Genomic DNA, 55,043 nt, shown 5'->3' with positions numbered 1-55,043 from the left:
GCCGATCCACGAGAACCCATGACGCAGATCGAGCGCTACATCTTCAGAATCGCGCTCGGGGCGTTCTTCGCCTGCCTCGTCGGCCTCACCGGCACGATCTGGGTGACGCAGGCCCTGCGCGAGCTCGACCTCATCACCGCCAAGGGTCAGACCCTGGTGATCTTCTTCCTCATCACCGGCCTGTCGCTGCCGACGCTGATCACCGTGATCGCCCCGGTGGCGCTGTTCATCGCGGTCGTCTACGCGCTGAACAAGCTGAACGGCGATTCCGAGCTCATCGTGATGTCGGCCGCTGGCATGCGGCCCCGCCAGATCCTGCGGCCCTTCCTCAGCCTCGGCCTCGCCGTCAGCCTCGCGGTGGCCTTCCTGACGATCCAGGTGATGCCGTCGTCCTTCCAGGAATTGCGCGACGTGCTGACCCGGGTGCGGGGCGACTTCATCGCCAACGTGGTCAAGGAAGGGCAGTTCACCAGCCTCGACAGCGGCATCACCTTCCACTTCCGCGAGCGCGGCCCGGGCGGGGCCCTGCTCGGCCTGTTCATCCAGGACAAGCGCGAGGCCGGCAAGTCGGTGGTGTATCTCGCCGAGCGCGGCCAGGCGCAGGAATACGGCGGCCAGAGCTACCTCGCCCTCGAGAAGGGCAGCATCCATCGGCAGCAGAAGGATTCCCGCGACGCCTCGATCATCACCTTCGAGCGCTACACCGTCGATCTCGCGGCCTTCACGCCGCCCGATGCCGAGCTGGTCTACAAGCCGCGCGAGCGCGCGACGGCGCAGCTGCTGTTCCCCGACACCAGCGAGACCTACTACATGCAGCAGAAGGGCCGCTTCCGGGCCGAGCTGCACGACCGGCTCTCGTCCTGGCTCTACCCGCTCGCCCTTACCTTCATCGCCTTCGCGGCGCTGGGCGACCCGCGCACCACGCGCCAGGGGCGCGGCCTCGCGGTCGCGGGGGCGGTCCTCGCCGTGGTGGTGGTGCGCATCGGCGGCTTCGCCGCCTCCAGCGCGGCCGCCCGCAGCCAGGGCGCGGTGATCGCGGTCTACGCCGTGCCCCTCCTCGCCATCCTGATCTCGGCGGTGATGATCTTCAACGGCGCGGCGGTCCGGGACTGGAACACCCGGGTGAGCCGGGCCGCGGCCGGGTTCTTCGGACGCTTCGGCCGGCGCCCGCGCCTCGGCGTGCAGTGAGACGGGGCTGACGCGATGCTGATCGGCGCCACTCTCGGCCGCTACTTCGCGATGCGCTTCGTGCGCACGATCCTGGGCGTGTTCCTCACGGTGTTCACGCTCGTCTACACCCTCGATTTCGTCGAGCTCCTGCGCCGCGCCGGCGACGCGGAGGGCGCGTCCACAGGTTTGATGGCGCAGCTCTCGCTCTACCGGACCCCGGCCGTGGCCGAGGGCGTGCTGCCGTTCGCGATCCTGTTCGGCTCGATGGCCGCCCTGCTCCAGCTCTCGCGCAAGCTCGAACTGGTGGTGGCCCGGGCCGCCGGCATCTCGGCCTGGCAGTTCCTGCAGCCCGGCGTGTTCGTGGCGCTGGCCATCGGGGCCTTCACGGTCGGCGTCTACAACCCCGTTTCGGCACTGATGAAGCAGCGCTCCACCGAGATCGAAGCGAAGATCTTCGCTCGCTCGACCAAGGCCAATTCCGGCAAGGACCTGTGGATCCGCCAGCGCAGCCTCGACGGCCAGGCGATCATCCGGGCCGACACCGCGGTGGAGGGCACCACCACGCTCGCGGGCGTCTCGGTCTTCACCTTCGACGAGGCCGGCGTCTTCACCGCGCAGATCGAGGCCGCCAAGGCCAGCCTGCACGACGGCTACTGGGAGCTGAACCAGGCCCGGGTGATGGCCAAGGGCCAGCCGGCCGAGACCTTCGACACCTACCTGATCGCCTCGACCCTGGTGCCCTCGCAGGTGCGGCAGCGCTTCACGCCGCCGGAATCCGTGCCTTTCTGGCAACTCCCCGAGACCATTTCACGCTCCGAGCGGGCGGGCCTCGACGCCACCCGCTACCGCCTCCAGTACGACGTGCTGCTGGCCAGGCCCGTCCTGTTCCTGGCCATGGTCCTGGTGGCGGCCAGCGTTTCCTTAAGGTTCTTCCGCTTTGGTGGGGTGGGCAAACTGGTGCTGGGCGGCGTGGCGGCGGGGTTCGTGCTGTACGTCGCGCGACAGGTGCTGGAAGGCCTCGGTGCCTCGGGAATCGTGACGCCGGCTGTGGCGGCCTGGTTCCCGGCCGTGGTAGGGAGTCTCCTTGGTACGCTCACGCTTCTCTATCAGGAGGACGGCTGATGTCGGACTCGGTGGTGGCGATGGGGCGAAGGCCTTGGCAGGAGTTGGGACTGGCGTTGCGTAAGGTCGCCGACATCACGTTGGCCACGGGGTTCGTGGTGCTGCTCACGGCCGTCGCCCCCGCGGCGCCTGGCGGGCAGGCGCTCGCCCAGGGGGCATCTAGGGCCGGCGCCCCGAAGGCGACCGCCGGCAAACCGGATTCGGGCAAGCCCGCCGAGCGCCTCCTCGTGGAGGCCGCCGAGCTCGTCTACGACAACGACCGCAACACCGTGACGGCCCGCGGCAACGCCGAGCTGCATTACGGCCCGCGCACCCTGCAGGCCGACCGGGTGATCTACGACCGCCAGGCGAGCCGCGTCTTCGCCGAGGGCAACGTGCGCCTGACGGAGGCCTCGGGCGCCGTGGTCACCGGCTCCAGGATGGAGCTCACCGACGACTTCAGGAACGGCTTCATCGACGCGCTGCGCGTCCAGCAGAGCGTCCAGCTGAACGGACAGACCGTCCGCACCCGCTTCTCCGCGCCCCGCGCCGAGCGGATCGAGGGCGACAGCACGAGCTTCGAGTACGGCACCTACACCGCCTGCGAGCCGTGCAAGAACAACCCGGAGACGCCGCCGCTCTGGCAGATCCGCGCCACCAAGATCGTCCACAACAACCAGACCCACACCGTCGCCTTCGAGGAATCGACCCTCGAGATCGGCGGCATCCCGGTCGCCTACCTGCCGTATTTCGAGACCGCCGACCCGACGGTGAAGCGCAAGACCGGCTTCCTGACGCCGCGCTTCCTGACCTCGACGGCGCTGGGCTCCGGCCTCGCGACCCCGTTCTTCGTCAACCTCGCGCCGAACTACGATCTCACCCTCTCGCCGGCCTTCCTGAGCAACCAGGGCGTCCTCGGCCAGGCCGAGTTCCGGCACCGGCTGGAGACCGGCTCGTACAATCTGCGCCTGTCCGGCATCTTCCAGACGACGCCGAGCGCCTTCCTGCCCGGTCCTCTGGGCGCGGGCGACCGCGACTTCCGCGGCTCGGTGGAGACCAAGGGCCAGTTCTACATCAACGACCGCTGGCGCACCGGCTGGGACATCGTCGGCGTCACCGACAAGTGGTTCCTGGACAACTACCGCATCCGCAACCAGAGCATCACGACCGACTACTTCCGCGAGGCGGTGTCGACCGGCTACCTGATCGGCCAGGGCGACCGCTCGTGGTTCGAGGCACGGGGCTACTACTTCAAGGGCCTGTCGAGCTTCGACTGGCAGAAGGAACAGCCCTTCGTCGCGCCGGTGATCGACTACGACAAGCGCATCAACGGGCCGGGCTTCCTCGGCGGCGAGGTCCGCTTCGAGGCCAACATCACCAGCCTGACCCGTCAGGCCACCGACTTCCAGGCGGTCCAGAGCCCGACCGCCTACCTGCTGACCCCGACGATCAACGGCAAGACCTACTACCTCTACGAGACGTGCACCTCGTTCTCGCGCGGCCAGTGCGTGATCCGGGGCCTGGCCGGCACGAACACCCGCGCCTCGGCCCAGCTCTCCTGGCGCCGCAGCTTCATCGACGATGTCGGCCAGGTCTTCACGCCGTTCGCCTACCTGCGCACGGACGCGTTCTTCGTCGACCCGCGCACCTCGGGCTACCAGAACGCCCTCTCGGCCAACATCGCGACGCAGGACTCGGATTTCTCGGGCCGGGTGCTGCCCGCCGTCGGCATCGACTACCGCTACCCGTTCGTCAGCAATTTCGGCCCCCTCGGCGTCCACACCCTGGAGCCGATCGCCCAGGTCATCGCGCGCCCGAGCGAGACCCATATCGGCCGGCTGCCGAACGAGGACGCGCAGAGCCTGATCTTCGACGACACTTCGCTGTTCGAGTGGGACAAGTTCTCGGGCTACGACCGGGTCGAAGGCGGCGTACGCACCAACATCGGCGCGCAGTATTCCGTCGTGACCCCCGCGGGCTGGTACGCGAACGTCATGTTCGGCGAATCGATCCAGATCGCCGGCGTCAACTCGTTCCGCCGCGGCGACATCGCCAATGTCGGCCTCGATTCCGGCCTCGACAGCCGGGCCTCGGACTTCGTCGGCCGGTTCCAGCTCTCGCCGAACCAGCACATCACCTTCATCACCCGCGGCCGCTTCGACCACGCGGATCTCGGGGTGAACCGGCTCGAGACCGGCGTGATCGCCCGCCTCGCGCCCTTCGCGCCGATCGACCTGTCGGCGTTCTACTCCTACTACAAGGCACAGCCGGCCCTCGGCTTCGCCAACCGCCGCGAGGGCATCACCGCCTCGGCGACCTACCACGTGACGCCGAACTGGTTCGTGACCGGCTCCGCCCTCGTCGATCTGTCCCACTACCTCGACGTGCGCGACAACTTCCAGACGGCCTACGCCTCCTACCTCGCGAACCCCGTCGGCGCCGCACCGGTCTACAGCAACCCGGGCCGGGCCTATCTCTCGGGCATGAGCATCGGCGGCGGCTACCAGGACGAGTGCACCACGGTCTCCGTCAACTACATCGTCTCGCCGGTGGCGGCCTCGCTCGGCACCAGCGAGCGCAACAGGACGGTGCTGCTGCGGCTCGAACTCAAGACCCTGGGCGAGGCGGACTTCCGCCAGAACCTGAACACGGCCATCACGGCCGACGGCATCTCGACGGTCCGCTGAAGCGGCCCACCCCTCGAACGACACGGAGTGATGCGGTGAGCAGCCTGCACGGGCCGATCGCCCTCACGCTCGGAGACCCGGCCGGCATCGGCCCGGAACTCGCCCTGATGGCGTGGCGCCTGCGCGATGCGGGCACCGGCCTGCCCCCCTTCTTCCTCGTCGCCGACCCCGACTTCGTCGAGCGGCGGGCGAGCGCGCTCAACCTGCAGGTTCCCATCGCCGATGTCGGCCCGGACCTCGCCACCGAGGTGTTCGGGCGCGCCCTCCCGGTGATGGCCCTGCCGAGCGGCGCGGCCGTTCACGCGGTGGCGGGGCGCCCCGATTCCGCCCATGCCGGCGCGATCCTGGAATCGATCACCACCGCGGTGGACCTCGTCCGTTCCGGGGCGGCCGCCGCCCTGGTCACCAACCCGATCGCCAAGTACGTGCTCACGCAGGTCGGCTTCGCCCATCCGGGCCATACCGAGTTCCTGGCCGCCTGCTCCGTCGCCCCCGGCGAGACGCCACCGCTCCCCGTGATGATGCTCTGGAGCGAGACCCTCGCGGTGGTGCCCGTCACCATCCACGTCGCCCTGCGGCGGGTCCCCGAACTGCTGACGCAGGACCTCGTCATGCGCACCGCCCGCATCGTGGCGGAGGACCTGCGGCGGCGCTTCGGCCTCGCCCGGCCGCGCCTCGTCCTCTCCGGCCTCAACCCCCATGCGGGCGAGAACGCCACCATGGGCACGGAGGACCGCGACGTGCTGGAGCCGGCCGTGCTGCAGTTGCAGACCGAGGGCATCGACATCCGCGGGCCGCTGCCCGCCGACACCCTCTTCCACGAACGGGCGCGGGCGACCTACGACGTCGCGCTGACGCCGACCCATGACCAGGCCCTGATCCCGATCAAGACCCTGGCCTTCGACGAGGGCGTGAACGTCACCCTCGGACTCCCCTTCATCCGCACCTCGCCGGACCACGGCACGGCCTTCGACATCGCCGGCAAGGGCATCGCCCGACCCGACAGCCTGATGGCGGCACTCCGCCTCGCCGCCCGTCTCGTGAAGGCCGGGGCGTGAGCGAGGACGGGAGCGTCAGCCTCGACGGCCTGCCGCCCCTTCGGGAGGTGGTGCGCCGGCACGGCCTGGAACCCAAGAAGGCGCTGGGCCAGAACTTCCTGTTCGATCTCAACCTGACCGGGCGGATCGCCCGGTCGGCCGGCCCGCTCGAGGGCATCACCGTGGTCGAGATCGGGCCTGGCCCCGGTGGCCTCACCCGCGCGCTGCTGGCGGAGGGCGCCGCCCGGGTCATCGCGATCGAGCGCGATCCGCGCGCCCTGCCGGCGCTTGCGGAGATCGCGGCGCATTACCCCGGGCGCCTCGAGGTGGTCGATGCCGACGCCCTGAGCTTCGACCCCGTGCCCCTGATCGGCGCGGGTCCGGTACGGATCGTCGCCAACCTGCCCTACAACATCGGCACGCCGCTTCTCGTCGGCTGGCTCGCCGGGGGCGCGTGGCCGCCCTGGTGGGAGTCCCTGACGCTGATGTTCCAGCGCGAGGTGGCCGAGCGCATCGTCGCGGACGAGGAGGATCGGGCGAATTACGGCCGCCTCGGCGTTCTCTGCGGCTGGCGCACCGAGGCGCATATCCTGTTCGACGTGGCGCCCTCGGCCTTCGTGCCGCCGCCGAAGGTGACCTCGTCCATCGTCCGGCTGACGCCCCGGCGCGATCCCCTGCCCTGCTCGGTCCAGGCGCTCGAGGCGATCACCCGGGCGGCCTTCGGGCAGCGGCGCAAGATGCTGCGCCAAAGCCTCAAGGCGGCGGTCCCGGACCCGGCCCGGCTCCTGGCGGCCGCCGGCATTCCCGAGACCGCGCGGGCCGAGGAGGTCCCGGTCGCCGCCTTCGTGGCGATGGCCCAGGCCTACCGCCCCGTCTGATCCACCGGCACGAGAAAGGGCCGCGCGGATGCCTCCGCGCGGCCCTCTTCATTCATCGGTGTCGGACGGGGCCGAGCGTCAGCGACCCTGCTGGATCGCCGAGAGGACCCAGCGGCCGCCGCGCTCGCGCACGAAGGTCCAGAGTTCCACCGCCTCCGGCTCGCCGGTCTCGACGACCCGGTCGGTCCGGCGATCGAGCGTCACGTCCTTGATGGCGTAGCGCATCGCCACCGTGGCGTACTCGGCATTGCCCTCGCCCCAGGACTCGGAGAGGTCGCCCTGGAGGAGCTTCACGTCGGAGATCCGGTTGACGACGCCGCGCGCCTCGTTGGCCTGCAGTTCCTCGATGAAGTAGCCGGCCATCTCCGGAGTCGCGAGGTTGCGCAGGGCCGCGACGTCCCCACGGCCATAGGCCGCCTGCACGTCGTTGAGGGCGATCTCGAAGCTCTCGAAGTCGCCGGGACCGATCTGGACGGGACGCGCCTGCACCGGCTGGACCGGGGCGGGACCGCGCTGGGCCTGGCCCGGGTTGCCACCCATCGGAGCCCCCCCGAGCGGAGAACCACCCATCGGACCCGGATTCGCGCCGGCGCCGTCGAGGTTCGAGCGGGACAGGCCGGCGGCGGCCGGCTGGCCTTGGCGCCGACGGAACCAGCGCACCGCGAAGGCGACGAGCAGGACCACGAGGCCGACCTGCAGGATCAGGCCGAGGAAGGAGGCGATGCCGCCGAGGCCGCCGAAGAAGCCGCCGCCGAGGAGCGCGCCGAGCAGGCCCGCGCCGAGGAGGCCGGCCATGAAGCCGCCGCCGAAGCGTCGGCCGGGCTGCGCGGCGGTGTTCATGCCGGGATTGCCCATGGCCGGGCCGGGCTGGGTCTGCGAGCGCTGGATCGGGGCCGGCGCGCCGGGGGCCGTCGTGGTGGCCGAGGGCGGCGCGTAGGTGCGCGAGCCGCGCGAACCCATGCCACCGCTGCTGCCGCTTCCGGGACGCGCCTCGACGACGGGCGCTGCGAGGACCAGCGTCGCGGCGAGCGCGAGGATGGACGCCGCGCGCTTCCGGCGAGTGGTGGAGGTGAGCATGAAAACGCCTCTGGTGAACAACAGGGAAGTCCGGCGACTACGCCGCTCCTGATATGGTGACGTCCGCGCCGGAGTTTTAGTCCGGTGTTCCTCGCGAAATCCCTGCGATTTCCCTCAATGCGCGGCGGGAAACACCATCCGGACCGTGGCGCCCTCCCCGGGCTTCGAGTCGATCGACACCGTGCCGTTCTGGCGCTTGACGAGGCCGTGCACGATGGCGAGCCCGGCGCCGCGGCCGGCCTCGCGACTGGTGACGAAGGGCGCCAGGGCGCGGGCCGCCATCTCGGGCGACATGCCCTGGCCCTCGTCGGTCACCGTGATGCCGACCGCGCCGTCGCCCGGCCGCTTCAGGGCGCGGTCGCCCGGGGGCACCGCGAAGGTGGCGATGACGATGCGTCCGGGCGCCGGCATCGCCTCGCAGGAATTGGCGACGATGTGGCTGAGGGCGAGCTCGATCTGCGTCGGGTTGCTGAGGCCGCAGGCGAGCCCCGGCGTGGTCCGGATCTCGAGGGCGACGCGGGCCGGAAGCGTCGGCCCGATGCGCGCCCCGAATGCCTCGATCAGCCGGTTCAGGTCGACCGGGCGGACGTCGGGGGCGATGCGCCGCGAGAAGGCGAGGAGCTGCCGGGTCAGGGTGGTGGCGCGCTCGGCCGCATCCGTCGAGCGCACGATGGCGCGCTGGATGAAGGGCTCGTCGCGGTCGCCCAGGCGCCGCTTCAGCCCGTCGATGTAGCCGATCAGGATCTGGAGGAAGTTGTTGAACTCGTGCGCCACGCTGTTGGTGAGGAGGCCCAGGGCCTCGCGCTGGCGCGAGAGCGCGAGGGCGCCCTCGGCGTCGCGCCGCCGGGTCACGTCGACGACCTGCGCGAGGCGGTAGGGCGTCCCCGTCACCGGGACGACGAAGACCTGCGCCCAGAACGTCGCGCCGCCGCCCGGCCGCGCGAGGACCTCGACGCCCTCCGGAGCCCCGGCGGCGAGGGCCGCAGCGAACGCGGCGCCGGATTCCCGGTCGCCGTCGAGCCCCAGCCAGGCGTGCAGGTCGCCGTCGAGGGGGGCGTCGGGGGATCGCCGGACAAGATCGAGGAGCGCGCGGTTGGCGCGGACGACGCGGCCGCCGGACGCCTCCGGCGCCAGGAGGGCCGCCGGCACCGCCGAGGCGGTCAGCAGTCGGACGAGCCCGGCCTCCGGCTCGCCCTCAGCAGCGTGATCGTCCGTCCGGGGCAATGCCATGGCCTGTCCGCCGATCCGGGGCGCGCGGCCCCTCCGGCCCCAAGGCATAGCGGCAACCGCGGCAACGGCAAAGCTGTGCCGGACAGGCTACTGGCGCACCCACATCACCCGGCCGATCCAGGCGATGTCGCTGACGTTGACGACCCGGTCCGCGTGGTCGGGATTGAGCGAGGCCAGCTCGATGGTGCGGGCGGTCTTGCGCTTGAGTTCCTTGGCCAGGACCTCGCCGGCGGCGAGCCGGACCACGACCCGGTCGCCCTTGCGGACCCCGGCGGTCGGCGACACGATGAGCACGTCGCCGTCGCGGTAGAGCGGCATCATCGAATCGCCCTGCACTTCCAGGGCGAAGGCGCGGTCGTCGGCGAGATCCGGAAACTCGATCTCCTCCCAGCCGGGACCGCCCGTCGGCATGCCCTCGTCCGTGAACAGGCGCCCGGCGCCGGCCTGGGTCATACCGATCAACGGGATCATCGTGCGCGCCGGTCCGTCGCGCGCCTCGATCAGCCGGAGAAACTCGTCGAGGCTCGCCCCGGTGGCGGCGAGCACCTTGGAGACCGATTCGGTGGAGGGCCAGCGCTTGCGGCCGTCGGGGCCGATGCGCTTCGACCGGTTGAAGCTGGTGGCATCCAGGCCGGCTCTGCGGGCGAGGCCGGACGCGGAGAATCCATGACGTTCCGCTAGGCGGTCGATGGCGGTCCAGATCTGTTCATGAGACAGCATCGAAAGCTCAGAGCGAATTACGGCTAAGACGTCCAGCCTAGAGATAGGAAAGTAGAACTAAAAACCGCGAAAAGCAATGGTGCCGGGGTTGCAAATTCAGTTCGATCTGCAATCGCGACATCCTGGCAACTCATGACTTCAACTGTATCCGTGCGGTTGCGGTTTGGATCCGCGCCGCGGCGTTTGATCGACCCTGCGAAACCCGATAGGGAGCGGGCATGCCGCTCATCTACAAGATCTCCCCCCGAGCCGTCTGGCGTGAGGCCGAGGCCATCGGCCGCTTCGCGGGCGCTCCGGTCGACCGCGCCGACGGCTATATCCACTTCTCCAGCGCGGACCAGGTGGCCGAGACCGCGGCACGCCACTTCGCCGGCGTCGGGGACCTCGTCCTCGTCGCCGTGGAGGCCGAGGCCCTGGGTCCGGCCCTGCGCTACGAACCGTCGCGGGGCGGCGCCCTGTTCCCGCATCTCTACGCCGACCTCGACCTGACGGCCGTCCGCTCCGTCACCGAACTGCCCCTGGGCGCCGACGGACGCCACGTCCTCCCGACCGGTCTCGCCGCGGGACGTCCCGCATGATCGGCGCTCTCTTCCCCCTTGCCAAGCCCCTGCTGCACCGCCTCGACGCCGAGACGGCGCACAACCTGACCCTGCGCGGGCTCGCCGCCCTGCCGCCCCTCCGGCCCCCGGCCGACGATGCCCGGCTGGCGGTCGAGGTCCTGGGGCGCCGGTTCCCGAACCCGGTCGGCCTGGCGGCGGGCTTCGACAAGGGTGCGGAGGTCCCCGATGCCCTGCTCGGACTCGGCTTCGGCTTCGTCGAGGTGGGCGGGGTCGTTCCGAAGGCGCAGCCGGGCAATCCGCGCCCGCGGGTCTTCCGGCTCACGCAGGATCGGGCGGTGATCAACCGCTTCGGCCTGAACAGCGAGGGCCTCGACGTGGTCCGGGGGCGCCTCGCCGCCCGAAAGGGCCGGCCGGGCCGGGTCGGCGTCAACATCGGCGCGAACAAGGATTCGACCGACCGCCTCGCCGATTACGTCGCCTGCACCCGCGCCCTGGCGCCGCTGGTGGATTTCGTCACCGTCAACGTGTCCTCGCCGAACACGCCCGGCCTGCGCGACCTCCAGGGCGAGGCTTTCCTCGACGAATTGCTCGCCCGCGTGGTCGAGGCCCGGGACGCGACCCATCCGGCCACCGCCATCCTGCTGAAGATCGCCCCCGACATCACCCTGGAGGCCCTCGATGCGATGACGGCCACCGCCCTCCGGCGCGGCGTCCAGGGCCTGGTGGTGTCCAACACGACGATCGCCCGGCCCGGGACCCTGCGCGAATCGGGGCTCGCCCGCGAGACCGGCGGCCTCTCCGGCCGGCCGCTCTTCACGGCGGCGACCCGGCTCCTCGCCGAGGCTCACCTCCGGGTCGGCGGCAAGCTGCCCCTCGTCGGCGTCGGCGGGATCGACTCGGCCGAGACCGCGTGGACCAAGATCCGAGCCGGCGCCAGCCTGCTCCAGCTCTATTCGAGTCTGGTCTATGCCGGCCCCGGTCTGATTCCCGAGATCAAGGCCGGCATCCTCACCCGGATGAAGGCCGAGGGCGCCACGCAGCTCGCCCCCCTGGTCGGGCGCGACGCCGCCGCCCTGGCCAAGCTGCCGGGTTGAGGACGGCGCGCGGCTAGAACCGCCCGGCCAGGGTCAGGCGCAAAGCCGTCGGCTCGACGGGGTGGAAATGCCGGTCGGCGACGCCGTCCGCCGCCTCGCCGGGCAGGCGGGAGGTGTAGAAGTAGGTGATCTGGTCGGCCTTGGCGTTGGTCAGGTTCAGCACGTCGAGGGACAGGCTGATCCCGCTGTCGAAGTTGTAGCCGACCCGGCCGTTCACGAGGGCGGTCGGGCGCGAGCGCACCGAATTGTCCTCGATCAGCGGCCGCGGCCCGAAGTAGCGAAGGCGCATCGACCCGAACCAGCCCGGTCCGTCGCCGAAGGTGACGCCGGCCGAGGCGATCGTGGTGGGCGCCTCCGGCACCCGGTTGCCGATCGGGTCGCGATCCGCGAAGCGGGCGTTGGTCACCGTCAGGTCGCCCTCCAGGGAGAGCCAGGGCGTCACCGCGTAGCGGTTGGTCCACTCGACGCCGAAGCGGCGGGTCGGGCGGCTCGGCTCGGTGGTGCCGCTGTCGCCCTGGAACAGGTTCTCGGAGGCGAAATCGAGCTGGAACAGCGTCACGGCCGTCTCCAGCCCGGCGATGCTCCGGTTGCGCAGGCCGATCTCCGAGCCCGTGGAGGGTACGAGGAAGGGCGAGCGGCTGATGTTGAACAGCGGGCTCGTCGGGTCGACGGTGGCGGTGACGCCGCGGGAGTCGTTGGAATGGAAGCCGCCGCCGTAATTCACGAACAGCTCGGTGTCGAACCAGGGCCCGAGCACCAGCCCGAGCTTCGGGTTGACGATGCCGTCCCGGGCGCGCCCGGAATTGGCCGGGGTGTCCGAGCGGACATCGGCGTAGAACCCGTCGGCGCGAAAACCCAGGCTGGTCCGCAGCCAGTCGGTCCAGCGCACCCTATTCTCGACGTAGAACGCCGCGCTCGCCTCCAGCACCCGGTCGTCCAGCACGGTCGAGCGGTACTGCCGCGCGGCGGTGTTGAACAGGCCGACCCGGATGTCGTCGGTGCGGGTCTGGACGCCGAACTCGTTCTCCATGGCCAGGCCGAACAGGCTGCCCGGGACGGTGTGGCTGACTTCGCCGCCGCCGAGAACGCGGCTGTCGCGCTGGCGGAACTGGTCGCCGGCGACCGGATCGTTCAGGAAGTAGGTGAAGTCGTTGAACAGGTTCATCCCGTAGCGGATCACGTAGGCGCTCGCCCGGGTGATGCCGGCCTCGCCCGTCCGGCTCCAGCGGCCCGAGAGCGAGAAGCGGCCGGTGTCGCCGCCATCCGTGGGGTTCAGGCTGCCGAAGCGGCCGATCAGGCCCTCCGCGACCGCCCGCTCCGGGATCTGGTTGGTGGCGTTCCACTTCGCCCAGTAGGCCATGCCCGTCAGGGCGAAGCCGTCGAGGGCCGTGCCCTGGCTGTAGCGGACGACGCCGTTGAGCTTGGCGAGCCGGTCCGGCACGTCCCAGGGCCCGTCATAGGTCTGGGCCTCGCCGGCCACGAGCAGGTGGCCCGCGCCGAGGGGCGCGGAGGCGATGCTGAGCGCGCGCTTGTAGCCGAAGCTGCCCAGCGAGGTCAGGGCGAGGTTGCGCTCGACCGTGTCGAGGTAGTCGATCCGCACCGAGCCGGCGGAGGCGAAGTCGCCGTCGCGGACGAAGTAGGGTCCCTTGTGGAACTCAACGGCGCCGACGAGCTCGGGGATGAGGAAATTCAGATCGGCGTAGCCCTGGCCGTGGGCATGGGTGCGCATGTTCACCGGCATCCCGTCCACGTGAAGCGCGATGTCGGTGCCGTGGTCGAGGTTGAACCCGCGCAGGAAGAACTGGTTGGCCTTCCCCTCCCCGGAATGCTGGGTGACGATGAGGCCGGGCACGCTCTCCAGGGCCTCGCCCGGCCGGGTGATCGGCCGGCTGTTGAGCGCCGCGCCCGAGATCACGCCGGCGCTCGCCGCATCGACGGTCCGGAGGCCGCCGCCGATCCCGGTGACCCCGCCGACGAACCCGGCACTGGCGGCCGGTCCGGCCCCGCCGGTCGGCGGCGCCTCGGCGGTCACGGAGAGTTCGGCGAGGTCCGCCTGCGCGGTCTGGGCGCCGGCATCGCGGATTGCGGCGCCGGTGGACGCGAGGCCGGCGCAGGAGGCCAGGAGCCAGGATCGATAGGTGGGCCGTGAACGGGGCAATGACCCGGAACGGAAGGACGGCATGGGACCTCGGGCGACGTCTGTGGCACGTCACCGCGAACGAGGCCGGTGCGGATGCCGCACGGCATCCACCCCGACACCCATCAGGACACCCCGCCCGATGCGTTTCGCGTGTGACCACGACTGACGGCAGGTCTCCTGGCTCGCGGGTCACCGCCCTCTCATCGTCTTCCCAGGCCGGACAGGCCCAGTGACGTGCTGATGAGGGGCTCGCCGCTCACAGTTGCGGGGGCAGCCGCGGCCTCGGGCTCACACCCTCACCGCGTTCCCTTTTGATCCTCGTCGACGAGGAACCGTCGCGGGACAGGAGGCCCGATGGGCCGCGGCGGCGTCAATGGCCGCGCGCGCTTTTCCAGGCCTGTGTGCCCGGTGCGCGACAGGGCGCCCTCAGCCCCGGCCGTCCGGCTTCCGGGCCGGCTCGCGCCGATGCCCGGTCCCGGCCAGCACCGCGCCGCCGGCCGCGAGGCCGAGGAGGATCCACTTCAGGGGAAGCCGCTCCGCGCCCTCGCTGCGCTGGGGCTCGGTCACCATGTGGCCGGCCGGGAGCTCGACCCCGGGCTTGCCGTAGGCCTGCGCGTCGGCGATCTGCTCGGCCGACACGGCCCATTCGGCGCCGACCTGGCGGTCATGCGCCATCACCGCGAGGCCGACCGCGAGGGCGACGGCCGCCGCCGCGAAGATCCTCACCGGCGTCCTCATGTCCCGCGCTCCCGCATCCCGGGCGTCCCCGCCACTGTTCCGGACCGAGGGTTAGGCGATCGGCGGGCGCTTCACCAGGGACCGGGACCGGCGACGGGCCCCCGGTCTTCCGCAATGCAGCTGGGAACGATTTTAACCTGCTGGACACCGGCTCTGCAAAAAACGCATGGGACCCCTAACGGCATGACTGGCCTGCGTTTTCGCGTGATTGAGCGCCCGCGCCGCATCGCGATATCGCTGGGTGGCCACGGCCCCGTTTCGCGACCGATCCTCGGCCGCGCGGGACCGTCCCAGGACCCGTTCATGGATCACCCGGTCGCGACCCCGAAGCGTTCGTCCGCCGCCGGCGGCTGGGGGGCCCTGAAGAGCTGCGGCAAGCATCTGCTCGGCAGCCGCGCCCCGCTCTCGGGGGCCCGCGCCATGCTGAAGGCCAACCAGCCCGACGGCTTCGACTGCCCGGGCTGCGCCTGGGGCGACCCGGAGCACGGCTCCTCCTTCGAGTTCTGCGAGAACGGCGTGAAGGCGGTCTCCTGGGAGGCTACCGACAAGCGCACGCCGCCGAAGTTCTTCGCCCGCCACACCGTGACCGAGCTGCGCGGCTGGACCGATTACGCCCTGGAGGGCGAGGGCCGCCTGACCCATCCGATGCGCTACGACGCGTCAAGCGACCGCTACGTCGCCACCACCTGGGACGCGGCCTTCGCCGAGATCGGCGCCACCCTGCGCGGGCTCGACCACCCGGACCAGGCCGAGTTCTACACCTCGGGCCGCGCCTCCAACGAGGCCGCCTATCTCTACCAGCTCTTCGCCCGGCACTACGGCACCAACAACTTCCCCGACTGCTCCAACATGTGCCACGAGGCCAGCGGCATCGCCCTGCAGGCGGCCATCGGCGTCGGCAAGGGCACCGTGCTCCTGGAGGATTTCGAGAAGGCCGACGCCATCTTCGTGGTCGGGCAGAACCCCGGCACCAACCATCCGCGCATGCTCGGCGACCTGCGGCGCGCCGCCCAGCGCGGCGCGAAGGTGGTGGTGTTCAATCCCGTGCGCGAGCGCGGGCTCGAGCGCTTCGCCGACCCGCAGAACACCGTGGAGATGCTGCGCGGCGCCAGCGCGCCGGTGGCGAGCCACTATTATCAGCCGCGCCTCGGCGGCGACATGGCGGCGTTCCGGGGCATCGCCAAGGCGGTGTTCGCGGCCGACGACGCGGCGCTCGCCGCCGGCCAGCCCTCGCGCCTCGACCGGACCTTCCTGCGCAACCACACGGCGGACTACGAGGCCTACCGGGCCGCCGTCGATGCCACGTCCTGGGACGCCATCGAGGACCAGTCCGGCCTCTCCCGGGCCGACATCGAGATTGCGGCCGAGGTCTATCTGGCGGCCGACAAGGTGATCTGCACCTGGGCGATGGGCGTGACCCAGCACCGCCACTCGGTGGCCACCATCCGCGAGCTGACCAACGTCATGCTCCTGCGCGGCCATGTCGGCCGCCCCGGCACCGGCCTGTGCCCCGTGCGCGGCCATTCCAACGTGCAGGGCGACCGCACCGTCGGCATCAACGAGAAGCCCCCGGCCGCCCTCCTCGATGCCCTGGAGCGGACCTTCGGCTTCCCCGCCCCGCGCCGGCACGGGCACAACGTGCTGGCCGCCATCGGCGCCATGCTCGACGGCTCCTCGAGGGCCTTCATCGGTCTCGGCGGAAACTTCGCCCGCGCGACGCCGGACACCGCCCTGGTGGCCCGGGCGCTGGCCTCCTGCGAACTCACCGTCCACATCGCGACGAAGCTCAACCACTCGCACCTCGTGCCGGGCCGGGTCGCCTACCTGCTGCCCTGCCTCGGCCGCACCGAGATAGACCGGAATTCGAAGGGCAAGACCCAGATCGTCACGGTCGAGGATTCAATGAGCATGGTCCACGGCTCGGGGGGCATCAACAAGCCGGCCTCGCCCGAACTGCGCTCCGAGATCGGCATCATCGCAGGGATGGCGGCGGCGACCGTCGGTTCGGAGCGGGTGAACTGGGCCGCCCTCGCCGACGATTACGACGGCATCCGCGACCTGATCGAGCGCACGATCCCGGGCTTTGCCGGCTACAACCTGCGCGTCCGGCGCCCGCGCGGCTTCATGCTGAAGAACCTCGCCGCCGAGCGCAGCTTCGAGACGCCGACCGGCCGGGCCAACTTCTCCGCCGGCCCGCTCCCGGAGGCGACGGAGCACCAGCAGGCCAAGCGCGCGGCCGACACCTTCGTGCTCCAGACCTTCCGCAGCCACGACCAGTACAACACCACGATCTACGGCCTCGACGACCGCTACCGCGGCGTCTACGGCGAGCGCCGCGTGGTCTTCGCCCATCCGGACGACCTGGCCGAGATCCGCGCCCGGGCCGGCGACCGGGTCGACATCGTCGGCACCCACGCGGACGGCATCACGCGGGTAGCCGAGGATTTCCGCCTCGTGCCCTTCGACATGCCGCGCGGGTCGCTCGCGGGCTATTATCCGGAGCTCAACGTCCTCGTGCCGCTCTCGACCTTCGGTGCGGAGAGCGACACGCCGACCTCGAAATCGGTGCTGGTCCGCCTGCGCCGACCGGCCGCCGCATGAGCGAACCGCCGGCCGACGCGGAGACGTTCCTCGCGGTCACTGATTCGGTCGCCGCCCTCCAGCCCGGCCTCTCGACCCTGGAGGCCGGAATCCTCGCCGCCCTCCACCTCGACCTCGCCCGCGACAGCCGCAGCTTCGCGCGGGTGTTCGGCCTGGAGCACGCCCTGGTGCTGCGGGCGGTGGAGACGCTGGCGAGCGAGGCAGGACTCCTCGCCCTGACCAACAGGAACGCGCGGACCCAGCGGACGCACTACGCTCCCAGCCCGGCGGGGGAGACCGTGCTGGCGCATCTGCACGGGTGACTTCGGGGCAACGAGCCTCTTTCCACCCGGACGGCGCCTACCTGACCGGCTATCGCGGGTGCTCGCCGCGCGATCCCTCACCCTCTGCGGGAGAGGGTGGCCCGCGAAGCGGGTCGGGTGAGGGGCGCCCGTTGTCCGGAGCGGTCGCCCCCTCTCCCGCCCGCTCCGCAGGCACCCTCCCCCGCAGAGGGGGGAGGGTGGCACACGACACCCCGTGCTCCGGGCTTCCCGTTCAGCGCTTGATCGCCACCGGGCCGTTCATGCCCGGCCAGTCCGAGTAGCCGTTGGCGCCGCCGCCGTACCAGTACGGCTTCGGGGCCTCGGCCAGCGGCGCGCCGGTCGCCAGGCGCTGCACCAGGTCCGGGTTGGCGATGTAGGGGCGGCCGAAGCTGAACAGGTCGGCGCGGCCCTCCGCGAGGTCCTTCTCGGCGAGTTCCAGGGTATACTGGTTGTTGCCGATATAGACGCCCTTGAAGCGCTTGCGGATCTGGCCGAAATCGACCGAGTCCGGCACGTCGCGGGTCTGCTGCGTGACGCCCTCGATGGTGTGGACGTAGAGCAGGCCGAAGGCGTTGAGGGCCTCCACGTAGGCGCCGAAGGTCGCCTTCGGGTCGCTGTCGAGGGGGGTCTTGCCGGGCTCGGTGGTCGCCGGCGACAGGCGGATGCCGACGCGGTGGCCGCCGCCCCAGACCTCGGTGACCGCCTTTACCACGGCCAGCGGAAAGCGCAGGCGGTTCTCGATCGAGCCGCCGTACTGGTCGGTGCGGTGGTTGGTGGAATCGCGCACGAACTGCTCGAGCAGATAGTTGTTGGCCGAGTGGATCTCGACCCCGTCGAAGCCGGCGCGCTTGGCGTTCTCGGCGGCCCGGCGGTAATCCTCGACGATGCCGGGGATCTCGTCCGTCTCCAGCGCCCGCGGCGTCACGTGCGGCTGCATGCCGGTTTCGGTGAAGGCCGTGCCTTCGGGCTTGAGCGCCGAGGGTGCCACCGGCAATTGCCCGTCCGGCTGCACGTCGGGATGCGAGATCCGGCCGGTGTGCCAGAGCTGCAGGAAGATCAGCCCGCCATTGGCGTGGACCCCGGCGGTGACCGGCTTCCAGGCCTCGACCTGCGCCTCGCTCCAGATGCCGGGGGTGTAGGCGTAGCCGACCGCCTGGGGCGAGATGTTGGTGGCCTCGCTGATGATGAGGCCGGCATTGGCGCGCTGGGCGTAGTAATCCACTGCGAAGTCCGGCGGCACGCCCTCGGTGGAGGAGCGGCTCCGGGTCAGCGGCGCCATCACGACGCGGTTCTTCAGGGTGAGGTCGCCCAGGGTGAAGGGTTCGAGGATCGGGCTCATGCAGTCGGCTGTGTCCTGGAGGGCGCCGGGCGCGCAGACACGCCGGGCTTCAGCCGGGACAAGCAGCGACGCCGGGCGGTGTTCCCGCCGGCGCCGGCCCCGCTCTCAATACCCCTTGGCGGCGATCGCCTCGCGCCAGTTCACCGCCCGGCGAGCCATGCCGATGTGCTGGCGCTCGTACATGCGGCCCTCGATCTTGATCGCGCCGCGCTTGGCGTTCTCCTCGCGGTCGAAGGCCTCGATGACCAGGCGGGCGCGGCGGACCTCCTCGTCGGAGGGGGCAAAGCAGGTGTTGGCCGGCTCGAGCTGGTTGGGGTGGATGAGCGTCTTGCCGTCGAAGCCGAGGTCGCGCGCCTGCTGGCACTCGGCCCGGCACCCGTCCACGTCCGCGATGTCGTTCCAGACGCCGTCGAGGATGGTCAGGCCCTCCGCGCGGGCAGCCGCCAGGGTGAACATCATCCAGGGCAGCATCGGCACGCGGCCGGGCACGAGCTGCGCCCAGGTGTCCTTGGCCAGATCGTTGGTGCCGAGCACGAAGCAGGTGAGGCGGGTGCGCCGGTCCCGCTGCGCCTTGGCGATGTCCTGGATGTTCAGGATCGCGGCCGGGGTCTCGATCATCGCCCAGACGGCGATGCTCTCCGGGGCGTCGAGGGCCTCGAGGTGGTTGGCGATGCTCTCCAGCACGGCCGGCGAGGACACCTTCGGCATCAGGATCGCGTCGGGGCGCGCCTCGATCGCCGCCTTCAGGTCGGCCTCGCCCCAGGGCGTCTGGGGGGCGTTGACGCGGATGATGATCTCGCGCTCGCCGTAGCCGCCGCCCTTCACGGCGGCGCAGACCTGCTCGCGGGCGACCTCCTTGGCGTCCGGCGCCACCGCATCCTCCAGGTCGAGGATCAGCGAATCGGCGGCCAGGGTCTTCGCCTTGTCGAGGGCGCGCTGGTTCGAACCGGGCATATACAGCACGCTGCGGCGAAGGCGGAGGTCGGACATGAGGTATTCCCGTGGTTTGCGCTGAAGCTTAGTGCAACACGCCGGCGGAGACACCCCGACGATGCCGGAATGGCGTGGCATTCCAGCGATTCTGTTGCACCGCACTGGCCCGAACCGGACGAGACCTTTGCGCCGTCCGACCGGATCAGTGCCGCAGGGGCGCGGTCACGCTGAAGGTCACGGTGTAGTCCGGGTCCTCGATCAGCGCGTCGGCCTCGGTGAGCTGGTAGTGGCCAGGCGAGGCCGGCTCGATCGCTTCGAGGACGGGCGCCACGACGTAGGGCTCGCCGGTGTCGCTGCGCAGGAGGGTGATCCCGATCTCCGCATCGACGGCGGTCACCGGCCCGAACACCTGCTCGCGCCGCACCAGGGTGCCGTCGTGCTGGAGGTAGGTGATGCCGACGAGGAGCGTCGCGCCGATCAGCTGGTCGGCGAAGTCCTGGTCCCAGGCGAGGCCACCCTCGTCGTCCGCTGGCTCGGTCATCCCGCAGGAATGGCGAAAAACCGCCCGCCGGGCAACCCGATCTCAGAACAGGCGGCTGCCGTTCGGCACAGCCTGGTCGGGGCGGAACAGCACCACCGCGCCCTGGGTATCGGCGAAGCCCAGGGTCAGCACCTCGGACAGGAACTTGCCGATCTGCCGCGGCGGGAAGTTCACCACCGCGGCGACCTGCCGGCCGGGCAGGTCCTCCGCCCGGTAATGCCCGGTGATCTGCGCGCTCGACCGCTTCGTGCCGATCGCCGGCCCGAAATCGATGACGAGCTTGAGGGCGGGCTTGCGCGCCTCCGGGAAGGGCTCGGCCGACACGACGGTGCCGACACGGATGTCCACGGCCAGGAAGGCATCGAAGTCGATGGCCGGCGCGGCCGGCGCGTCGGCGGCGTGGGTGACGTGCATGGCGGTCAGGCCGCGCGGAGCTGGCGGCGCTTGCCGGCGGAGGAGACCTGCATCAGCGCGACCATGACCAGGATGGTGCCGAGGTAGACCAGCACCTGCATGCCGCTCGGGCGGTCGGTGTAGCCGACGAGGGCATGGAGCACGCGGCCGACGAGGCTGTCCTCGCGCAGGATGGCGGAGGTGTTCCAGAGCGGCCGGTCGAGCACGGTGATCAGGCCCGCATTGGTCAGGAACTGCGCCGCCTGCGCCGCGAGGCCCGCCGCCAACAGGACGATGAGGCCGCTCGTCACCGAGAAGACGTAGCGGGTCGGGATCGCCGCGAGGCCGAAATAGCTGACCGAGGAGGTCGCGGCGCCGACGGCGACGCCGGCGAGCGCCCCGAACTGGATGTCCGGCCCGGAAGTGCCCGAGGCGACGAGGCCGTAGAGGAACAGTACCAGCTCGGCACCCTCGCGCAGGATCGCGGCGCCGACCACGAGAGCGAGGCCGGCAGCCGTGCTCTGGCCGGTGCGCACCGCCTCGCCGGCGGCCCGCAATTCGCCCGCGAGCTCGCGCCCGTGCTTGGCCATCCAGGTGTTGTGCCAGATCAGCATCAGCACGGCGACGATCAGCACGCCCGCATTGAGGATCTCCTGGCCGGCGCCCTCGAAGGCATCGGAGATCGTCTCGGCGAACAAAGCCACCAGGGCGGCGCCCGCGAGGCCGCCGAGGACGCCGAGGCCGATCCAGCGGCCGCGCCCGGCGATGCCGCGGGTGGCGGCCAGCACGATGCCGATGATGAGGCCCGCCTCGATGACCTCGCGGAAGGCGATGACGAAGGCTCCGATCATGCGGAGGTTTCCTTTTCGCGTGTTCGCAGTCGCGGCCGTGACGACCGCCCTACCAGATCCAGAACAGCAGCACCCAGCCGGAGACCGAGAGGGCGCAGGCGGCGGCGATGCCCAGCGTCGCCCCGATGCGGCGCAGGCCCCGGGCCGAGAGCCCGGCCACCGACCAGGCGAGCCGGACGCTCCACAGGCTGGTGCCCAGGAGCAGCGCGGCGCGCATCTCCGAGACGTAGGGGATGAGGATGCCGTCGCCGCGAAGGAACGTGACGGTGAGGGCCGAGAGGCCGAGGAAGACGCCGCAGCCCGCCACCGGGATCAGCGTCTGGGTGAGGTGGTGGAAGCGCGCCCGCGTCCAGCCGAGGGACAGGGTGGCCAGGGCCACGAGGCCCGAGAGGGAGAGGCCGAGCACGATCGCGGTGGCGGCGATGTAGCCCAGCAGCAGCCCGCCATCGAGGAGGCTGAGCACGTCGTTGTGCTCGGGATAGTTCGTCAGGATGTACCAGGGCAGCGTGGTCTCGAGGGGCCAGGTCGTGCCGCGCTCGATCAGCCAGGTGGCCAGCGCCTGCTTGACGTCGATGAACCAGGGGCTCGACGACCACTGGAAGGCGCCGACGGCCAGGCCCATCATGCCGAACAGGATGAGCACGGTCTGGTCGAGGCTCGGCTCGGTGCCGGCGACGTGGACGATCTCGTGGGTGGGCGAGCGCCGGGCGAGGCGCACGGCGCCGCGATAGCCCGAGCAGCGCCCGCACATGTGGCAGGCGCCCGCGCCGTTCATGGTCTTCACCGGCACCAGCGGGGCACAATTGAACCCCGTCCCGCCTTTCGGCTTCGGCGAGGCCGCCCAGGCCGCGTGATCGACCTGGAAGCTCACCGGCGCGAGCTTGGCGAGCACGGCGAAGACGCCGTTGACGGGGCAGAGGTAGCGGCACCAGACCCGCTTGTTGCGGCCGTAGAGCAGCCCGACCACGATCGCCGCCACGGTGGAGCCGCCGAGCACCGCGAGCACCGGCTTCGGGTAGCCGTAGACGCTGACCATCTGGCCGTAGACCGTGGTCCCGGCGAAGGCCACGAAGGGCCAGCCGCCCCAGGTGATCCAGCGAGGCACGGCGCGGCCGAGGCTCCAGCGGCTGGCGAACTCGGTCAGCGCGCCCTCGGGGCAGAGGATGCCGCACCAGGCCCGTCCGACCACCACCATGCTGACCAGCACGAAGGGCCACCAGATGCCCCAGAAGGCGAACTGGGCGAAGACGGTCAGGTCGTTCCACAGGTGCGCGCTGCGGTCGGGCAGCGGCAGGAAGGCCGGCACGGCGACCAGCACGAGGTAGATTGCGACCACGCCCCACTGGATGGTGCGGATCGCGCCGCCGTGGCGCTGCATCCAGGCCCCGAGATCGGCGAGCTTCGCGTCGATCCAGGCGTCTCGGGCGTCGTGCGGCGTGATGGACGTCGAGACTGCCATTCCGGTTGGGTTCGCCAGGGTTGTCGAGGCCGCTTACTTCGCCACCAGGGTGGCCTTGGAATTGGGGTGGAAGTCGTCGAACACGTCGTAGCTGCCGGGATCGACGGTGCGGAAGACGATGGAGGAGGTCGCGCCCGCGGCGAGCGCCTTCTCGCGCTTCAGCTCCACGCTCTCGAACTCCACCGGGCTGGTTCCCGTATTGGTGATCTCGAGCTTGAAGCGGGTGTTGGCCGGGACCTCGATGACGTTCGGGGTGATGGTCCCGTCCTTCATCTCGACCTTGATGACCGGCAGGTCTTCGGCGCGCGCCGCGGAGGCGGCGAGGAGGCCGCCCGCGAGGGCGCAGGCCAGGATGCGGCGGAGAACGGCCATGGGGCTCAGTAGGCTCCCTTCTTGCCGATACCCGCGAAGGTGAAGTCCTGGATCAGGTCGAAGGGCTTGAACCACTCGGCGACGCCGGTCTCCTTGTCGACGTGGCGGCCGAAATGGCTGTGCGGGCCGGGCGGCGCGACGGTGAGCTTCAGGCGGTAGCGGCCGGGGCCGGAGAGCTTGACGTTGTCGCCGTAATGCGGGCCGTCATTGGCGACCATCGGCATCAGCGAGCCGGAGACCTTCGGGCCGGTGGCGGCCTCGCCCTCCAGCTTGGTGATCTCGAAGCTGACCGTCAGCGACGGGACCCAGTCGCCCTCGGCGAAGCCGTTGCGGTTGTCCTTGGCGGCGTGGATGTCGGCCTCGAGGTGGATGTCGGACGCGGCTGCGGCGCGCATCATGTCCGGCGGGTCCATCTCGATGGGCTGAAGGTAGACGGCGCCCACCTCGATCCCGTTCTGGATGACGTGCGGGCCGATCGGCGTCTCCTTCGCCTGAGCGCCGCTCCCGAGGGAGACGGCGCCGGCGAACAGGAGGGCCAGGGCGAGGGAGGAGCGGAGATTCTTGCGCATCGTGGCTAGCGCGTAGACCAGACGATAAAACAAGCAAAGAGGCTTTTTCGTCACGTTCCTTAATCAGAACAATTCCAAACTAAGCTTCCACCTGACGACTCAAGTAAATCCCGCTGGATGCTTCAGTGTCTCGTCTTGCGCGCGGCCGGGAACGCAAGTGCCGGCACGCACCGCGTCAGACCGGCGTCACGCAGGCGTGAATTCGCCGGCCGGTTTATCCAGAGGGCGTTCGCCCGCCCGGGAGAAGGTTTGGCGCGTCAGCCCCGAATAGGCCAGCGCCTGGCTGATCCCGCGGCCGGCCAGCAGAATCAGGAACGAGAGCCACAGGCCCCCGTTGCCGAGGCCGGCGGCGTGGGCAGCGAACAGGGCGAGGCCGTAGAGGGCGCTTGCGGCGAGCATCAGGTTGCGCATCGCCCGCGTCCAGGTGGCGCCGATGTAGATGCCGTCGAAGGCGAAGGGCAGCGCGGCCATCAGGGGCGCCAGGGCGGCCGGCAGCAGGTAGAGCCGGGCCATCGCCCGCACCTCCGGGCTGGTGGTCACCGCGTCGATGAAGGCGTCGCCGGCGAGGAGGAAGGCGCCCGCGATGGCGCCGCCGAAGGCGAGGCACCAGAGCAGGCTCAGGCGCGCGGCGCGGCGGAAGCGGGCCTCGTCCCGGGCGCCCACCGCCTGCCCGCACAGGGTCTCGGCGGCGGTGGCGAAGCCGTCGAGGAAGAAGCCGCCGATCATGAAGAGATTCCACAGGACGGCGTTGGCGGCCAGCACCACGTCGCCGGAGCGGGCGCCGAGCGCCGAGAACAGGGTGATGCAGCCCACCAGCAGCAGGGTCCGGATCATCACGTCGGCGTTGACGCTGAGCATCCGGGCGAGGGCCAGCGGATCGCGCACCACCCGGAACGGCACCGCGAAGGGCCGCGAGCCGAGGCGCGCCAGGAGCACGAGCCCGAGGCCGGCGCCGGCCGCCTCGGCGATCAAGGTGGCGAGCCCGGCGCCGGCGACGCTCATGTCCGCGTACAGGACGAAGACGAGGGTGAGGACGATGTTGGTGAGGTTGATGGCGACCTGCAGGATCAGCCCGAGATCGGTCCGCCCGCGTCCCAGCACCGATCCGAGTATCGCGTAGTTCGCCAGGGTGAAGGGGGCGGCGAAGATGCGGATGTGGAAATAGGCCGCCAGCGCCGCGATCACGGCGGGGCTCGCCCCGCTCAGGGAGAAGGCGGCGCGGCCGATAGGCCCCTGCAGCACCACGATCACCAGCCCGACGAGCAGCGCCGCCGCGAGGGCACGCGCCAGCGTCCGGTCGACCTCGGCGGCGTCGCGGGCGCCCACCGCCTGCGCGGTGAGCCCGGCGGTGGCCATGCGCAGGGAGCCGAACGACCAGAAGATCGCGTCGAAGATCACCGCGCCGAGCGCCATCGCGCCGAGGAGCGCGGCATCGCCGAGCCGGCCGATCACGGTCGCGCCGACGAAGCCCAGCAGCGGCGTCGTCACGTTGGCGAGCGTCATCGGCAGGGCGAGCGCGAGGACGCGCCGGCTGGTGGCCGGTTGAGTGGACGGCGTCATGGCGATGAGGTCCTGCGGCGGCCTTTCGGGCGGCGGTCGATCCGATCAGTGGCAGCCGCAGCCGCTGCCGCAGCTTCCGCCCGTGTCGCTCGGGGGCGCGGCCGGCTTCGCGCTCCGGCGCACGGGATCGCGGCTTAGGCCCCGATCCTCCAGCTCGGACAGGTAGGTCGCCCAGCGGTTCCGGTACTCGCGCCCGAGATCGTAGAGGTATCCCCAGCCGAAGAGACCGGTATCGTGCATGTCGTCGAAGGTCAGCTTGACCGCGTAGTTGCCGATCGGCTCGACCTTGAGGATCGCAACGTCGCGCTTGCCGCCCACCACCTTGCGCTCGGAGGGCGAGTGGCCCTGCACCTCGGCCGAGGGGCTCGAGACCCGGAGGTACTCCGCCGGCAGGGCGAAGCGGCCGCCATCCTCGAAGGCGACGTTGAGCGTGCGCTTGTCGCCCGAGAGGCGGATCTCGGTGGGCCAGCGCTCGGGAGCGGCCGGGGCCGCGTGCGGATCGACAGCCTGTTGAGTCATGATGGCTTCCTTCCGGCCGCGTCGGCCGCCGGCCCCGACACGGATTGCCTTGCACAACGCTTGGTACAACGCTTGGCATGCATGGCGCCTGCGACCTACGCAAACTTGCCCGCGACCACGCGAGACCTCATATGACGTGCCATGTTAGGTTCGTCACGCGACCGCGCCAACGTTTCCTCACCCCAACAGAGCACAGAATCCCGCATGTGGGGTCCCCGCGCCACCGACGATGCCGTCCCGGTCGCTCCCGCGCCGCTGATCGACCCGTTCCAGCGGGCGATTACCTACCTGCGCATCTCGGTCACCGATCGCTGCGACCTGCGTTGCGTCTATTGCATGTCCGAGGACATGCAGTTTCTGCCGAAGCGCGACCTGCTCTCCCTCGAAGAACTGGACCGGCTCTGCGCCGTCTTCATCCAGCGCGGCGTGAAGAAGCTGCGCATCACCGGCGGGGAGCCGCTCGTCCGCCGCGACATCATGCACCTGTTCCGGCGCCTGTCCCGTCACCTCGGCACGGGCGCCCTCGAAGAGCTGACGATGACCACGAACGGCACGCAGCTCGGCCGCTTCGCGCCGGAACTGGCCGAGCTCGGCGTGCGCCGCGTCAACGTCTCCCTCGACACCCTCGACCCGGACAAGTTCCGCGCGGTGACCCGCCGGGGCGACCTCAAGGTGGTGCTCGACGGGATCGAGACGGCGCGGAGAGCCGGCATCAAGGTCAAGATCAACGCCGTGGCGCTGAAGGGCGTCAACGAGGACGAGATCGCCGACATGATCGCCTGGGCCCACGGCGACGGCATGGACATGACCCTGATCGAGGTCATGCCGCTCGGCGAGATCGAGGGCGACCGCACCGACCAGTTCCTGCCCCTCTCGGTCGCCCGTGCCCGGCTCGAGCAGCGCTACACGATGACCCCCCTGCCCGACCGCACGGGCGGCCCGGCGCGCTACGTGCGCATCGCCGAGACCGGCGGACGCCTCGGCTTCATCACGCCGCTGACCCATAATTTCTGCGAGAGCTGCAACCGGGTGCGCCTCACCTGCACCGGCAAGCTCTACATGTGCCTCGGCCAGGAGGACGCCGCGGATCTCCGCGCGGCGCTCCGCGCCTCACCCGACGACGCCCTGGTGACCCAGGCGGTGATCGACGCCATCGCGCGCAAGCCAAAGGGCCACGACTTCGTCATCGAGCGGGCGCGGCCCGCCGCCGTGCCGCGCCACATGAGCGTCACCGGCGGATAAGTCCCCGCATCGGTTTGACGCTCGCGAGCATCGCTCCTAGACCCCGCTCGTATTCAGGATACGAGCGGAGATGATGATGGCGAAGGTCGCGTTTCTGGGCCTCGGCGTGATGGGCGGCCCGATGGCCCGCCACCTCGCCGCCAAGGGCCACGAGGTCACCGTCTACAACCGCACCACGGCCAAGGCCGAGGCCTGGGTCTCCGCCCATGGGGGCGCCTTCGCGGCCACGCCGCGCGAGGCCGCGAAGGGCCAGGCCATCGTCTTCGCCTGCGTCGGCAACGACGACGACCTGCGCAGCGTCACGCTGGGCGCGGACGGCGCCTTCGCCGGCATGGAGACGGGCGCGGTCTTCGTCGACCACACCACCGCCTCGGCCGAGGTCGCCCGCGAACTCGCCGACGCCGCCGGGGCCGCCGGCCTCGGCTTCGTCGACGCCCCCGTCTCCGGCGGACAGGCGGGCGCCGAGAACGCGGCGCTGACCGTGATGTGCGGCGGCGAGGCCGAGACCTACGCGGCGGTCGAGCCCGCCATCCTGTGCTTTGCCCGCGCCAGCCGCCTGATGGGTCCGGCGGGCTCCGGCCAGCTCACCAAGATGGTCAACCAGATCGCGATCGCGGGCCTGGTCCAGGGCCTGTCGGAGGCGGTGCACTTCGCCAAGCGGGCGAACCTCGACGTCGAGGCCGTGCTGGAGGTGATCTCCAAGGGCGCCGCCGGCTCCTGGCAGATGGAGAACCGCGGCAAGACCATGAACGCGGGCAAGTTCGACTTCGGCTTCGCCGTGGACTGGATGCGCAAGGACCTCGGCATCCTGCTGGCCGAGGCCCGGCGCAACGGCGCCCAGCTGCCCGTCACCGCCCTCGTCGACCAGTTCTACGCCGACGTGCAGGGCATGGGCGGCAGCCGCTGGGACACCTCGTCCCTCATCGCCCGGCTGGAGAAGTGACACCGGAGCTCGATGAGCCTGCCTCGTCGCGCTCTGCCCGCGCGACGGCGCGGCGGCGGCCGTCCGCCGGATCTCGGGGAGACCGACCTACGGGGCAGGCTCCCCGAGGCTTGACATCAGCGCCGCTCGCGCCCGCCCGAGGGCCGCCTCGGGCGGCGTCCAGAGCCAGTCCGTGCCCATCTGATGCCGGAACCAGGTGAACTGGCGCTTGGCGTAGCGCCGCGTGTCGCCCTGCCCGCGCCGGATCGCCTCCGTCCGGGAGAGGGCCCCGTCGAGATGGGCGATCAGGCTCGGCACCCCGTGGGCGCGCATGATCGGCAGCAGCGGATCGAGGCGCCGGTCGCGCAGGGCCTCGACCTCGCCCAGCGCCCCCTCCGCGATCATCGCCTCGAACCGCGCGTCGATGGCCCGGCGCAGGGTCTCGCGCTCGGGCGCCAGGAACAGCTTGAGGAGCGGCAGGCCCGCGAGCGGGCCGGGCGTGCGGGCGCCGTGGAAATCCGCGATCGGCCGGCCGGTGGCGGCGAACACCTCGAGGGCGCGCATCACCCGCGCCCGGTCGCTGGGGCGCAGGCTCTCGGCCCCGGCCGGGTCGAGCGCGGCCAGATCGGCGTGGAGATCCTCCGTCGCCCGGCCCTCGGCCCGCAGGCGCAGGGCCGAGCGGACCGCGTCCGGCACCGGCGGCAGCTCCGACAGCCCCTCCTCCAGCGCCCGGAAATACAGGCCGGTGCCCCCGGCGAAGATCGGCAGGCGGCCCGCCTCGCGTAACGTCCGGAGCAGCGGCTCCGCCTCGCGGGCGAAGTGCCCGGCCGAGTAGTTCACCGCGCCGTCGACATGGCCGTAGAGGCGGTGGGGCGCGAGCCCCTCCTCGGCCGGGCTCGGCCGGGCCGAGAGCCGGCGCAGATCGGCATAGACCTGCATCGAGTCGGTGTTGACGACCACGCCCCCGAGGTCGCGCGCCAGCGCCAGGGCCAGACCCGACTTGCCCGAGGCGGTCGGCCCTGCGATGAGGATCGCCGCCGGCAGGGTATGCGCGTGCGCGCGTTGCGTGACCGGCGGCACTGCGTGGAAAGCTCCCGGATGACCCTCGTCGCGATCCTGATAGCAAACGAGAGCCGCCCCGCCATCACCGATGCGGTGCTGGCCGAGACCCGGGCGGTGATGCGCACCGAGCACCAGCCCCGCATCCTGCACGGGGAGGTCGCCGCCGAGCTCCTGGTGCCGGGCGCGGAGGCGGATGCGCCGGCGCTCACGCGCCGCCTGCGCGCCGCCCTGGCCTCCGAGCCGATCGACGTCGCGGTCCTCGGCGCCGGTCCGCACCGGCGCAAGCGCCTGTTCCTGGCCGACATGGACTCGACCATGATCGAGCAGGAATGCATCGACGAACTCGCCGACACGATCGGCCTGAAAGACCACGTCGCCGAAATCACCGAGCGGGCGATGCGGGGCGAGATCGCTTTCGGCCCGGCCCTGCGCGAGCGCGTCGCCCTCCTGCGCGACGTCCCCGTGGACAAGATCGACGCGCTGATCGCCGAGCGCATCACCCTGACGCCGGGCGGGCGCACCCTGGTGCAGACCATGAAGGCGCACGGCACCCATACCTGCCTGATCTCGGGCGGCTTCACCCTGTTCACCGGCCCGGTCTCGGCCCGGATCGGGTTCGACGAGGCCCACGCCACCACCCTCGGAATCCGGGACGGCCACCTCACCGGCGAGGTCGTCGAGCCCATCGTCGACAAGGAGACCAAGCGCGCGACCCTGATCGCCCTGCGCAGCCGCTTCGGCCTCGATCCCGCCGAGACCCTGGCGGTGGGCGACGGTGCCAACGACCTCGCCATGATCGGCGAGGCCGGCCTCGGCGTCGCCTTCCGGGCCAAGCCCAAGGTCGCGGCCGCCGCGCAGGTCCGGATCGACCACGGCGATCTGACGGCCCTGCTCTACCTGCAGGGCTATGCCTCGGCCGAATTCGTGGGCTGAGCGGCACAGGCATGCCGGGGCGCCGCAGGCGAGCCCGGCCCCGAAGGGGCGCGCCAGTGGCGTGCAATCCGGAGCCGCCGACCCCGCAAGACCCTGCGCCACCTGTGTTTCCCGATCCCGGGCTCCGCCGCGCGACCCCGGGATGACGGGGAGCGACGGGACATGCTTCGGCCGGTGGATCGGCCGGCCGCGAATCGGAGCAGCCCTACCCACCAAAACGAAACCGCCGCCCTTTCGGGCGGCGGCTGGATGCGTCCGAATGGCGTCTGGGGATCAGTCGATCCCGAGGGCCACGAAGCGGACGTCGCCGGAGGCGCTGGCGACCAGGAGCAGGACGGATTTGCGGCCGTCCTTCTTGAGCTGGTCGATCCGCTTGCTGACGTCGGCGGGCGCGTTGACCGCCTCCTGGCCGACCTCGACGATGACCTCGCCCGGCTTGATCTGCTTGTCGGCCGCCGTGGAATTGGGGTCGACCCGGGTGACGAGGACGCCCTTGAGGCCGTCCTTGAGGCTGTAGCGCTTGCGCGCCTCGTCGGTGATCCCCGAGAGGTTGAGGCCGAGCACCTGGCGCACGGCACTCTCGGCCTCCGGCTGCTTGACGCTGGCCAGGGTCGGCTTCTCGGTGTCCTCGAGGCGGCCGAGGGTGACGGACTTGGTGGTCTCGGCGCCCTTGCGGATGACGAGCACGTCCACCGTCTTGCCGACCGGGGTCGAGGCGACGATCCGCGGCAGGTCGCTCGACGACTTCACCGCCGTGCCGTTGAACTTGACGATGACGTCGCCGATCTCGAGGCCGGCGGCCTTGGCCGGACCCTTCTCGTCGACGCCCGCGACCAGGGCGCCCTTGACGCCGTCCTTCATGTCGAGGGCCTCGGCGGTGGTCTCGTCGACGTTCTGGATGCGCACGCCGAGCCAGCCGCGGCGGACCTCGCCGAACTCGCGCAGCTGGTCGATGACCTGCGAGGCGTTGTTCGACGGCACCGCGAAGCCGATGCCGACCGAGCCGCCGGTGGGCGAGAGGATCGCGGTGTTGATGCCAATCACCTCGCCGTTCATGTTGAACAGCGGGCCGCCGGAATTGCCCTTGTTGATGGCCGCATCCGTCTGGATGTAGTTGTCGTAGGGGCCGGACTCGATGTTGCGGCCCCGCGCCGAGACGATGCCGGCCGAGACCGAGCCGCCGAGGCCGAACGGGTTGCCGATAGCGATGACCCAGTCGCCCGGCCGCATCTTCTCGGAATCCCCGAACGGGACGGCCTTCAGGGGCTTGCCGGCTTCCGGCTTCACCCGCAGCACCGCGAGATCGATCTTGGCATCCTTGCCGATGATCTCGGCCTTCAGCTTGGTGCCGTTGTGCAGGATGACCTGAATGTCGTTGGCGTCGCCGATGACGTGGTTGTTCGTCACCACGATGCCGGAAGCGTCGATGATGAAGCCGGACCCGAGGGAGTTGGACTTGCGCTGCTGCGGGCGCGGGCGGTCGGCCTCGCTGCGGTCGCCGCCGCCGCGCTGGCCGCGCTTGTTGAAGAACTCCTCGAACAGGTCTTCGAAGGGCGTGCCCTGCGGAAGCGGCGAGCCGGAGCGGGCGTTGGGGCGGGCCTCGACGGTGGTCGAGGCCGAGATGTTCACCACCGCGTCGGTGACCTGGTCGGCGAGGTCGGCGAGGGATTCCGGTCCCTTGGCGAAGGCCGGCGCCGGAAGGCCGGCCACGGCGACGGACGTCGCCAGCGCCGCGGCGGCGAGGGCGGAGCGCAGGCTGCGCTGGAGCGCTCGGGAACGGGGCGCCCGGACGGCGCTCGCAACGGGAACCATGGTCGACCTCATCTGTGTCAGGACGGTCTTAGATCGTCCGCGCCGGTCCCCGATCAAGAGTCCGGCGGCGAACCAGGGTCCGCCGCCGGCACGGGATCGCGTTCCGTCAGCGGGTACTGCCCGTCGTGCCGGGCTCGGCCGGAGCCCGCGTGCGGGCGGCCGGGCTGGTCGGTGTCCGGCCCTGCGGATCGCTGAAGTAGCGGAAGAAGTCCGAGGACGGGCTGATCACCAGCCGGGTGTCGGAGCCCTTCAGCCCGGTCTCATAGGCCTGCATCGAGCGGTAGAAGCTGAAGAAGTCCGCATCCTTGCCGTAGGCTTCCGCCAGGATCCGGTTCTTGTCGGCGTCGCCCTGGCCGCGCAGGGTCTCGGCCGTCTGGTTGGCCTCGGAGAGCACCACCGTCACGTCGCGGTCGGCCTTGGCCTTGATCGTGACCGCGATCTGCTCGCCGTTGGCGCGGATGTCGGCCGCCTCGCGCTGCCGCTCCGTCGTCATGCGCTTGTAGACCGCCGAGCTGTTCTGGGTCGGCAGATCGACGCGGGTCATGCGCAGGTCGACGATCTCGACGCCGAGTTCCTTCGCCTGCCGGTTCACGTCGGCCTGGATCTGGTTCATCAGCTCGGCGCGCTGCGTCCGCACGATGGCGTCCCGGGTCGAGCGGGCGAGCAGGTTGCGCAGGGCCGAGTTGGTGAAGCTCGCCAGCAGGGTGTTGGCGCGGGCGATGTTGTTGGCCGACTGGTAGAACTTCAGCGGATCGATGATCCGGTAGCGCGCGAAGGCGTCCACCTCGAGGTTCTGGCGGTCGGTGGTCAGCAGGGTCTGCACCGGCAGGTCGAGGTCGAGCACGCGCTTGTCGAACACGACCACGTTCTCGATGAAGGGGACCTTGAAGTAGAGGCCGGGCTTGTCGGTGCCGGTCTGGTTCAGGACGGCGCGGACGCCGCCGAAGCGGAGCACCAGGGCCTGCTGCATCTGGCCGACGGTGAAGACCGAGGCGTAGAGGCCGACGACGATCGCGGCGGCCGCGATCATCAGGCCGGTGCGGAGGGCTTGGTTGTTCATCGGGCCACTCCACCGGCAGCGTTGCGGGGACCGAATTCGGTGAGCGGCAGCACCGGCAGCACGCCGGCGGCGCTGGCGCCCGCACCCGTGCCGGACCCGTTCTGATCGATGATCACCTTGTTGACCGAGCCCAGGACCCGCTCCATCGTCTCGAGGAAGATGCGCTCGCGGCTGATCACCGGCGCGCCCTTGTAGGAATCGTAGACCTGGTTGAAGCGCGCGGCCTGACCGGTCGCCTCCGCCGTCGCCTGGGTCTTGTAGGCCTCCGCCGCCTGGACGATCCGCTGGGCCTCGCCTCGGGCCTGCGGCACCTTCTGGCTCTCGTAGGTGCGCGCGTCGTTCTTGGCGCGCTCGGCATCCTGCTGCGCCGCGTTCACGTCGAAGAAGGCGGGGCGCACCTCCGGCGGGGGCTGCACGCTGACGAGCTGGACGAGTTCGATGCGGACGCCCGCGCCGTACTCGTCGAGGGCCTTCTGGGTGATCTCGCGGACCTCCTGGGCGACGCTCGACTGCTCGTTGGTGAGGATCGGCTGGATGTTGCGCCGGCCGACCACCTCGCGCATCGCGCTCTCGGCGATGGCCTTGATCGTGCCCTCGGGATTCTCGAGGTTGAAGACGTAGTCGGAGGCCTTCAGCGGATTGACGCGCCACTGCACCTCGAAGTCGAGGTCGACGATGTTCTCGTCGCCCGTGAGCATCAGGCTCTCCTCGGGCTTGTCGACCGTCCGGGTCTGGTTGCCGAGGCCGGCGCGGTAGCCGATCTGCACGCTGTTGACCTGGCCGACATTCGGCTTGAGCACGGCGCCGATCGGGGCCGGGAAGTTGTAGTTCAGGCCCTGGCCGGTGGTGCTGAGGTAGCGCCCGAAGATCGTCTCGATGCCGACCTGCTGCGGGGCCACGGTGTAGAAGCCGGTGGCGAGCCAGACGGCGACCACGATGCCGCCGGCGATCAGCAGGCCGCGGCCGCCGCCGAAGGAGCCGCCCGGAAGCACGCCGCGCAGGCGGTCCTGGCTGCGCCGCAGGAGTTCCTCGAGGTCGGGCGGGGTCTTGCCGCCGCCGCCACCGCCGCCGCCCCACGGGCCACCCCCGCCGCCATTGCCGCCGCCGCCTCGGCCCCAGGGCCCTCCCCCGTTGCCGCTACCGCCGCCGCTCTGATTGCTCCAAGGCATGCTCGCCGATCTCTCCTGTTCCAGCAGCGTCTGCGCCGCGCACGAAGCCCACCCGCGCTTCCCGTCCCGGCCTCTGTCAGGAGGCGGGCCGGAACTCCCCCGCGTGGACAAGAGTGTTGATCTCGTCGTGACCCGACCCTGGCACCTGCGTGGGCGCGCGTGATCCTGTCAAGATTGCCACTTGGGCATCGGGTGCGGGAAAGACAACCGCAGCGGCCGCCATTGCGCAATGGGTCGCGGTGCCATGGTTTACGGTGCGCGCTCCAGATCGACGAAGCTGAAGGCGCAGGCGTCGTGCTCGCCGGGCGGGTGCGCCTCGCGGTGCGTCTCCCGGTAGCGGCTCCGCTCGAAGGGCGGAAACACGGTGTCGCCCTCGGGCGCCAGGTCGACCTCCGTGAGGTGGATGCGCTCGGCGTGCGGCAGCGCCAGGGCGTAGATCTCGCCGCCGCCGGCCACCATCAGCTCGTCGGCCCCCTCGGCCGCCGCGAGCGCGCCGGCCCAGTCATGCGCCACCGCGACCTCGGGCACCGCGAAGCCGGGATCGCGGGTGAGCACGATGGTGCGCCGGCCGGGCAGCGGCCGGCCGATCGACGCGAAGGTCTTGCGCCCCATCAGCAGGGGCTTGCCTAGGGTCAGGGCCTTGAACCGGCGCAGGTCGCTGCGCAGGCGCCAGATCAGGTCGTTGTCGCGGCCGATGACGCCGTTGCGGGCGACCGCCGCGATGATCGTGACGCGGGGGGCCGGCATCAGACCGCCACCGGCGCACGGATCGCCGGATGGGGCGCGTAGCCCTCCACCGCGATGTCCTCGAAGCGGAAGTCGAACAGCGAGGTCACGGCCGGATCGAGCACGAGGCGCGGCAGGGGGCGGTGCTCGCGCGTCAGCTGGAGCCGGGCCTGTTCGAGGTGGTTCGCGTAGAGATGGGCGTCGCCCAGCGTGTGGACGAAATCGCCGGGCTCCAGCCCCGTCACCTGCGCGATCATCGCGGTGAGGAGCGCGTAGCTCGCGATGTTGAAGGGCACGCCGAGGAAGACGTCCGCCGAGCGCTGGTAGAGCTGGCACGAGAGCCGGCCGTCCGCCACGTAGAACTGGAACAGGCAGTGGCACGGCGCCAGCGCCATCCGGTCGAGGTCGGCCGGGTTCCAGGCCGAGACGATGAGGCGCCGGGAATCCGGGTTGCGCCGGATCTCGTCGAGGACCCAGGCGATCTGGTCGACGCTGCCGCCGTCGGGCTTGGCCCAGGAGCGCCATTGCCGCCCGTAGACCGGGCCGAGGTCGCCGTTCGCGTCCGCCCACTCGTCCCAGATGCTGACGCCGTTGGCCTGGAGGGCGCGCACGTTGGTGTCGCCGGTGAGGAACCACAGGAGCTCGTGGATGATCGAGCGCAGGTGGAGTTGCTTCGTGGTGACGAGGGGGAAGCCCTCCGCGAGGTCGAAGCGCATCTGGTGCCCGAACACCGAGAGGGTGCCGGTGCCGGTCCGGTCGTCCTTGCGCACCCCGTCCTGCAGGATGCGTTCGAGTAGCTGGTGATAGGCGTGCATCGCGGCTCCCGGGCGGGCACCCGGAATACCCCGAAGCGCCGGGGCTGGCGAGGTGGCGGGCCGGGGCGTCAACAGGTCGTGCCGGCCGCGCGCTCAGCCCAGGGCCGGTCCGAGCACGTAGGCGATCATCGCGAGGTTGCTCCAGGCGTGCAGCACGATGCCCGGCCAGAGCCGACCGCTGCGCCAGCGCACCCAGCCGAGGATCAGCGCCAGGGGAATCAGCGAGACCGGCCGGGCGAAGCCCGCCGGCGTGAGGTGGGCGCCGGCGAACAGCAGCGCAGTCGCCAGGATCGCGCCCCGCGCCGCGAAGGTCTCCCGCGCCCGGGCGAACAGGGCGCCCCGCATCAGCAGTTCCTCGGCCACCGGCGCCAGCACGATCACGTAGGCGAACCACAGGGCCGCCGCCGTGGGGGTCAGTCCGGGCGAGAGGGCGGTGTGCCGCCCGATGGGCATCCGGAACAGCTCGGCGCTGCCGGTGACCCAGGTGATGTGGAGCATCGGCCAGACCAGAAGGATCACGGCGAAGCGGCGCGCCGACAGGCCCGGGGCGCCGGGTCCCCAGGGCGGCGGCACCGGCGCCACCAGGGCCAGGGTCCGGCGCCAGGCCGCCCCGTCGCGCCAGCGCACGGCACCGATCACCAGGAGGGCGAGGACGAGCTGGCGGACCACGTCCACGGCGAGCTCCCGCATGGCGAGCTGGCGCGGATGCAGGCGCGGCCGCTCGCCGCCGAGGACCGCGATGCCGTCGATCCAGTCGCCGCCGACCCGCACGATCACCAGGGCGAGGAGGGTCGCCACCGCCAGCGCCAGGAACGCCGCGAAGGCCAGTCCGACGAGCGCCGTCACGGCGCCGAGGCCGGTCCGGACCCGCGACGGACGGGGCGGGACGGGCGCCGGCCGCACGGCCTGCGGTCCGGGCACCGGCGGCCCATCATCGGGCTTCAAATGCTGCGGCACTCCCACTATAATCAAGGTGTTGGCCGACGGGCTCGGCGAGGGCGGGGATCCGGCGGCGCCGGGGCGAGGGTCGGGACCGGAACGGTAACCCGGTCGCGCGTCTCCGGACCACGGGCTTTTGGACGCAAGGGTCCGAGGCTCGACAGGCTTCGGGTTTTGGCGGAAGCTCGGTCCGCGACAGGGGTCTCGGCCGTTCAGGCAGGGTTCTGGGAGGGCCGGGCACCGGTACTCCCATTCGATTTTCATCCGACCCGGAGCGCCATCGCGGCGTGAGACGGCGGGCAGTGACCGGGCATAAGCGACCGCAGATGGCAGACGACCTGATCCGCTACGATCTCCTGGTACAGGACGCCCTGCGCGGCGTGGTGCGCAAGGTGCTGACCGACGCGGCCCGCGAGGGGCTCGCGGGCGAGCACCACTTCTACGTCTCGTTCCGCACCGAAGCGCCGGGCGTGCGCATGTCGCAGCGCCTGCGCGAGAAGTATCCGCAGGACATGACGATCGTGCTCCAGCACCAGTTCTGGGACCTCGGCGTCACCGAGCACACCTTCGAGGTCGGCCTGTCCTTCTCCGGGGTGCCCGAGCGCCTGCTCGTGCCCTTCGACGCCCTGACCGGCTTCTTCGACCCGTCCGTCCAGTTCGGCCTGAAGTTCGATCTCAGCGAGGGCACGGAGGCGGTCGCCACCGAGGAGGAGGCCGAGGACGCGCCGACGCTCGGCGGCAAGACCCCGCCCCGCGGGGCCGCCTCGGAGCCGACCGAGATCAAGCCGAAGGGCACGGGCCTCGCCACCATCGGCGGTGCCGTCCCCAAGATCGGCACCGCACCGGCGCCCGCCGCCCAGGCCGCGAAGTCGGAGGACGGCTCGGAAGCCAAGCCTGCGGCCAAGAAGGCCGAGGACGGCAGCGAGACCAGCGCCGAGGTCGTCAGCCTCGACGCCTTCCGCAAGAAGAGCTGATCGACGGGGCGCCGATCGGGGCCGACGCCCGCCGACGGCACCGCGCCCTGATTCCGGGGCGGTGCAGCGGCGTGCGATCCCAAGGCGCCGACGGGCTCAAGTCCGACACAACCTGCCCGTCCGGATCCCGCGCTGCGCTGCGCGGTTCCGGGATGACCCGGCGCCACGCGCGGGTTCTGCCGACGCCGGCCTCCGCGCGTCGGGGGTCGCCCGACCATGCCGCCGCGGGCGACTCCCCACAGGCGCCATCCCTCACCCCCGCGGGTTCACCGTCATGTGCAGCCCGTGCTCCGGCCGCAGCGTCACGCGGTGCAGCGGGACCACCGGGGCGTGGTCGTCGGCCAGGGTGAAGCGGGCGGCGCGGGCGATGTGGGCCAGCACCACCACGGCCTCCTGCAGCGAGAAGCTCTGGCCGATGCAGACGCGCGGCCCGGCCCCGAACGGCAGGTAGGCGAAGCGCGGGATCGCGGCCCGCGCCTCGGGCAGGAAGCGCTCGGGCATGAAGGCGCCGGGCTCCTGCCACAGGGTCCTGTGGCGGTGGAGCACGTAGGGCGCCACCATCACCAGGGAGCCCTTGGGAATCTTGATCCGGCCGAGCCGGTCCTCGGCGATGGCCTGCCGGCTCAGGAACGGAACCGGCGGAAAGAGCCGCATGGTCTCCTCCATCACGGCCTTCGTGTAGGGCAGCGCGTCCGCGTCGAAATCCTGACCCGCCGGCACGGCATCGACCTCCGCCTCGATCCGCGCCCGGGCATCCGGGTCCTGCGACAGGCAGTAGAGCGCCCAGGTCAGGGCGTTGGCGGTGGTCTCGTGGCCGGCGGCGATGAAGGTGACGATGTTGGCCTTCACCTCGAGGTCGGTCAGGCCCTGTCCCGTCTCCGGGTCCTGCGCGTTGAGCAGGAGCGTCAGCAGGTCGGCCGGCGCGGAGCCCTGCGCGATCAGGGCGCGGCGGCGGTCGATCAGCTCGTCCACCACCTCGGCGAAGAAGCGGATGGCGGGGCGCGCCCGCAGGCGGCCGATGCGGGGCACGAAGCCCGGCACCCCGAACACATCGAGGGGATCGATCGGCCCGACCGATTCGAGGAAGCGGGTGATCGCCCGGCCCAGGGCGTCGGGGTCGCTGGCGAGCCCGTGGGTGAAGATCGTCCGCTCCAGGACGTCGAGGGTGACGCGGGTCATCTCCAGCGCGACGTCGATGCGGGTGCCGTCGCGGCGCGCCAGCCGCCGGGCAATGCGGGCGCCGGCCGCGTTCATGGCGACGTTGAAGCCCAGCACGTGCCGGGCGGAGAAGATCGGCGCCAGGGTCCGGCGCTGCAGCTTCCACTCGTCACCCTCGGCGGTGAGCAGCCCGTTGCCGAGGCCGGGGGCGAGGACGCGCCGCTGCAGGTCGTCCTTGCGGTAGTTGGCGGCGTTCTCGACGTAGAGGTAGCGGATCAGGGCCGGGTCGCTCACCACGGTGACACGCCCGAGGGCGCCGTCGGCGGCGACCACCGGCTTCTCGAAATGCACGTCGAGCCAGGTCGTCAGCGGGTTGGCGCGGGCCGCCTTGAGGAAGCCGAACAGGCCCGGCTGCTCGCGCAGGGGCTTCGGGACCGCCGGGCGGAAGCGGACCGGCGCGGCAGGGTCGACACGGCCTTCGGCGAGGGCGGCGGCTCGCGACATCGAGGACAACTCCGGGACCCGGGGGGTCGATCGAGAGGGGCTGACAGGGCATGACATTTCGGCGCCGGGCACACGGCCCGCTGGACATGCGCCATCGCGGTTTGGTTGCGTGCGGTTTAAGTAGGGTCCGATTTAGCCAGACGAAGAGGCCACGATGTCGCCCACCGAGACGCCCGCCACCCGCACCGAGTCCGACACCTTCGGCCCGATCGAGGTCCCGGCGCATCGCTACTGGGGCGCGCAGACGCAGCGCTCGATCCAGAACTTCAAGATCGGCACGGAGCGGATGCCGGCGCCCCTGGTCCACGCGCTGGGCATGGTCAAGCAGGCCGCCGCCCTGGTGAACCAGGATCTCGGCGCCCTCGACCCGAAGGTGGCCCAGGCCGTGGCGGCCTCCGCGGCCGAGGTGGTCTCCGGCGAGCACGATCAGGAATTTCCCCTGGTGGTCTGGCAGACGGGCTCCGGCACCCAGTCGAACATGAACGCCAACGAGGTGATCGCCAGCCTCGCCAACGAGTTGCTGGGCGGCAAGCGCGGCGGCAAGTCGCCGGTCCACCCCAACGACCACGTCAATCGCGGGCAATCCTCCAACGACGTGTTCCCCACCGCGATGCACATCGCGGTCTCGCGCGAGATCAACGACCGGCTGCTGCCGGCCCTCAAGCACCTGCAGGACGCGCTCCAGGCCAAGTCCGAGTCGTTCGCCTCCATCGTGAAGATCGGCCGCACCCACCTGCAGGACGCGACCCCGGTCTCGCTGGGCCAGGAGTTTTCGGGCTACGTCGCCCAGGTGGCGCTCGGCACCGAGCGCGTGAAGGCGACCCTACCGGGCGTGCTGGCGCTCGCCCAGGGCGGTACGGCGGTGGGCACCGGCCTCAACGCCCATCCCGAATTCGCGGAGAAGTTCGCCGCCAAGGTCGCGGAGCTGACGGGCCTGCCCTTCACCTCGGCCGCCAACAAGTTCGAGGCGCTGGCGACCCACGACGCCCTGGTGTTCACGCAGGGCGCCCTGACGGCCCTGGCCTCGGGCCTGTTCAAGATCGCCCAGGACATCCGCTTCCTCGGCTCGGGACCGCGCTCGGGCCTCGGCGAGCTCTCGCTGCCGGAGAACGAGCCGGGCTCGTCGATCATGCCGGGCAAGGTCAACCCGACCCAGTGCGAGGCCCTGACGATGGTCTGCGCCCAGGTGATCGGCAACGGCACCACCGTGAGCTTCGCCGGCAGCCAGGGCAATTTCGAGCTGAACGTGTTCAAGCCGGTGATCGCCAACGCGGTGCTGCAGTCGATCCGCATCCTCGCCGACGCGGCCGTGAGCTTCACCGACAATTGCGTCGTCGGCATCAAGGCCAACGAGGACAAGATCGCCGACCTGATGAGCCGCTCGCTCATGCTGGTGACCGCGCTCGCGCCCTCGATCGGCTACGACAAGGCCGCCGAGATCGCCAAGACCGCGCACAAGAACGGCACCACCCTCAAGGAGGAGGCCCTGCGCCTCGGCTACGTCACGGCCGAGGAGTTCGAGCGCGTGGTGCGCCCCGAGACGATGCTGGCGCCCAGCGCCGAGTGAGGGAGCCGACCGGCATGGCGGAGATCATCAACCTGCGCCAGGCCCGCAAGGACCGGGCGCGGGTGGAGAAGGAGGCGAAGGCGGCGGACAACCGCGTCGCCTTCGGCCGCCCGAAGAAGGCCCGGACCCTGGCCGAGGCCAAGAAGGCGATCGAGGTCTCGCGCCACGAGGGCCACAAGCTGGTGGGGCCGGATTCGGAGGGGTGAGGGCGATGGCGGGCGCGCATCCACCTCCCCCGTCTTCGGGAGAGGGCCGGGATCTGCGATGACCACCGGCGTCACCAAGCGCTCCGTGATGATCGCGGGCCACCGCACCAGCGTGTCCCTGGAGGACCCGTTCTGGGAGGCTCTGCGCGAGATCGCGGCGGCGCGCGGCCAGTCCGTCCAGGCCCTGATCGGCGCCATCGATGCCGGACGGGAGGGCCAGAACCTCTCATCCGCCCTGCGGGTGTTCGTGCTGGCGAGCGTGCGCGCCCCGGCCTGACGCCCGCGGCGTCGGCCGGCGGATGTCCTGGAGGCTGCGCGAGGCAGGCGCGCCGAAGGTCCGGCGGAAGGCGTTGGCGAAGTGGGCCTGGTCGGCGAAGGCCGCCGCGTGCGCGGCTCCGGTGAAGGTGGCGCCCTCCACGACCGCCGCGATGGCGCGGCGCATGCGCAGCCAGCCGCGATAGCGCCGGAACGGGACTCCCACCGCCGCGCTGAACAGGTGCTGCATCCGCGAGGACGACAGCCCGGCCGCGGCGGCGAGCCGGCCCGCGCTCATCCGGGCCTCCTGGCAGGCGCGCAGGTCGACGAGGATCCGGGCGATCCGGGCATCGATCGGCCGGTCGCTCCGGCGCGCCGCGAAGGCGGTGAGATCGACGACGGCCGCGCCGGCCCAGTCGCAGGCATCGGGCCGCTCGAAGAGCGCGCGCAGGGCCTCGACCTCGCCGCTCCGGCCCACGAGGGCGCCTCCGACCGGGTCGGCCGGCCCCATCAGCCCGGTCAGCGCCCGGGGTCCGGCCTCGGGCTCGCGGTAGAGGACGCCGAGGGGATCACCCCCGCAATCGAGCTCGTGCAGAACGCCGGCCGGGATGAAGGCGTTGCGGCAGGTGATCCAGTCCCCGCCCGCGAACCGGATACGGAAGGCGCCGTAGAGGCCGGCGAGGTAGACCGGCGCACCGTGCTGATGGCTCGCATTGTAGGCGAGCGGCCCGGCAAAGAGCGTGTGGCCGCCCGCAACGTGCCAGATCGGAGCGGACGACGCATCGGCGGGCGCAGCACGTTCGTACAAGCTGGCCGCCCTCCCGCCGCGATAGACCGTCCGCGACCGGTCCCGCGACCATCCTGACGGAACCGGAGCTGCCGGGAAATCCCTCGCGATGACCGAACTCACCCGCCGCCACCTCACCGCGGCCCTGGCCGCGGGCCTCGCCCTGTCGCGCGCCGCCCTGCCCCGTGCCGCCCTGGCGACGCCCGCGCCCGCGGGGCTTCGGGAGATCCGCCTCGGCGCCTTCACCGTCACCGCCCTGAGCGACGCCGATGCCGCCATCGACGGCCCCTGGCCGATCGTCGGCGAGGATCGGCCGAGGGCGGAGGTCGCGGCGCTGATGCGGGCGAACGGCCTCCCGCCGGATCGCTTCACGCCCGGCTTCACGCCCCTCCTCGTCAGGACCGGGCGGGAGACCGTTCTGTTCGACACCGGCAACGGCGCGGTCGGCTTCGTGACGCCCCCGGCCGGCGGGCTTTTGGCGCACCGCCTGCGACAGGCCGGCCTGTCGCCGGACGAGATCGACCTCGTGGTCCTGACCCATTGCCACACCGATCACATCGGCGGCCTGCTGGAGAACGGGACGCCGCTGTTTCCGCGGGCCGAAATCGTTCTGGGTGCGGCCGAATTCGCCTTCTGGTCCAGCGACGACCGCCTCGCCGCGCCGCCGGACGGCAACGCGTACCGGTCGGCCCGCGTCTTCCGCAGCCACCTCGCTCCCTTGGCTGACCGCCTCCGCCTCGTGGCGCCGGGCCAGACCGTGGTGCCGGGCATCGACGCCCTGGCGGCCTTCGGCCACACGCCGGGCCACCTCGCCTTCCACCTGGAGAGCGAGGGCCAGCGCCTGCTGGTCTGGGGCGACTGCGCCCACCACGAGGTCGCCTCGCTGGCCCGGCCCGACTGGCACGCCCTCTTCGACATGGACAAGGCGGCCGGCGCCGCGACCCGTCGGACGATCTACGACATGGCCGCCACCGATCGCGTCCTCGTCGCCGGCTACCATACCGCCTTCCCGTCGCTGGGACATGTCGTCCGCGACGGGCTCGGATACCGCTGGCTCCCGATGGCGGACCGGCCCCGGCGCTGACGCGCCCCTACTCCGCCGCCAGCATCGTCCGCGCCGGCAGCCCCTCCAGGACCGCCGGCTTCGGGCCGCCCGTCGCCCAGTCCAGCAGCTCCGCCGTGTGCACGATCGGGATCGCGGTGCCCTTCCCGATCTGGGTTGCGCAGCCGATGTTGCCGGTGGCGATGACGTCGGGGCGCATCCGCTCGATGTTGGCCACCTTCCGCTCGCGCAGGCGGTTGGCGATCTCGGGCTGGAGGATGTTGTAGGTGCCGGCCGAGCCGCAGCAGATATGGCCCTCGGGCACGTCCTTCACGGTGAAGCCGGCTGTCTTCAGGAGATTCTTCGGCTCGGTGCGGATGCCCTGGCCGTGCTGCATCGAGCAGGCGGAATGGTAGGCGACCACCAGGTCGGTCTCGACGATCGGCGGCATCAGGCCGATCGTGGCCATGTACTCGGTGACGTCCTTTGCGATGGCCGACACCCGCTTCGCCTTCTCCGCATAGGCCGGGTCCTCGCGGAACATGAAGCCGTAATCCTTGATCGTCGTGCCGCAGCCGGAGGCGGTGACGAGGATCGCGTCGAGGCCGGCGCCGTCCATCTCGGCGATCCAGGCGTCAATGGTCCTTTGCGCCTGGGCATGCGACGAATCCGCCTTGCCCATGTGGTGGGTGAGCGCGCCGCAGCAGCCCTCCCCCCGGGCCTGGACCACCTCGACCCCGTGCCGGGTGAGGAGGCGGATCGCCGCCTCGTTGAAATCGGGACGCAGCACGCTCTGGGCGCAACCGCGCAGCAGGGCCACGCGACCTCGACGCGACGGTGCGGTATACCCATGCAACGCCGCGCTCGCTTCCAGGGCCCGCGTCTCGGCCGGGAAGGTGCCCGGCCGGTCGGTCGGGTTGCGGTTCGGCAGGTGGGCCGGGGCGAGGTCGAGCATGGCTGCGAGGCGATTTCCCACCCGCGGCAGGCGCGCCACCAGGGGCCGGAACGGAGCGCCGACCTTCGCGCCCAGGAGCGCCAGCCGGAAGCGGTTCGGGTAGGGCAGCACGAAGGCCAGCACGCTGCGGAGCAGGCGGTCGCTCAAGGGACGCCGATAGGTTTCCTCGATATGCGTCCGGGCATGGTCGACGAGGTGCATGTAATGCACCCCCGAGGGGCAAGTCGTCATGCAGGACAGGCACGAGAGGCAGCGGTCGACATGCTTGACCACCTCCGGCACCGCCGGCTTTCCACCTTCCAGCATGTCCTTGATCAGGTAGATCCGCCCGCGGGGGGAGTCGAGTTCATCGCCCAGGAGCAGGTAGGTCGGGCAGGTCGCGGTGCAGAACCCGCAATGGACGCAGGTCCGCAGGATCTTCTCGGACGCCGCCATGGCCGGGTCCGCAAGCTGCGTCAGGCTGAAATTGGTCTGCACGGCGTGTCCTCGGGTCCACCCTCGTGCCGTCCATCGGGTCCGGCCCGTGTCGGCATCGTCGTTCTTGGCGTCCTCTGTTTAGAGCGTCTCGTGCCGGTTGCCGAGCCTTGGAATCGCTCCGAACAGCACCCCCGCCGCGACCTCGCCCCGCACAGGCCCCAGCTCAGAGGCCGGCGTACATTCGCCCCGGATTGAACAGGCCATGGGGATCATGCGCCGCCTTGATCCCGGCGGTGATCCGCATCAGAGGCTCCGAAAGCGGCTCGAAGACCGGCACTGCGGCGCGGACGGCATCGGGCGCCCGCACCAGGGTGGCGTGTCCGCCCTCCGCCCGAACCGCCGCCCGGACCGCTTCCGCGCCGGCATCGCCGGCCACATCGGTCGCGAGCCAGATCAGGCCGCCACCCCAATCGTAGAACCAGCGGGCCTCGCGCTGCGCACCGATCGCGGCCGTGACGGCGGGTCCGCGGGTCGGCGCCGTGGAAATCCGCCAGATTGCGGCATCGCGCGGCGCGGCGAAGGCGGCAGCGTCGCGAATCCGCGCCCAGAGGGCGATCCCGGCCTCGCCCTCGATGATCTCGGGCTGGCCGAAGCGCTTGAGCAGGCGGCGCAATTCGCCGAGCCGATAATCGATCGACTCCGAAAAACCCTCGATCCGCATCAGCGTCCGAGCGGGCCCGCCCTTGATGCCGGCGGGCAGGTGCGCGGCCCCTGTGAGTTCGAAGGGCGAGCCGAGGGCCGCGCTCAGGGCCGCGACGGCGCGGACATCGTCGAGGTCTGGAAAGGCGAGGGTCGCGACCCGCTCCTGAACGGGCAGCACCTTGAAGGTCACTTCCGTCAGGAGACCGAGGGTGCCCCAGGAGCCGGCCATCAGCTTTACCAAGTCGAGGCCGGTGACGTTCTTCATCACCCGGCCGCCCGATTTGATCGCCTCGCCGCGCCCGTTGATGAAGCGTACGCCGATCAGGCTGTCGCGGGCGGCACCCGCATTGATCCGGCGCGGCCCGGAATTGTTGGCGGCCGCCACGGCACCGAAGGTCGGCTCGCCGGTACTCCCCAAGAGGGGACGATGGTCCATCGGCTCGAAAGGGAGCATCTGGCCGCGCGCGGCGAGCAGCGCCTGAACCTCGGCCAGGGGCGTGCCGGCACGGGCGGCGACGACCATCTCGGCCGGCTCGTAGAGGGTGATTCCGGTCAGACCGGCGCTGGAGAGGGTGGCCTCGTCCTGGGCCGGCCGGCCGATCCCGCTCTTGGTCGCACCGCCGACGAGCCGCAGCCGCTCGGAACTCGAAGCCGCCGCGCGGACGATCTCGGCCGCCGCGCCCTCGTCGTGAGGCTCATATGCACGCATCGTTTCCTGCCCGATCCGGGGCGCTCTGCGGCGCCCTCGATCCTGTTCCTACGCTGTCACCTTAGAGGACCTTCGCCGCGATGGCATCCGGTGCGGACCGGCTATTCGGCGGGCGCCGCTTCCGCCGGAGGTCGGGCGAAGCGGGCTTCCACGTGCCCCCGCAGGCCCGCGATGTCGAAGAGCCAGACCAGCGCGCCGTAGATCACGATGCCGAGGGGCACACCGATCATCAGGACCCGGGCCGGTTCGATGTGGCGCAGGGGCAGGAGGCAGAGCGCCATCGCCAAACAGGCGGTGCAGGCCGCCAGGATCTCCCACCATGGCAGTCGCAGGCGGTCGGGTCCGGTCAAGGCGCGCCAAGCGAGGAGCAGGGTGGCGGCGGCGAGCCCGAGGGTCTGCGCGATCGCGACGCCCTCGGGTCCGAGCCGGGGCGGCAGGATCCACAGGCCGAGCGCGTTAAGGCCGAGCCCGACCAGGGCGGCGGCGATCACCGGGCGGGTCCGGCGCCGGATCTGGAAGATCGGGTTGAGCGCGAAATTCATCATCGCCAGGCAGAAGAAGCCCGGGACCATCAGCCCCGCATAGGCGGCGAAGGGGCCGCGATAGGCCTCCGGCACCACCAGGGCCTCGAGAGCCGGGAGGACCGCCCAGAACCCAACCGCGCAGGGCAGCAGCAGCGCGACCACGACGCCGATGTTGAGCCCGACCTGGCGCTCGGCGGCCGCACGGCCCTCCTCCTCCTCGACCCGGACCGCGAGCTGGAACAGCAGCAGGTCGAGGGCGGTCCCGAGGGTGCCGATGCTCCGCGTCGTCACGTCGGCGGCGAGGGCGAAATAGCCGGCCTCGGCAAGCCCCGCATGGGCGGCGATGCTGCCCCGGTTCAGAAACGGCATCAGTTGATAGATCGCGTTGGCGGCGATGAGTGGCAGGCCGTAGGCGACGAAGAGGCGCCAAGCTTCACGCAGCTTCAGGCGTACCCGCGGGGCGACGGGATCGCGCAGCGGGCGGTGCAGGAGCAAGATGGCGAGGGCTTGGCTGACGCCCGCCGCCGTCAGCACCCAGACCGGCTGGGGAAAGAACCAGGCGGCGCCCGCCATCAGCACGAAGGCGAGGCCGTTCTTGACCGCCACGAGGTTGAAGTAGAGCCCGCCGTCGAAGCGGGCGCGGGCGAGCGCGGCATGGTAGTCGAACACTCCGATGCCGAGGGCGGCCACCGCCGCGCCCGCCGTGATCGCGAGGCGGCTCCCGGCACTGGGCTCGATCGTCAGCCCCAGGCCGGCGCAGATCACGGCCGCGGCGAAGAGCGCCAGCGCTAGGACCGCGTAGGCACGGTCGAGGCCTTGCCGGATCCAGGGCTCGTCGAGGCGAACCCGCGCCGAGTAGAACCGCGTCGCCGAGAGGCGCAGCCACTCGAACAGGACGGTGTTGGCCACGATGGCGCCGGCCGTCGCGAGGGCGAACAGGCCGAAATCCGCAGGACCCAGCAGCTTGGCGATGAGAAGGCCGAGGATGAAGTTCAGGCCGGCATTGAGGACGAAGGCAGCGATCACGGCCATGGCGCGGACGGGTCATCCTCGAATGCCGGCTGAGGGGGGGCATCGCCGCGCAAGGCTCTAGCGCGCGCGAGCAAACATTCCGTCAACCGGTCACAACCAGCCCCGGATGCGGAAGAAAACGATCGGAATGATGGCGCTCACCAGGATCAGGCCGAGACCGTAGGGATAGCCGTAGGCCCATTCCAGCTCGGGCATGTGCTTGAAGTTCATGCCGTACATGGAGGCGATCAGGGTCGGCGGGATGCCGACCACGGATGCCACGGTGAGCACGCGGAAGGTGTTGTTCTGCTCGATGCTGATCAGGCCGAGGGTCGCGTCGAGGAGGAACTGCACGTTCTCCGAGAGCCGGATCTCGAACTCGTCGAGAGAGGCGATGTCGCGCCGCACGGCCTCGAAGCGCGGGACCTGCTCCTCGCCGAGGATGTGCTCGCACTCGTTGGCCACAAAGGGCAAGATCCGTTCGAGACCGAGGAGGCTCGAGCGGATCTTGCCGAGAGTCTTTCCGCGCCGCCCGATGCCGCGCAGGATCCGGCGCAGAGCCAGATCGCGACGGCGCGGCGTCTGGTTTCGGAGCTTGGTGTCTCCGGCGGGCGCACCGCTGCGGACATCGAAATCGAAGATCCGCGTCGAGAGCTCGTCGAGGTCGGCGCCCATGTCCTCCAGAGAATCCGCCAGGCTGTCGACGAGCTCCTCCATCAGGAGGAGGAAGATCTCGGTGGAGGTGGTGCCAGGCCCGTCGCCGGCGTCGATGCGCTTCTTCACCTCTGCGAAGGCGCGCAACTTGTGGAACCGCACGGTGACGAGGCGATCCCGGGTCAGCACGAATCCCAGGGGCTTTAGCTGCGTGTCGAGCTTGTCGAAGGTCACCATCGGCGTCGAGAGCGAGAAGCCGGTCTTCAGCCGCCGCAGCCGGCTCGAATTCTCGACCTCGCTCAGGGCCTTGCGCGATGGCACGCGGATGCCGGTGCAGGCCTCGACCCGCTCGGCCTCCTCGGCACTCGGATCATCCAGATCGATCCACACCACGTCCGACGGGTAGGCCGCCCGAGGCGCCTGCGCCTGAGGCTCCACCGCGCCCTGCGGACCATGAAGCTTGATCATCCGCGAAGGACTTTCCGTCGGCTTGTGGAATTGGGGATGATCCTGTCGCTGGATCGTCGTCCAAGCCTGCGACAGTCTTGACTCGAACGGCGCCCGCGCCTAACTCGGCGCCATCGTTAGCACTCACCCAAGGCGAGTGCTAACGGCCCGGGTTGAGCGCGCTGCCGCGCCGCATCAACGCCATCCACGAATTTGAAGCAAGAGGGCAGCTCATGAAGTTCCGTCCGCTGCACGACCGTGTCGTCGTCCGCCGCATCGAAGGCGAAGAGAAGACCAAGGGCGGCATCATCATTCCGGATACCGCCAAGGAGAAGCCGCAAGAGGGCGAGATCGTCGCCGTCGGACCCGGCGCCCGTGACGAGGCCGGCCGCGTGAACCCGCTCGACGTCAAGGCCGGCGACCGCGTCCTGTTCGGCAAGTGGTCCGGCACCGAGGTCAAGATCGACGGTCAGGACCTCCTGATCATGAAGGAATCCGACATCATGGGCGTCGTCGCCTAAGTCGGTTTCTGTTCTCCTCCCTTTCACGAGCCCTTCGAGGGCGCCGTCCGGCGCCTCGGGGCCCATCACTGACAAGGATCTGACATGGCAGCGAAAGAAGTCCGCTTCGCCTCCGACGCCCGCGAGAAGATGCTCCGTGGCGTCGACATCCTCGCCGACGCGGTGAAGGTCACGCTCGGCCCCAAGGGCCGCAACGTCGTCATCGAGAAGTCGTTCGGCGCGCCGCGCATCACCAAGGACGGCGTCACCGTCGCCAAGGAGATCGAGCTCGCCGACAAGTTCGAGAACATGGGCGCCCAGATGGTGCGCGAAGTGGCCTCGAAGACCAACGACATCGCGGGTGACGGCACCACCACCGCCACCGTGCTCGCCCAGGCCATCGTCCGTGAAGGCGCCAAGTACGTCGCCGCCGGCATGAACCCGATGGACCTGAAGCGCGGCATCGACCTCGCGACGAAGGCTGCCGTCGAGGACATCACGAGCCGCGCCAAGAAGGTCGCCTCGTCCGAGGAAGTCGCCCAGGTCGGCACCATCTCGGCCAATGGCGACAAGGAAATCGGCGAGATGATCGCCCACGCCATGCAGAAGGTCGGCAACGAGGGTGTCATCACTGTCGAGGAGGCCAAGACGGCCGAGACCGAGCTCGACGTCGTCGAGGGCATGCAGTTCGACCGCGGCTACCTCTCCCCGTACTTCATCACGAACGCGGAGAAGATGGTCGCCGAGCTCGAGGACCCCTACATCCTCATCCACGAGAAGAAGCTGTCGTCGCTCCAGGCGATGCTGCCGGTGCTCGAGGCCGTGGTGCAGACCGGCAAGCCGCTGGTGATCATCGCCGAGGACATTGAGGGTGAGGCGCTCGCCACGCTCGTCGTGAACAAGCTGCGCGGCGGCCTCAAGGTCGCGGCCGTCAAGGCTCCGGGCTTCGGCGATCGCCGCAAGGCCATGCTCGAGGACATCGCGATCCTGACCCAGGGTCAGATGATCGCCGAGGATCTCGGCATCAAGCTCGAGAACGTCACCCTCCCGATGCTCGGCCGCGCGAAGCGCATCCGCATCGAGAAGGAGACCACCACGATCATCGACGGTCTCGGCGAGAAGTCGGACATCGAGGCCCGCGTCGGCCAGATCAAGGCGCAGATCGAGGAGACCACCTCGGACTACGACCGTGAGAAGCTCCAGGAGCGCCTGGCCAAGCTCGCCGGCGGCGTCGCGGTCATCCGCGTCGGCGGCGCGACCGAGGTCGAGGTCAAGGAGAAGAAGGACCGCGTCGACGACGCGCTCAACGCCACCCGCGCTGCGGTGGAAGAGGGCATCGTCCCCGGCGGCGGCACCGCCCTCCTCCGTGCCCGCGAGGCCGTCCGCGCCCTCAAGAGCGACAACCCGGACGTCCAGGCCGGCATCAAGATCGTGCTGAAGGCCCTTGAGGCCCCGATCCGCCAGATCGCCGCCAATTCCGGCGTCGAGGGCTCGATCGTGGTCGGCAAGATTACCGACAACACTTCCTCGATCACCTTCGGCTTCAATGCCCAGACCGAAGAGTATGTCGACATGATCCAGGCCGGCATCGTCGACCCGGCCAAGGTCGTGCGCACCGCCCTGCAGGACGCCGCCTCCATCGCCGGCCTCCTCGTCACCACCGAAGCCATGATCGCCGATGCTCCGAAGAAGGACAGCGGCGCCCCGGCGATGCCGGGCGGCGGCGGCATGGGCGGCATGGACTTCTAAGAAGTCCGAACCGCACCGGATCGGAATGGGGGTCGCCGCGAGGCGGCCCCTTTTTTCATCGGGGCACCGCCATCGGCGCCCCGACGGTCGAGATTGCAGGCGACGTGTCAGCCACCCTTCTTCTTGCCGCGCGCCGCCTTCGCCCTGGTCGCGCGCGATGCGGCCTTCCCGGTCCGATCGTGATCCTTTCGGTCCCAGGATGCGGTGAAGGCAGGGCTTCCGAGGGCACGCGTGAAGCTCGGATCCCCGGCAGGGGATCCGGACCGGCGCCGCGGAAGGGCCTTCGCCCTGACCGCAGGCTCGGCACCGCCGGCGAGATCGGCGAGGCGGCGTCGCAGCCAGTCGGCTTTGGCGAGCTTCGCTTCCGCATGATGCCTGTCGAGGCGTCCGATCAACGCCCGCGCCTCGGCCTCGGTCAGGCCGTCGACGATGAGGGCGTAGGTTTCGGTGCCCAGGCACTTGCGCACCCGCCGCAAGCCATCGAGCGTCAGGTTCTTGGCCTTCAGTTGCTTCACCACCAGAGCGCGGACGGTCCTGGCAAGATCGGCCCGAATATCCGGGAAGACCTCCGGTGAACGCGCGATCGCCCCGAGGGCAACGAAGCCATCCACGTCAAGCGCCATCGAAGACCCCTTTTACTTCCGCGACCAGCGGGATGAGGATGTTGGAGACATGGATGCCGTACTTGCCCGAGAACGTGGGCGGATCGCGGCGCGGCATGAGCGCTCCGGCGAGCGCCGCCGCCTGGGGAATGCGCGTTGCGAAGAGGCGGAAGCCCGCATCCTCGGCGTTCGCTTCCGCCTGGAGCCGCGCCAGCGTGTGCTGGTGCTGGCGAACCTGCGGCTGAAACCGTGTCACCAGGACGTGGGGCTGACGCGCGGGTATGGCCGCGTCGTGCCGCCGATCCTTGTTGCCCCATACCGTCTGGATGAAAGCGTCGAGCCCGTAGGTCGAGAGATAGTCCGGGATCGACGTGACGATCACGAGATCGGCCCCTCGGACCGCGACCTCGGTCATCGGAGAGATGCCCGGTGCGCAATCGAAGAGAATGTAGTCGTAACGCTCCGCGAGCGGCACGAACTCGTCCTCGAAGATCGCCCAGAGCTTTCCGTCGATGGCGCGCATCGAGAAGTTGCGCGCCGTGAGTTCGTAGATGATTTCGCGCTCGACCAGCCGGAGATAGGGACCGGCCGGGAGCAGCGCGACCGCGAGAGGCTCGTTGCGGTGCATGGTGACGCTGATCTGATTGCGGATGCGGGGCGCCAGGAGCGGCTTCTCGCGGCTCACGAGCTTGAGCGCGAGGTAGGCCTCCAGGGTCCGGCCCTTGGCGATCATCTCGGCCAGCACCGTTTCCCCGGCGAGGCAGACCGAGACGCTGGCCTGCGGATCGAGGTCGACGACGAGCACCGAAGCTCCGTCCGCGGCCAGAGCCTCGGCCAGCATGACCACCGTCGTCGTCTTGCCCACGCCGCCCTTCATGTTCGCGACGGCAATCAGCCGGCCGCTCCCCCGTGACCGACGCGCGGTTTCGCCCATGCCCGTTTCTCTCCCAACCTCGTATCCCGTCGCCGTCGGTCGGGACGGTGAGCCACAAACCGAGGGATCGGGGTAACCGAACACGCGAATCACGCGGGCGGATCAGCGGGATGCGTCGCATGTCGGACTCCGACAGGCACCCCCCGCCGGTCACGTCAACGCACGGTTGTCAGGCCCGAGGAAGTCGGTCGAGAAGGGCAGAGCGGATTCGCGGCCAAGCCGCAGCGACAGGCTCGCACGTGCGCCGCCTTCGATCTTCGCCGCGCATGCGGGGGCAACGGACGGCGCGTCGGCATGGGTATGATGCCGGCCCTGCCCGGTGGAGACCGGAGCGAGGGGAATGGGCATGGGCGACGGGAAGCCGGCCCGGACGAGAAGGATATCCGACGCGCGAGCGGTCGGTCATGCTGCTAGAATCCGACTGACGCGGTGCACTGCCGATGGGGACGTGCCCCGGTCCTTTGCGACCCGGGGTCACTGAGGCTTCCGTGCGGCCTTAGCGGCCGAAGATACCCTTGAGGAACTGCGCGGTGCGGTTGCGCTTCTTCTTGCGTTCGAGCTCGTTGGCGTCCTTCACCCAGGCGACCTGCACGACCCGGCGCTCGCCCTCGAACGGCTCGTGGCCGTGCCAGGAATTGTCGGCGCGCAGGAAGGCGAACATGGTGCCCATGGTGGGCGGCACCTCGACGGCGAAGGGCTCGTAGTTCTTTCCGTCGTAGAGTACCCGCAACCGGCCGGCCGCCGGAGCGTCCCAGGCGTCGTTCATGTAGATCAGCATCGTCATCACCTTGGACGGGCCGTCGGTGTGGATCGAACCGTACTTCGGCTGGCTGCGCTTCATGATGGTGGTGAGGCGTGGGCAGGAGACGAGGTCGATGCCGAACTTCTCGCCCATGATGCGAGAGAACTCGTCGCTCTCCAGTTCGTCGATCAGCGCCTTGAAGCGACCCTTGAGGGCGACTTCGTCGACGGTGAGATAGCCAGGCTTGGCGATCGCGGGAAAATCCTGGCGGATCTCGTCGACGGCCTCCGGCTTGAGTACGTCGTTGCCGAGGAAGAAGCTGTAGGGCTCGCGGGAGACCGGGGCGGCCCGCACGGCATCAAGGTTGAGGATCGACAATCCCGTCATGGCTTCGACGTTCGTCCGTTCGGGCGCTCCGGTCCGGATTCGGGCGGTCGCGCACTGGGTGAAGCGCCCAGGCGAGGGCGCAATCCCGGTGGATAGAGCGCCCGATTGCGGCAAGCGGACGGCAACCCCTTTCCGCGCCACGCGGAAACTGCCATGCTTGGCCGTGTCGAAACGGAAAAGTGGCGCCGAGTATCGTGACGAGACGCCTCGCACTCGCCATCTGCGCCGCCCTGGCGACGCCGGCTAGTGCCCAGAGCCCCCTCTCGATGACTCAGCGCATGACCTGTGCCGACGCGATGGCTTTGGTGAAGAGCCGCGGCTCCGTCGCCATCAGCTCCGGTGGCCCCCTCGAACGCTTCGTGCGCGACCGCAGTCAGTGCGGTCTCACCGAAATCGCGGAACTGCGCTTCGTGCCGACCCGCGACAATCCGGAATGCCCGATCGGCTATCGATGTCGTGAGCCGGAATTCGGTGACTGGGATTGGTAGGAAGACCTGCGGCGCACGGATAGTCCGCCGCAGCAGAGCGCCACGATCTCGCCACGACCCGCCTGCAATGCCGGTGCGGTGGCGCTCCCCCGGGGCTCGGCGCCCGACGATTCCAAGAGACGAGGGGAGACGCGCGTGGCCGTATTGAGGACAGGCCTCGGCCTGCAAGCCGCCATCACGGCGCTCTTCGCCCTCGCGCTTCTTCTCCTGCCCGGCGTTTCCGCTCCCCTCTACGTCAGCCTCAGCGGGCTTGCCATGGCGGGCATCCTGCTCGGGTCGGGCCGTCTCTCGTCCTACCTGAAGGTCTTCGTCTCGGTCTACGGCATCGGCTATCTGTTCCTGGCCGGGGCCAAGCAGCTAGCCGTCATGGGTTTTTTGCCTCCGACGCTGGCCGCCCTCCTGCCACCAAGCTTCGCCGCCACCGGCGCCGTGGTGTTCGCCGGCATCGTCCTGGCGATCTCGTACCTGGAGCCGATCCGGGCGATCACGCTGATCGCGGACCCCTACTTTGCCACGACCGACAAGCCGACCCGGGAGATCGGTCCGTTCCGCCTGTTCGGCAGCACCGAGGGAAAGGTCGGCCAGCGCCTCGTTGCCCTGTCGATCTTCATCACCTTTGCGCAGGTCGCGCTGCAGCTGCGCCTGAACTTCTGGTTCCGCGACCTGTTCAACGCCTTGCAGGAATACAACGCCGACGCCTTCTGGTACCAGCTCGTCTGGGTGTTCGCGCCGCTCGCCACCGTGTGGGTCGTTGTCGGCATGTTCGACACCTTCGTCGACGCCACCCTGCACATCCGGTGGCGCACCTGGCTGACGCGCAGCTTCTACGGCCGCTGGCTGGATGCCGGGACGCATTACCGCGTCCCCTTCACCGGTGAGAGCGCCGACAATCCGGATCAGCGTATCCAGAGCGACATCAACCTCTTCATTTCCCAGACCACGACGCTCTCCATCCGCCTCCTGTCGCAGGCCGCGACCCTAGTCTCCTTCATGGTCATCCTGTGGGGCCTGTCGCGCGATTTCGTGCTGCCCTTCACCGATACCGTCGTGCCGGGCTTCCTGGTGTGGCTGGTGGTCGGCTACGCCGTGGTCGGCACCTGGCTGACGCACGTCATCGGACGCCCCCTCATCGGACTCGACTTCCGCCAGGAGAAAGTGGAGGCCGACTTCCGCTTCTC

General features: G+C 70.5%; 53 protein-coding genes and 1 riboswitch (1 of these 54 running past the window's edge). Of the genes, 21 read left to right on the top strand and 32 right to left on the bottom strand.

Annotated features, from left to right (window positions below; genetic code table 11):
* The first annotated feature begins 18 nt into the window (after window positions 1–18).
* The 5 genes from lptF (at window position 19) to rsmA (ending at window position 6,873) form a co-directional block, all read left to right on the top strand.
* A complete protein-coding gene (gene lptF / locus ASF49_RS02865) occupies window positions 19–1,188 on the top strand; it encodes an LPS export ABC transporter permease LptF (RefSeq protein ID WP_056467324.1) in 1,170 nt (389 codons plus the stop codon).
* A gap of 15 nt (window positions 1,189–1,203) precedes the next feature.
* Complete coding sequence (lptG, locus tag ASF49_RS02860; RefSeq protein WP_056467321.1) at window positions 1,204–2,292, top strand: LPS export ABC transporter permease LptG; 1,089 nt, start codon at window positions 1,204–1,206, stop codon at window positions 2,290–2,292.
* Window positions 2,292–4,958: an LPS-assembly protein LptD gene (locus ASF49_RS02855; protein ID WP_243214312.1), complete on the top strand. Its 2,667-nt coding sequence runs from the start codon at window positions 2,292–2,294 to the stop codon at window positions 4,956–4,958. The genes lptG and ASF49_RS02855 overlap by 1 nt, the downstream gene beginning before the upstream one ends.
* A gap of 107 nt (window positions 4,959–5,065) precedes the next feature.
* On the top strand, window positions 5,066–6,016 hold the full coding sequence (pdxA, locus tag ASF49_RS02850) for a 4-hydroxythreonine-4-phosphate dehydrogenase PdxA (protein WP_431739880.1): 951 nt from the start codon (window positions 5,066–5,068) through the stop codon (window positions 6,014–6,016).
* The gene (gene rsmA, locus ASF49_RS02845) at window positions 6,013–6,873 is read left to right on the top strand and encodes a 16S rRNA (adenine(1518)-N(6)/adenine(1519)-N(6))-dimethyltransferase RsmA (RefSeq protein WP_056467315.1); all 861 of its coding nucleotides are present in this window, start codon (window positions 6,013–6,015) and stop codon (window positions 6,871–6,873) included. The genes pdxA and rsmA overlap by 4 nt, the downstream gene beginning before the upstream one ends.
* 78 nt (window positions 6,874–6,951) lie before the next feature.
* On the opposite strand, the gene ASF49_RS02840 is transcribed toward rsmA, so the two are convergent.
* From ASF49_RS02840 to ASF49_RS02830, 3 genes are all read right to left on the bottom strand, one after another.
* Window positions 6,952–7,950: a TIM44-like domain-containing protein gene (locus tag ASF49_RS02840; protein ID WP_056467312.1), complete on the bottom strand. Its 999-nt coding sequence runs from the start codon at window positions 7,948–7,950 to the stop codon at window positions 6,952–6,954.
* A gap of 114 nt (window positions 7,951–8,064) precedes the next feature.
* The gene (locus tag ASF49_RS02835) at window positions 8,065–9,180 is read right to left on the bottom strand and encodes an ATP-binding protein (RefSeq protein WP_056467309.1); all 1,116 of its coding nucleotides are present in this window, start codon (window positions 9,178–9,180) and stop codon (window positions 8,065–8,067) included.
* 87 nt (window positions 9,181–9,267) lie between these two features.
* Window positions 9,268–9,900 carry a S24 family peptidase gene (locus ASF49_RS02830; RefSeq protein WP_056467306.1) on the bottom strand — a complete coding sequence of 211 codons (633 nt, stop codon included), beginning with the start codon at window positions 9,898–9,900 and terminating at the stop codon, window positions 9,268–9,270.
* 218 nt (window positions 9,901–10,118) lie between these two features.
* On the opposite strand from ASF49_RS02830, the gene ASF49_RS02825 reads away from it, so the two are divergent.
* The gene (locus tag ASF49_RS02825; RefSeq protein ID WP_056467303.1) at window positions 10,119–10,478 is read left to right on the top strand and encodes a DUF952 domain-containing protein; all 360 of its coding nucleotides are present in this window, start codon (window positions 10,119–10,121) and stop codon (window positions 10,476–10,478) included.
* The gene (locus ASF49_RS02820) at window positions 10,475–11,554 is read left to right on the top strand and encodes a quinone-dependent dihydroorotate dehydrogenase (protein ID WP_056467299.1); all 1,080 of its coding nucleotides are present in this window, start codon (window positions 10,475–10,477) and stop codon (window positions 11,552–11,554) included. Before ASF49_RS02825 ends, ASF49_RS02820 begins: the two co-directional genes overlap by 4 nt.
* A 13-nt stretch (window positions 11,555–11,567) precedes the next feature.
* Here the strand turns inward: ASF49_RS02820 and ASF49_RS02815 are convergent, their stop codons facing one another.
* The gene (locus ASF49_RS02815; RefSeq protein WP_156652780.1) at window positions 11,568–13,736 is read right to left on the bottom strand and encodes a TonB-dependent receptor; all 2,169 of its coding nucleotides are present in this window, start codon (window positions 13,734–13,736) and stop codon (window positions 11,568–11,570) included.
* 108 nt (window positions 13,737–13,844) lie between these two features.
* Window positions 13,845–14,044, bottom strand: a riboswitch (cobalamin riboswitch).
* Window positions 14,045–14,120: 76 nt separating this feature from the next.
* A complete protein-coding gene (locus ASF49_RS02810) occupies window positions 14,121–14,432 on the bottom strand; it encodes a hypothetical protein (protein WP_056467296.1) in 312 nt (103 codons plus the stop codon).
* 303 nt (window positions 14,433–14,735) lie between these two features.
* On the opposite strand from ASF49_RS02810, the gene ASF49_RS02805 reads away from it, so the two are divergent.
* Both ASF49_RS02805 and ASF49_RS02800 read left to right on the top strand, forming a co-directional pair.
* A complete protein-coding gene (locus tag ASF49_RS02805; protein WP_056467293.1) occupies window positions 14,736–17,033 on the top strand; it encodes an FdhF/YdeP family oxidoreductase in 2,298 nt (765 codons plus the stop codon).
* The gene (locus tag ASF49_RS02800; protein WP_056467290.1) at window positions 17,030–17,335 is read left to right on the top strand and encodes a hypothetical protein; all 306 of its coding nucleotides are present in this window, start codon (window positions 17,030–17,032) and stop codon (window positions 17,333–17,335) included. Before ASF49_RS02805 ends, ASF49_RS02800 begins: the two co-directional genes overlap by 4 nt.
* Before the next feature lie 232 nt (window positions 17,336–17,567).
* Here ASF49_RS02800 and ASF49_RS02795 read toward each other — a convergent pair whose 3' ends face one another.
* The 10 genes from ASF49_RS02795 to ASF49_RS02750 all read right to left on the bottom strand — a co-directional run bounded on the left by ASF49_RS02795 (window position 17,568) and on the right by ASF49_RS02750 (window position 25,871).
* Window positions 17,568–18,674 carry an alkene reductase gene (locus ASF49_RS02795; protein ID WP_056467287.1) on the bottom strand — a complete coding sequence of 369 codons (1,107 nt, stop codon included), beginning with the start codon at window positions 18,672–18,674 and terminating at the stop codon, window positions 17,568–17,570.
* Between the two features lie 105 nt (window positions 18,675–18,779).
* A complete protein-coding gene (locus ASF49_RS02790) occupies window positions 18,780–19,664 on the bottom strand; it encodes an HpcH/HpaI aldolase/citrate lyase family protein (protein WP_056467284.1) in 885 nt (294 codons plus the stop codon).
* A 145-nt stretch (window positions 19,665–19,809) separates the two neighbouring features.
* Complete coding sequence (locus ASF49_RS02785; protein WP_056467281.1) at window positions 19,810–20,148, bottom strand: hypothetical protein; 339 nt, start codon at window positions 20,146–20,148, stop codon at window positions 19,810–19,812.
* A 42-nt stretch (window positions 20,149–20,190) separates the two neighbouring features.
* Complete coding sequence (locus tag ASF49_RS02780) at window positions 20,191–20,562, bottom strand: tRNA-binding protein (protein WP_056467278.1); 372 nt, start codon at window positions 20,560–20,562, stop codon at window positions 20,191–20,193.
* A gap of 5 nt (window positions 20,563–20,567) precedes the next feature.
* Entirely contained in the window at window positions 20,568–21,392 is an 825-nt protein-coding gene (locus ASF49_RS02775; RefSeq protein ID WP_056467275.1) for an FTR1 family iron permease, read from the bottom strand.
* A 49-nt stretch (window positions 21,393–21,441) separates the two neighbouring features.
* Window positions 21,442–22,851: a 4Fe-4S binding protein gene (locus ASF49_RS02770; RefSeq protein ID WP_056467271.1), complete on the bottom strand. Its 1,410-nt coding sequence runs from the start codon at window positions 22,849–22,851 to the stop codon at window positions 21,442–21,444.
* Window positions 22,852–22,884: 33 nt separating this feature from the next.
* Complete coding sequence (locus ASF49_RS02765) at window positions 22,885–23,223, bottom strand: cupredoxin domain-containing protein (RefSeq protein ID WP_056467267.1); 339 nt, start codon at window positions 23,221–23,223, stop codon at window positions 22,885–22,887.
* Window positions 23,224–23,228: 5 nt separating this feature from the next.
* Window positions 23,229–23,792 carry an iron transporter gene (locus ASF49_RS02760; protein WP_056467973.1) on the bottom strand — a complete coding sequence of 188 codons (564 nt, stop codon included), beginning with the start codon at window positions 23,790–23,792 and terminating at the stop codon, window positions 23,229–23,231.
* A gap of 186 nt (window positions 23,793–23,978) precedes the next feature.
* The gene (locus tag ASF49_RS02755; RefSeq protein WP_056467264.1) at window positions 23,979–25,352 is read right to left on the bottom strand and encodes an MATE family efflux transporter; all 1,374 of its coding nucleotides are present in this window, start codon (window positions 25,350–25,352) and stop codon (window positions 23,979–23,981) included.
* A gap of 45 nt (window positions 25,353–25,397) precedes the next feature.
* Window positions 25,398–25,871 (bottom strand): gamma-butyrobetaine hydroxylase-like domain-containing protein, encoded by a 474-nt coding sequence (locus tag ASF49_RS02750; RefSeq protein ID WP_056467261.1) that lies wholly within the window; start codon window positions 25,869–25,871, stop codon window positions 25,398–25,400.
* Between the two features lie 204 nt (window positions 25,872–26,075).
* On the opposite strand from ASF49_RS02750, the gene moaA reads away from it, so the two are divergent.
* Together moaA and ASF49_RS02740 are read left to right on the top strand one after the other, a co-directional pair.
* A complete protein-coding gene (gene moaA / locus ASF49_RS02745) occupies window positions 26,076–27,113 on the top strand; it encodes a GTP 3',8-cyclase MoaA (protein ID WP_056467258.1) in 1,038 nt (345 codons plus the stop codon).
* Window positions 27,114–27,189: 76 nt separating this feature from the next.
* Window positions 27,190–28,056 carry an NAD(P)-dependent oxidoreductase gene (locus tag ASF49_RS02740; RefSeq protein ID WP_056467970.1) on the top strand — a complete coding sequence of 289 codons (867 nt, stop codon included), beginning with the start codon at window positions 27,190–27,192 and terminating at the stop codon, window positions 28,054–28,056.
* An 87-nt stretch (window positions 28,057–28,143) separates the two neighbouring features.
* Here the strand turns inward: ASF49_RS02740 and miaA are convergent, their stop codons facing one another.
* Entirely contained in the window at window positions 28,144–29,115 is a 972-nt protein-coding gene (miaA, locus tag ASF49_RS02735; protein ID WP_056467253.1) for a tRNA (adenosine(37)-N6)-dimethylallyltransferase MiaA, read from the bottom strand.
* An 18-nt stretch (window positions 29,116–29,133) separates the two neighbouring features.
* On the opposite strand from miaA, the gene serB reads away from it, so the two are divergent.
* Complete coding sequence (gene serB / locus ASF49_RS02730) at window positions 29,134–30,030, top strand: phosphoserine phosphatase SerB (protein ID WP_056467249.1); 897 nt, start codon at window positions 29,134–29,136, stop codon at window positions 30,028–30,030.
* Window positions 30,031–30,303: 273 nt separating this feature from the next.
* Here the strand turns inward: serB and ASF49_RS02725 are convergent, their stop codons facing one another.
* The 6 genes from ASF49_RS02725 to ASF49_RS24145 form a co-directional block, all read right to left on the bottom strand.
* The gene (locus tag ASF49_RS02725) at window positions 30,304–31,842 is read right to left on the bottom strand and encodes a DegQ family serine endoprotease (protein WP_056467246.1); all 1,539 of its coding nucleotides are present in this window, start codon (window positions 31,840–31,842) and stop codon (window positions 30,304–30,306) included.
* Between the two features lie 106 nt (window positions 31,843–31,948).
* Window positions 31,949–32,902, bottom strand: coding sequence for a protease modulator HflC (gene hflC / locus ASF49_RS02720; protein ID WP_056467243.1), 954 nt, complete (start codon window positions 32,900–32,902; stop codon window positions 31,949–31,951).
* On the bottom strand, window positions 32,899–34,071 hold the full coding sequence (gene hflK, locus ASF49_RS02715; RefSeq protein ID WP_056467240.1) for an FtsH protease activity modulator HflK: 1,173 nt from the start codon (window positions 34,069–34,071) through the stop codon (window positions 32,899–32,901). Before hflK ends, hflC begins: the two co-directional genes overlap by 4 nt.
* A gap of 249 nt (window positions 34,072–34,320) precedes the next feature.
* Complete coding sequence (locus tag ASF49_RS02710) at window positions 34,321–34,818, bottom strand: dihydrofolate reductase (RefSeq protein ID WP_056467237.1); 498 nt, start codon at window positions 34,816–34,818, stop codon at window positions 34,321–34,323.
* Window positions 34,818–35,612 carry a thymidylate synthase gene (locus ASF49_RS02705; protein WP_056467234.1) on the bottom strand — a complete coding sequence of 265 codons (795 nt, stop codon included), beginning with the start codon at window positions 35,610–35,612 and terminating at the stop codon, window positions 34,818–34,820. The genes ASF49_RS02710 and ASF49_RS02705 overlap by 1 nt, the downstream gene beginning before the upstream one ends.
* Before the next feature lie 93 nt (window positions 35,613–35,705).
* Complete coding sequence (locus tag ASF49_RS24145; RefSeq protein ID WP_243214313.1) at window positions 35,706–36,533, bottom strand: CPBP family intramembrane glutamic endopeptidase; 828 nt, start codon at window positions 36,531–36,533, stop codon at window positions 35,706–35,708.
* Between the two features lie 344 nt (window positions 36,534–36,877).
* On the opposite strand from ASF49_RS24145, the gene ASF49_RS02695 reads away from it, so the two are divergent.
* Entirely contained in the window at window positions 36,878–37,525 is a 648-nt protein-coding gene (locus tag ASF49_RS02695) for an SspB family protein (protein ID WP_056467231.1), read from the top strand.
* A gap of 252 nt (window positions 37,526–37,777) precedes the next feature.
* On the opposite strand, the gene ASF49_RS02690 is transcribed toward ASF49_RS02695, so the two are convergent.
* Window positions 37,778–39,187, bottom strand: a complete 1,410-nt coding sequence (locus ASF49_RS02690) for a cytochrome P450 (protein ID WP_056467227.1) — start codon at window positions 39,185–39,187, stop codon at window positions 37,778–37,780.
* 154 nt (window positions 39,188–39,341) lie between these two features.
* Here ASF49_RS02690 and fumC point away from each other — a divergent pair, with 154 nt between their 5' ends.
* From fumC to ASF49_RS02675, 3 genes are read left to right on the top strand one after another with little or no spacing between them, the layout of a single operon-like run.
* A complete protein-coding gene (fumC, locus tag ASF49_RS02685; protein WP_056467216.1) occupies window positions 39,342–40,754 on the top strand; it encodes a class II fumarate hydratase in 1,413 nt (470 codons plus the stop codon).
* A gap of 14 nt (window positions 40,755–40,768) precedes the next feature.
* On the top strand, window positions 40,769–40,960 hold the full coding sequence (locus ASF49_RS02680; protein WP_056467212.1) for a DUF4169 family protein: 192 nt from the start codon (window positions 40,769–40,771) through the stop codon (window positions 40,958–40,960).
* A 58-nt stretch (window positions 40,961–41,018) separates the two neighbouring features.
* Window positions 41,019–41,237, top strand: a complete 219-nt coding sequence (locus tag ASF49_RS02675) for a ribbon-helix-helix domain-containing protein (protein ID WP_056467209.1) — start codon at window positions 41,019–41,021, stop codon at window positions 41,235–41,237.
* On the opposite strand, the gene ASF49_RS02670 is transcribed toward ASF49_RS02675, so the two are convergent.
* Window positions 41,187–42,023 (bottom strand): helix-turn-helix domain-containing protein, encoded by an 837-nt coding sequence (locus tag ASF49_RS02670; protein ID WP_056467207.1) that lies wholly within the window; start codon window positions 42,021–42,023, stop codon window positions 41,187–41,189. The genes ASF49_RS02675 and ASF49_RS02670 overlap by 51 nt on opposite strands.
* A gap of 88 nt (window positions 42,024–42,111) precedes the next feature.
* On the opposite strand from ASF49_RS02670, the gene ASF49_RS02665 reads away from it, so the two are divergent.
* On the top strand, window positions 42,112–43,086 hold the full coding sequence (locus ASF49_RS02665; protein WP_082510756.1) for an MBL fold metallo-hydrolase: 975 nt from the start codon (window positions 42,112–42,114) through the stop codon (window positions 43,084–43,086).
* 7 nt (window positions 43,087–43,093) lie between these two features.
* Here the strand turns inward: ASF49_RS02665 and ASF49_RS02660 are convergent, their stop codons facing one another.
* From ASF49_RS02660 to ASF49_RS02645, 4 genes are all read right to left on the bottom strand, one after another.
* Window positions 43,094–44,476, bottom strand: coding sequence for a heterodisulfide reductase-related iron-sulfur binding cluster (locus tag ASF49_RS02660; protein ID WP_056467204.1), 1,383 nt, complete (start codon window positions 44,474–44,476; stop codon window positions 43,094–43,096).
* Between the two features lie 163 nt (window positions 44,477–44,639).
* Window positions 44,640–45,827 (bottom strand): glycolate oxidase subunit GlcE, encoded by a 1,188-nt coding sequence (glcE, locus tag ASF49_RS02655; protein ID WP_056467201.1) that lies wholly within the window; start codon window positions 45,825–45,827, stop codon window positions 44,640–44,642.
* Between the two features lie 101 nt (window positions 45,828–45,928).
* The gene (locus ASF49_RS02650) at window positions 45,929–47,383 is read right to left on the bottom strand and encodes a polysaccharide biosynthesis C-terminal domain-containing protein (protein WP_056467198.1); all 1,455 of its coding nucleotides are present in this window, start codon (window positions 47,381–47,383) and stop codon (window positions 45,929–45,931) included.
* A gap of 90 nt (window positions 47,384–47,473) precedes the next feature.
* Window positions 47,474–48,484 (bottom strand): magnesium transporter CorA family protein, encoded by a 1,011-nt coding sequence (locus tag ASF49_RS02645; RefSeq protein ID WP_056467195.1) that lies wholly within the window; start codon window positions 48,482–48,484, stop codon window positions 47,474–47,476.
* Window positions 48,485–48,696: 212 nt separating this feature from the next.
* Here ASF49_RS02645 and groES point away from each other — a divergent pair, with 212 nt between their 5' ends.
* Window positions 48,697–48,984 carry a co-chaperone GroES gene (groES, locus tag ASF49_RS02640; protein ID WP_018042554.1) on the top strand — a complete coding sequence of 96 codons (288 nt, stop codon included), beginning with the start codon at window positions 48,697–48,699 and terminating at the stop codon, window positions 48,982–48,984.
* A gap of 84 nt (window positions 48,985–49,068) precedes the next feature.
* On the top strand, window positions 49,069–50,712 hold the full coding sequence (groL, locus tag ASF49_RS02635) for a chaperonin GroEL (RefSeq protein WP_056467192.1): 1,644 nt from the start codon (window positions 49,069–49,071) through the stop codon (window positions 50,710–50,712).
* A gap of 107 nt (window positions 50,713–50,819) precedes the next feature.
* Here the strand turns inward: groL and ASF49_RS02630 are convergent, their stop codons facing one another.
* The 4 genes from ASF49_RS02630 to ASF49_RS02620 all read right to left on the bottom strand — a co-directional run bounded on the left by ASF49_RS02630 (window position 50,820) and on the right by ASF49_RS02620 (window position 53,377).
* Window positions 50,820–51,335, bottom strand: coding sequence for a hypothetical protein (locus ASF49_RS02630; protein ID WP_200930000.1), 516 nt, complete (start codon window positions 51,333–51,335; stop codon window positions 50,820–50,822).
* Window positions 51,325–52,341 (bottom strand): ParA family protein, encoded by a 1,017-nt coding sequence (locus ASF49_RS02625; RefSeq protein ID WP_243214314.1) that lies wholly within the window; start codon window positions 52,339–52,341, stop codon window positions 51,325–51,327. The genes ASF49_RS02630 and ASF49_RS02625 overlap by 11 nt, the downstream gene beginning before the upstream one ends.
* A gap of 57 nt (window positions 52,342–52,398) precedes the next feature.
* Entirely contained in the window at window positions 52,399–52,596 is a 198-nt protein-coding gene (locus ASF49_RS23460; protein ID WP_156652777.1) for a hypothetical protein, read from the bottom strand.
* A gap of 148 nt (window positions 52,597–52,744) precedes the next feature.
* Window positions 52,745–53,377, bottom strand: a complete 633-nt coding sequence (locus ASF49_RS02620; RefSeq protein ID WP_056467183.1) for a 2OG-Fe(II) oxygenase — start codon at window positions 53,375–53,377, stop codon at window positions 52,745–52,747.
* A 194-nt stretch (window positions 53,378–53,571) separates the two neighbouring features.
* Between ASF49_RS02620 and ASF49_RS02615 the strand changes: the two genes are divergently transcribed.
* Both ASF49_RS02615 and ASF49_RS02610 read left to right on the top strand, forming a co-directional pair.
* Window positions 53,572–53,865: a hypothetical protein gene (locus ASF49_RS02615; protein ID WP_243214315.1), complete on the top strand. Its 294-nt coding sequence runs from the start codon at window positions 53,572–53,574 to the stop codon at window positions 53,863–53,865.
* A 135-nt stretch (window positions 53,866–54,000) separates the two neighbouring features.
* Window positions 54,001–55,043, top strand: the beginning of a protein-coding gene (locus ASF49_RS02610) for an ABC transporter ATP-binding protein/permease (RefSeq protein WP_056467177.1). The gene runs 1,069 nt beyond the window's last position; only the first 1,043 of its 2,112 coding nucleotides appear in the window; its start codon is at window positions 54,001–54,003; the stop codon falls past the right edge of the window.

The sequence above is a fragment of the Methylobacterium sp. Leaf104 genome (assembly GCF_001422885.1).
Lineage (GTDB): Bacteria > Pseudomonadota > Alphaproteobacteria > Rhizobiales > Beijerinckiaceae > Methylobacterium.
Note: the sequence above shows the minus strand (reverse complement) of the source record. Positions and strands in the feature narration are given on the sequence as shown.

What these genes read in the sequence shown, in the direction of transcription:
- ASF49_RS02760 (WP_056467973.1), bottom strand. Translation starts at nt 23,792, where the DNA reads ATGCGCAAGAATCTCCGCTCCTCCCTCGCCCTGGCCCTCCTGTTCGCC.
- glcE (WP_056467201.1), bottom strand. Translation starts at nt 45,827, where the DNA reads ATGCGTGCATATGAGCCTCACGACGAGGGCGCGGCGGCCGAGATCGTC.
- ASF49_RS02855 (WP_243214312.1), top strand. Translation starts at nt 2,292, where the DNA reads ATGTCGGACTCGGTGGTGGCGATGGGGCGAAGGCCTTGGCAGGAGTTG.
- ASF49_RS02780 (WP_056467278.1), bottom strand. Translation starts at nt 20,562, where the DNA reads ATGCACGTCACCCACGCCGCCGACGCGCCGGCCGCGCCGGCCATCGAC.
- hflC (WP_056467243.1), bottom strand. Translation starts at nt 32,902, where the DNA reads ATGAACAACCAAGCCCTCCGCACCGGCCTGATGATCGCGGCCGCCGCG.
- ASF49_RS02785 (WP_056467281.1), bottom strand. Translation starts at nt 20,148, where the DNA reads ATGACCGAGCCAGCGGACGACGAGGGTGGCCTCGCCTGGGACCAGGAC.
- ASF49_RS02765 (WP_056467267.1), bottom strand. Translation starts at nt 23,223, where the DNA reads ATGGCCGTTCTCCGCCGCATCCTGGCCTGCGCCCTCGCGGGCGGCCTC.
- ASF49_RS02620 (WP_056467183.1), bottom strand. Translation starts at nt 53,377, where the DNA reads ATGACGGGATTGTCGATCCTCAACCTTGATGCCGTGCGGGCCGCCCCG.
- lptF (WP_056467324.1), top strand. Translation starts at nt 19, where the DNA reads ATGACGCAGATCGAGCGCTACATCTTCAGAATCGCGCTCGGGGCGTTC.
- ASF49_RS02800 (WP_056467290.1), top strand. Translation starts at nt 17,030, where the DNA reads ATGAGCGAACCGCCGGCCGACGCGGAGACGTTCCTCGCGGTCACTGAT.
- groES (WP_018042554.1), top strand. Translation starts at nt 48,697, where the DNA reads ATGAAGTTCCGTCCGCTGCACGACCGTGTCGTCGTCCGCCGCATCGAA.
- ASF49_RS02725 (WP_056467246.1), bottom strand. Translation starts at nt 31,842, where the DNA reads ATGGTTCCCGTTGCGAGCGCCGTCCGGGCGCCCCGTTCCCGAGCGCTC.
- ASF49_RS02825 (WP_056467303.1), top strand. Translation starts at nt 10,119, where the DNA reads ATGCCGCTCATCTACAAGATCTCCCCCCGAGCCGTCTGGCGTGAGGCC.
- ASF49_RS02805 (WP_056467293.1), top strand. Translation starts at nt 14,736, where the DNA reads ATGGATCACCCGGTCGCGACCCCGAAGCGTTCGTCCGCCGCCGGCGGC.
- hflK (WP_056467240.1), bottom strand. Translation starts at nt 34,071, where the DNA reads ATGCCTTGGAGCAATCAGAGCGGCGGCGGTAGCGGCAACGGGGGAGGG.
- serB (WP_056467249.1), top strand. Translation starts at nt 29,134, where the DNA reads ATGACCCTCGTCGCGATCCTGATAGCAAACGAGAGCCGCCCCGCCATC.
- ASF49_RS02755 (WP_056467264.1), bottom strand. Translation starts at nt 25,352, where the DNA reads ATGACGCCGTCCACTCAACCGGCCACCAGCCGGCGCGTCCTCGCGCTC.
- groL (WP_056467192.1), top strand. Translation starts at nt 49,069, where the DNA reads ATGGCAGCGAAAGAAGTCCGCTTCGCCTCCGACGCCCGCGAGAAGATG.
- ASF49_RS02690 (WP_056467227.1), bottom strand. Translation starts at nt 39,187, where the DNA reads ATGTCGCGAGCCGCCGCCCTCGCCGAAGGCCGTGTCGACCCTGCCGCG.
- ASF49_RS02795 (WP_056467287.1), bottom strand. Translation starts at nt 18,674, where the DNA reads ATGAGCCCGATCCTCGAACCCTTCACCCTGGGCGACCTCACCCTGAAG.
- ASF49_RS02645 (WP_056467195.1), bottom strand. Translation starts at nt 48,484, where the DNA reads ATGATCAAGCTTCATGGTCCGCAGGGCGCGGTGGAGCCTCAGGCGCAG.
- ASF49_RS23460 (WP_156652777.1), bottom strand. Translation starts at nt 52,596, where the DNA reads ATGCCCATTCCCCTCGCTCCGGTCTCCACCGGGCAGGGCCGGCATCAT.
- ASF49_RS02830 (WP_056467306.1), bottom strand. Translation starts at nt 9,900, where the DNA reads ATGCTGTCTCATGAACAGATCTGGACCGCCATCGACCGCCTAGCGGAA.
- ASF49_RS02770 (WP_056467271.1), bottom strand. Translation starts at nt 22,851, where the DNA reads ATGGCAGTCTCGACGTCCATCACGCCGCACGACGCCCGAGACGCCTGG.
- ASF49_RS02815 (WP_156652780.1), bottom strand. Translation starts at nt 13,736, where the DNA reads ATGCCGTCCTTCCGTTCCGGGTCATTGCCCCGTTCACGGCCCACCTAT.
- pdxA (WP_431739880.1), top strand. Translation starts at nt 5,066, where the DNA reads ATGGCGTGGCGCCTGCGCGATGCGGGCACCGGCCTGCCCCCCTTCTTC.
- ASF49_RS02820 (WP_056467299.1), top strand. Translation starts at nt 10,475, where the DNA reads ATGATCGGCGCTCTCTTCCCCCTTGCCAAGCCCCTGCTGCACCGCCTC.
- ASF49_RS02775 (WP_056467275.1), bottom strand. Translation starts at nt 21,392, where the DNA reads ATGATCGGAGCCTTCGTCATCGCCTTCCGCGAGGTCATCGAGGCGGGC.
- ASF49_RS02675 (WP_056467209.1), top strand. Translation starts at nt 41,019, where the DNA reads ATGACCACCGGCGTCACCAAGCGCTCCGTGATGATCGCGGGCCACCGC.
- ASF49_RS02680 (WP_056467212.1), top strand. Translation starts at nt 40,769, where the DNA reads ATGGCGGAGATCATCAACCTGCGCCAGGCCCGCAAGGACCGGGCGCGG.
- ASF49_RS02740 (WP_056467970.1), top strand. Translation starts at nt 27,190, where the DNA reads ATGGCGAAGGTCGCGTTTCTGGGCCTCGGCGTGATGGGCGGCCCGATG.
- ASF49_RS02840 (WP_056467312.1), bottom strand. Translation starts at nt 7,950, where the DNA reads ATGCTCACCTCCACCACTCGCCGGAAGCGCGCGGCGTCCATCCTCGCG.
- ASF49_RS02705 (WP_056467234.1), bottom strand. Translation starts at nt 35,612, where the DNA reads ATGCACGCCTATCACCAGCTACTCGAACGCATCCTGCAGGACGGGGTG.
- ASF49_RS02665 (WP_082510756.1), top strand. Translation starts at nt 42,112, where the DNA reads ATGACCGAACTCACCCGCCGCCACCTCACCGCGGCCCTGGCCGCGGGC.
- ASF49_RS02810 (WP_056467296.1), bottom strand. Translation starts at nt 14,432, where the DNA reads ATGAGGACGCCGGTGAGGATCTTCGCGGCGGCGGCCGTCGCCCTCGCG.
- moaA (WP_056467258.1), top strand. Translation starts at nt 26,076, where the DNA reads ATGTGGGGTCCCCGCGCCACCGACGATGCCGTCCCGGTCGCTCCCGCG.
- lptG (WP_056467321.1), top strand. Translation starts at nt 1,204, where the DNA reads ATGCTGATCGGCGCCACTCTCGGCCGCTACTTCGCGATGCGCTTCGTG.
- ASF49_RS02710 (WP_056467237.1), bottom strand. Translation starts at nt 34,818, where the DNA reads ATGCCGGCCCCCCGCGTCACGATCATCGCGGCGGTCGCCCGCAACGGC.
- ASF49_RS02790 (WP_056467284.1), bottom strand. Translation starts at nt 19,664, where the DNA reads ATGTCCGACCTCCGCCTTCGCCGCAGCGTGCTGTATATGCCCGGTTCG.
- ASF49_RS02650 (WP_056467198.1), bottom strand. Translation starts at nt 47,383, where the DNA reads ATGGCCGTGATCGCTGCCTTCGTCCTCAATGCCGGCCTGAACTTCATC.
- fumC (WP_056467216.1), top strand. Translation starts at nt 39,342, where the DNA reads ATGTCGCCCACCGAGACGCCCGCCACCCGCACCGAGTCCGACACCTTC.
- ASF49_RS02835 (WP_056467309.1), bottom strand. Translation starts at nt 9,180, where the DNA reads ATGGCATTGCCCCGGACGGACGATCACGCTGCTGAGGGCGAGCCGGAG.
- ASF49_RS02695 (WP_056467231.1), top strand. Translation starts at nt 36,878, where the DNA reads ATGGCAGACGACCTGATCCGCTACGATCTCCTGGTACAGGACGCCCTG.
- ASF49_RS02750 (WP_056467261.1), bottom strand. Translation starts at nt 25,871, where the DNA reads ATGACTCAACAGGCTGTCGATCCGCACGCGGCCCCGGCCGCTCCCGAG.
- ASF49_RS02630 (WP_200930000.1), bottom strand. Translation starts at nt 51,335, where the DNA reads ATGGCGCTTGACGTGGATGGCTTCGTTGCCCTCGGGGCGATCGCGCGT.